Origin of the sequence: Yoonia sp. 208BN28-4 (genome assembly GCF_037543925.1) — a bacterium.
Classification (GTDB): domain Bacteria; phylum Pseudomonadota; class Alphaproteobacteria; order Rhodobacterales; family Rhodobacteraceae; genus Yoonia.
In genome coordinates, this window is sequence record NZ_JBBIFY010000002.1 from 673,372 (window position 1) to 730,689 (window position 57,318).

At 58.6% G+C, this 57,318-nt stretch carries 54 protein-coding genes and 1 tRNA gene (2 of these 55 cut by a window edge); 32 read left to right on the forward strand and 23 right to left on the reverse strand.

Annotated features, from left to right (window positions below; all coding sequences use genetic code 11):
* The 5 genes from V8J84_RS09590 to V8J84_RS09610 all read left to right on the forward strand — a co-directional run.
* Window positions 1–333: the 3' portion of a YIP1 family protein gene (locus tag V8J84_RS09590; protein WP_339930450.1), read on the forward strand. It extends 159 nt beyond the left edge of the window; 333 of the gene's 492 nt are visible here — the last part of the coding sequence; its start codon lies beyond the left edge, outside the window; it ends in the stop codon at window positions 331–333.
* Complete coding sequence (locus tag V8J84_RS09595) at window positions 323–913, forward strand: YIP1 family protein (RefSeq protein WP_339930452.1); 591 nt, start codon at window positions 323–325, stop codon at window positions 911–913. Before V8J84_RS09590 ends, V8J84_RS09595 begins: the two co-directional genes overlap by 11 nt.
* 1 nt (window position 914) lies before the next feature.
* Window positions 915–2,135: a cysteine desulfurase gene (locus tag V8J84_RS09600; protein WP_339930454.1), complete on the forward strand. Its 1,221-nt coding sequence runs from the start codon at window positions 915–917 to the stop codon at window positions 2,133–2,135.
* A 57-nt stretch (window positions 2,136–2,192) separates the two neighbouring features.
* Window positions 2,193–2,269: transfer RNA gene (locus V8J84_RS09605), tRNA-Arg, on the forward strand.
* A gap of 253 nt (window positions 2,270–2,522) precedes the next feature.
* Window positions 2,523–4,577 (forward strand): calcium-binding protein, encoded by a 2,055-nt coding sequence (locus tag V8J84_RS09610; RefSeq protein WP_339930456.1) that lies wholly within the window; start codon window positions 2,523–2,525, stop codon window positions 4,575–4,577.
* A 17-nt stretch (window positions 4,578–4,594) separates the two neighbouring features.
* On the opposite strand, the gene V8J84_RS09615 is transcribed toward V8J84_RS09610, so the two are convergent.
* Both V8J84_RS09615 and V8J84_RS09620 read right to left on the reverse strand, forming a co-directional pair.
* The gene (locus V8J84_RS09615) at window positions 4,595–7,255 is read right to left on the reverse strand and encodes a peroxidase family protein (RefSeq protein WP_339930458.1); all 2,661 of its coding nucleotides are present in this window, start codon (window positions 7,253–7,255) and stop codon (window positions 4,595–4,597) included.
* A gap of 142 nt (window positions 7,256–7,397) precedes the next feature.
* Window positions 7,398–7,967 carry a YcbK family protein gene (locus V8J84_RS09620; protein ID WP_339930460.1) on the reverse strand — a complete coding sequence of 190 codons (570 nt, stop codon included), beginning with the start codon at window positions 7,965–7,967 and terminating at the stop codon, window positions 7,398–7,400.
* A 370-nt stretch (window positions 7,968–8,337) separates the two neighbouring features.
* Here V8J84_RS09620 and V8J84_RS09625 point away from each other — a divergent pair, with 370 nt between their 5' ends.
* The 4 genes from V8J84_RS09625 to V8J84_RS09640 are packed head-to-tail and all read left to right on the forward strand — an operon-like array spanning window position 8,338 to window position 12,508.
* On the forward strand, window positions 8,338–9,900 hold the full coding sequence (locus tag V8J84_RS09625) for a L,D-transpeptidase family protein (RefSeq protein ID WP_339930462.1): 1,563 nt from the start codon (window positions 8,338–8,340) through the stop codon (window positions 9,898–9,900).
* 33 nt (window positions 9,901–9,933) lie between these two features.
* Entirely contained in the window at window positions 9,934–11,004 is a 1,071-nt protein-coding gene (lpxD, locus tag V8J84_RS09630; RefSeq protein ID WP_339930464.1) for a UDP-3-O-(3-hydroxymyristoyl)glucosamine N-acyltransferase, read from the forward strand.
* Window positions 11,005–11,037: 33 nt separating this feature from the next.
* A complete protein-coding gene (locus V8J84_RS09635; RefSeq protein ID WP_339930467.1) occupies window positions 11,038–11,295 on the forward strand; it encodes an acyl carrier protein in 258 nt (85 codons plus the stop codon).
* A 1-nt stretch (window position 11,296) separates the two neighbouring features.
* Window positions 11,297–12,508, forward strand: a complete 1,212-nt coding sequence (locus V8J84_RS09640; RefSeq protein ID WP_339930469.1) for a beta-ketoacyl-[acyl-carrier-protein] synthase family protein — start codon at window positions 11,297–11,299, stop codon at window positions 12,506–12,508.
* A 64-nt stretch (window positions 12,509–12,572) separates the two neighbouring features.
* On the opposite strand, the gene V8J84_RS09645 is transcribed toward V8J84_RS09640, so the two are convergent.
* Window positions 12,573–13,262 (reverse strand): invasion associated locus B family protein, encoded by a 690-nt coding sequence (locus tag V8J84_RS09645; protein WP_339930471.1) that lies wholly within the window; start codon window positions 13,260–13,262, stop codon window positions 12,573–12,575.
* 479 nt (window positions 13,263–13,741) lie between these two features.
* Between V8J84_RS09645 and V8J84_RS09650 the strand changes: the two genes are divergently transcribed.
* Entirely contained in the window at window positions 13,742–15,292 is a 1,551-nt protein-coding gene (locus V8J84_RS09650; RefSeq protein ID WP_339930473.1) for a helicase HerA-like domain-containing protein, read from the forward strand.
* Between the two features lie 129 nt (window positions 15,293–15,421).
* On the opposite strand, the gene V8J84_RS09655 is transcribed toward V8J84_RS09650, so the two are convergent.
* Genes V8J84_RS09655 through V8J84_RS09670 form a run of 4 tightly spaced genes read right to left on the reverse strand, consistent with a single transcriptional unit; the run spans window position 15,422 to window position 19,424 of the window.
* Entirely contained in the window at window positions 15,422–16,723 is a 1,302-nt protein-coding gene (locus V8J84_RS09655; protein WP_339930475.1) for an HlyC/CorC family transporter, read from the reverse strand.
* A gap of 52 nt (window positions 16,724–16,775) precedes the next feature.
* Window positions 16,776–17,735 carry a site-specific tyrosine recombinase XerD gene (locus V8J84_RS09660; protein ID WP_339930477.1) on the reverse strand — a complete coding sequence of 320 codons (960 nt, stop codon included), beginning with the start codon at window positions 17,733–17,735 and terminating at the stop codon, window positions 16,776–16,778.
* Window positions 17,732–19,330, reverse strand: a complete 1,599-nt coding sequence (locus V8J84_RS09665) for a hypothetical protein (RefSeq protein ID WP_445285963.1) — start codon at window positions 19,328–19,330, stop codon at window positions 17,732–17,734. The genes V8J84_RS09660 and V8J84_RS09665 overlap by 4 nt, the downstream gene beginning before the upstream one ends.
* Window positions 19,272–19,424, reverse strand: coding sequence for a hypothetical protein (locus V8J84_RS09670; RefSeq protein WP_339930484.1), 153 nt, complete (start codon window positions 19,422–19,424; stop codon window positions 19,272–19,274). Before V8J84_RS09670 ends, V8J84_RS09665 begins: the two co-directional genes overlap by 59 nt.
* 156 nt (window positions 19,425–19,580) lie before the next feature.
* On the opposite strand from V8J84_RS09670, the gene V8J84_RS09675 reads away from it, so the two are divergent.
* Window positions 19,581–20,138 carry a shikimate kinase gene (locus tag V8J84_RS09675; protein WP_339930718.1) on the forward strand — a complete coding sequence of 186 codons (558 nt, stop codon included), beginning with the start codon at window positions 19,581–19,583 and terminating at the stop codon, window positions 20,136–20,138.
* 6 nt (window positions 20,139–20,144) lie between these two features.
* On the forward strand, window positions 20,145–21,266 hold the full coding sequence (gene aroB, locus V8J84_RS09680) for a 3-dehydroquinate synthase (RefSeq protein WP_339930486.1): 1,122 nt from the start codon (window positions 20,145–20,147) through the stop codon (window positions 21,264–21,266).
* Here aroB and V8J84_RS09685 read toward each other — a convergent pair.
* Both V8J84_RS09685 and ssb read right to left on the reverse strand, forming a co-directional pair.
* On the reverse strand, window positions 21,263–21,688 hold the full coding sequence (locus V8J84_RS09685; protein WP_339930488.1) for a GNAT family N-acetyltransferase: 426 nt from the start codon (window positions 21,686–21,688) through the stop codon (window positions 21,263–21,265). The two genes, aroB and V8J84_RS09685, sit on opposite strands and share 4 nt — an antisense overlap.
* A complete protein-coding gene (gene ssb, locus V8J84_RS09690; RefSeq protein WP_339930490.1) occupies window positions 21,688–22,209 on the reverse strand; it encodes a single-stranded DNA-binding protein in 522 nt (173 codons plus the stop codon). The genes V8J84_RS09685 and ssb overlap by 1 nt, the downstream gene beginning before the upstream one ends.
* 214 nt (window positions 22,210–22,423) lie before the next feature.
* On the opposite strand from ssb, the gene V8J84_RS09695 reads away from it, so the two are divergent.
* Window positions 22,424–23,011, forward strand: a complete 588-nt coding sequence (locus V8J84_RS09695; protein WP_339930492.1) for a lytic transglycosylase domain-containing protein — start codon at window positions 22,424–22,426, stop codon at window positions 23,009–23,011.
* Here the strand turns inward: V8J84_RS09695 and V8J84_RS09700 are convergent.
* The 7 genes from V8J84_RS09700 to miaA form a co-directional block, all read right to left on the reverse strand.
* Complete coding sequence (locus V8J84_RS09700; RefSeq protein ID WP_339930494.1) at window positions 23,008–23,838, reverse strand: DUF1206 domain-containing protein; 831 nt, start codon at window positions 23,836–23,838, stop codon at window positions 23,008–23,010. The two genes, V8J84_RS09695 and V8J84_RS09700, sit on opposite strands and share 4 nt — an antisense overlap.
* Before the next feature lie 54 nt (window positions 23,839–23,892).
* A complete protein-coding gene (locus V8J84_RS09705; RefSeq protein WP_339930496.1) occupies window positions 23,893–25,977 on the reverse strand; it encodes an ABC transporter ATP-binding protein in 2,085 nt (694 codons plus the stop codon).
* A 106-nt stretch (window positions 25,978–26,083) separates the two neighbouring features.
* The gene (locus V8J84_RS09710; RefSeq protein ID WP_339930498.1) at window positions 26,084–27,529 is read right to left on the reverse strand and encodes an ABC transporter permease; all 1,446 of its coding nucleotides are present in this window, start codon (window positions 27,527–27,529) and stop codon (window positions 26,084–26,086) included.
* 12 nt (window positions 27,530–27,541) lie between these two features.
* Window positions 27,542–28,597: an ABC transporter permease gene (locus tag V8J84_RS09715; RefSeq protein WP_339930500.1), complete on the reverse strand. Its 1,056-nt coding sequence runs from the start codon at window positions 28,595–28,597 to the stop codon at window positions 27,542–27,544.
* Between the two features lie 123 nt (window positions 28,598–28,720).
* Window positions 28,721–30,367: an ABC transporter substrate-binding protein gene (locus tag V8J84_RS09720; protein ID WP_445285964.1), complete on the reverse strand. Its 1,647-nt coding sequence runs from the start codon at window positions 30,365–30,367 to the stop codon at window positions 28,721–28,723.
* 246 nt (window positions 30,368–30,613) lie between these two features.
* Window positions 30,614–31,447 carry a helix-turn-helix transcriptional regulator gene (locus tag V8J84_RS09725; protein ID WP_339930502.1) on the reverse strand — a complete coding sequence of 278 codons (834 nt, stop codon included), beginning with the start codon at window positions 31,445–31,447 and terminating at the stop codon, window positions 30,614–30,616.
* Window positions 31,448–31,515: 68 nt separating this feature from the next.
* A complete protein-coding gene (gene miaA, locus V8J84_RS09730; RefSeq protein ID WP_339930504.1) occupies window positions 31,516–32,406 on the reverse strand; it encodes a tRNA (adenosine(37)-N6)-dimethylallyltransferase MiaA in 891 nt (296 codons plus the stop codon).
* A 146-nt stretch (window positions 32,407–32,552) separates the two neighbouring features.
* Here miaA and pyrH point away from each other — a divergent pair, with 146 nt between their 5' ends.
* The 13 genes from pyrH (at window position 32,553) to lpxB (ending at window position 44,872) form a co-directional block, all read left to right on the forward strand.
* Window positions 32,553–33,278, forward strand: coding sequence for a UMP kinase (pyrH, locus tag V8J84_RS09735; protein ID WP_339930506.1), 726 nt, complete (start codon window positions 32,553–32,555; stop codon window positions 33,276–33,278).
* A gap of 186 nt (window positions 33,279–33,464) precedes the next feature.
* Window positions 33,465–34,028: a ribosome recycling factor gene (gene frr / locus V8J84_RS09740; RefSeq protein ID WP_339930508.1), complete on the forward strand. Its 564-nt coding sequence runs from the start codon at window positions 33,465–33,467 to the stop codon at window positions 34,026–34,028.
* A 64-nt stretch (window positions 34,029–34,092) separates the two neighbouring features.
* Entirely contained in the window at window positions 34,093–34,833 is a 741-nt protein-coding gene (uppS, locus tag V8J84_RS09745; protein WP_339930510.1) for a polyprenyl diphosphate synthase, read from the forward strand.
* Window positions 34,834–34,836: 3 nt separating this feature from the next.
* A complete protein-coding gene (locus V8J84_RS09750) occupies window positions 34,837–35,640 on the forward strand; it encodes a phosphatidate cytidylyltransferase (RefSeq protein WP_339930512.1) in 804 nt (267 codons plus the stop codon).
* Window positions 35,637–36,806, forward strand: coding sequence for a 1-deoxy-D-xylulose-5-phosphate reductoisomerase (gene dxr / locus V8J84_RS09755; protein WP_339930514.1), 1,170 nt, complete (start codon window positions 35,637–35,639; stop codon window positions 36,804–36,806). Before V8J84_RS09750 ends, dxr begins: the two co-directional genes overlap by 4 nt.
* A gap of 4 nt (window positions 36,807–36,810) precedes the next feature.
* Complete coding sequence (gene rseP, locus V8J84_RS09760; protein ID WP_339930516.1) at window positions 36,811–38,175, forward strand: RIP metalloprotease RseP; 1,365 nt, start codon at window positions 36,811–36,813, stop codon at window positions 38,173–38,175.
* A 75-nt stretch (window positions 38,176–38,250) separates the two neighbouring features.
* Window positions 38,251–38,376, forward strand: coding sequence for a hypothetical protein (locus V8J84_RS09765; protein ID WP_339930518.1), 126 nt, complete (start codon window positions 38,251–38,253; stop codon window positions 38,374–38,376).
* Between the two features lie 124 nt (window positions 38,377–38,500).
* Window positions 38,501–40,810: an outer membrane protein assembly factor BamA gene (gene bamA, locus V8J84_RS09770; RefSeq protein ID WP_339930520.1), complete on the forward strand. Its 2,310-nt coding sequence runs from the start codon at window positions 38,501–38,503 to the stop codon at window positions 40,808–40,810.
* Window positions 40,810–41,460 (forward strand): OmpH family outer membrane protein, encoded by a 651-nt coding sequence (locus V8J84_RS09775; RefSeq protein WP_339930522.1) that lies wholly within the window; start codon window positions 40,810–40,812, stop codon window positions 41,458–41,460. The genes bamA and V8J84_RS09775 overlap by 1 nt, the downstream gene beginning before the upstream one ends.
* 82 nt (window positions 41,461–41,542) lie before the next feature.
* Window positions 41,543–42,010 carry a 3-hydroxyacyl-ACP dehydratase FabZ gene (gene fabZ, locus V8J84_RS09780; RefSeq protein WP_339930524.1) on the forward strand — a complete coding sequence of 156 codons (468 nt, stop codon included), beginning with the start codon at window positions 41,543–41,545 and terminating at the stop codon, window positions 42,008–42,010.
* The gene (lpxA, locus tag V8J84_RS09785) at window positions 42,007–42,789 is read left to right on the forward strand and encodes an acyl-ACP--UDP-N-acetylglucosamine O-acyltransferase (RefSeq protein WP_339930526.1); all 783 of its coding nucleotides are present in this window, start codon (window positions 42,007–42,009) and stop codon (window positions 42,787–42,789) included. Before fabZ ends, lpxA begins: the two co-directional genes overlap by 4 nt.
* Window positions 42,789–43,685: an LpxI family protein gene (locus V8J84_RS09790; protein ID WP_339930528.1), complete on the forward strand. Its 897-nt coding sequence runs from the start codon at window positions 42,789–42,791 to the stop codon at window positions 43,683–43,685. Before lpxA ends, V8J84_RS09790 begins: the two co-directional genes overlap by 1 nt.
* Window positions 43,682–44,872, forward strand: a complete 1,191-nt coding sequence (gene lpxB, locus V8J84_RS09795) for a lipid-A-disaccharide synthase (protein ID WP_339930530.1) — start codon at window positions 43,682–43,684, stop codon at window positions 44,870–44,872. The genes V8J84_RS09790 and lpxB overlap by 4 nt, the downstream gene beginning before the upstream one ends.
* Here lpxB and V8J84_RS09800 read toward each other — a convergent pair.
* The 3 genes from V8J84_RS09800 to V8J84_RS09810 all read right to left on the reverse strand — a co-directional run bounded on the left by V8J84_RS09800 (window position 44,789) and on the right by V8J84_RS09810 (window position 48,050).
* Window positions 44,789–45,706, reverse strand: a complete 918-nt coding sequence (locus V8J84_RS09800) for a DMT family transporter (RefSeq protein ID WP_339930532.1) — start codon at window positions 45,704–45,706, stop codon at window positions 44,789–44,791. The genes lpxB and V8J84_RS09800 overlap by 84 nt on opposite strands.
* Before the next feature lie 122 nt (window positions 45,707–45,828).
* Entirely contained in the window at window positions 45,829–47,049 is a 1,221-nt protein-coding gene (locus V8J84_RS09805) for an outer membrane protein transport protein (protein WP_339930534.1), read from the reverse strand.
* Between the two features lie 119 nt (window positions 47,050–47,168).
* Window positions 47,169–48,050, reverse strand: coding sequence for a DMT family transporter (locus V8J84_RS09810; RefSeq protein ID WP_339930536.1), 882 nt, complete (start codon window positions 48,048–48,050; stop codon window positions 47,169–47,171).
* 63 nt (window positions 48,051–48,113) lie between these two features.
* Here V8J84_RS09810 and V8J84_RS09815 point away from each other — a divergent pair, with 63 nt between their 5' ends.
* Window positions 48,114–48,731, forward strand: coding sequence for a neutral zinc metallopeptidase (locus V8J84_RS09815; protein ID WP_339930538.1), 618 nt, complete (start codon window positions 48,114–48,116; stop codon window positions 48,729–48,731).
* 21 nt (window positions 48,732–48,752) lie between these two features.
* On the opposite strand, the gene guaA is transcribed toward V8J84_RS09815, so the two are convergent.
* On the reverse strand, window positions 48,753–50,312 hold the full coding sequence (guaA, locus tag V8J84_RS09820; protein WP_339930540.1) for a glutamine-hydrolyzing GMP synthase: 1,560 nt from the start codon (window positions 50,310–50,312) through the stop codon (window positions 48,753–48,755).
* 138 nt (window positions 50,313–50,450) lie between these two features.
* Between guaA and V8J84_RS09825 the strand changes: the two genes are divergently transcribed.
* Complete coding sequence (locus V8J84_RS09825) at window positions 50,451–52,001, forward strand: trimethylamine methyltransferase family protein (protein WP_339930542.1); 1,551 nt, start codon at window positions 50,451–50,453, stop codon at window positions 51,999–52,001.
* On the opposite strand, the gene V8J84_RS09830 is transcribed toward V8J84_RS09825, so the two are convergent.
* The gene (locus V8J84_RS09830; protein ID WP_339930544.1) at window positions 51,994–52,299 is read right to left on the reverse strand and encodes a DUF6477 family protein; all 306 of its coding nucleotides are present in this window, start codon (window positions 52,297–52,299) and stop codon (window positions 51,994–51,996) included. The genes V8J84_RS09825 and V8J84_RS09830 overlap by 8 nt on opposite strands.
* A 257-nt stretch (window positions 52,300–52,556) precedes the next feature.
* On the opposite strand from V8J84_RS09830, the gene V8J84_RS09835 reads away from it, so the two are divergent.
* Together V8J84_RS09835 and lipA are read left to right on the forward strand one after the other, a co-directional pair.
* Window positions 52,557–53,663, forward strand: a complete 1,107-nt coding sequence (locus V8J84_RS09835; RefSeq protein ID WP_445285965.1) for a DUF6456 domain-containing protein — start codon at window positions 52,557–52,559, stop codon at window positions 53,661–53,663.
* Between the two features lie 109 nt (window positions 53,664–53,772).
* Complete coding sequence (lipA, locus tag V8J84_RS09840; protein WP_339930548.1) at window positions 53,773–54,732, forward strand: lipoyl synthase; 960 nt, start codon at window positions 53,773–53,775, stop codon at window positions 54,730–54,732.
* Between the two features lie 4 nt (window positions 54,733–54,736).
* Here the strand turns inward: lipA and V8J84_RS09845 are convergent, their stop codons facing one another.
* A complete protein-coding gene (locus V8J84_RS09845) occupies window positions 54,737–54,919 on the reverse strand; it encodes a hypothetical protein (RefSeq protein WP_339930550.1) in 183 nt (60 codons plus the stop codon).
* 84 nt (window positions 54,920–55,003) lie between these two features.
* Between V8J84_RS09845 and V8J84_RS09850 the strand changes: the two genes are divergently transcribed.
* Complete coding sequence (locus V8J84_RS09850; RefSeq protein ID WP_339930552.1) at window positions 55,004–56,416, forward strand: tetratricopeptide repeat protein; 1,413 nt, start codon at window positions 55,004–55,006, stop codon at window positions 56,414–56,416.
* Here V8J84_RS09850 and hpt read toward each other — a convergent pair.
* Window positions 56,413–56,955 carry a hypoxanthine phosphoribosyltransferase gene (hpt, locus tag V8J84_RS09855; protein ID WP_339930554.1) on the reverse strand — a complete coding sequence of 181 codons (543 nt, stop codon included), beginning with the start codon at window positions 56,953–56,955 and terminating at the stop codon, window positions 56,413–56,415. The genes V8J84_RS09850 and hpt overlap by 4 nt on opposite strands.
* Before the next feature lie 84 nt (window positions 56,956–57,039).
* Here hpt and V8J84_RS09860 point away from each other — a divergent pair, with 84 nt between their 5' ends.
* Window positions 57,040–57,318, forward strand: the 5' portion of a protein-coding gene (locus V8J84_RS09860) for a type II toxin-antitoxin system RatA family toxin (protein ID WP_339930722.1). 165 nt of this gene lie beyond the right edge of the window; 279 of the gene's 444 nt are visible here — the first part of the coding sequence; its start codon is at window positions 57,040–57,042; the stop codon falls past the right edge of the window.

Genomic DNA, 57,318 nt, shown 5'->3' on the forward strand with positions numbered 1-57,318 from the left:
GCACCGGGTGCCACGCCGCCCGACCTGCAACGCGAGCTGATCCATTCGTTCTACGCGTGGCTGATCATCATGCCGTTGGTCATGTATCTGATTGCGGCCTTAAGCCATGTCGTTGCCAAAATCTTTGGCGGCAAAGGCACATGGTATTCGTCACGCATGGCGCTGTTCTGGTCGTTTCTGGCAACGACGCCTGCGCTGTTGCTGTGGGGTCTGACGGCTGGTTTTGTCGGTCCCGGTCCGGCGTTGACCTTGGTCGGGATCATCTGGGTTGCGGCCTTTACGATCATCTGGGCCATCAGCCTTTACACGGCGGAGCAAGCAAATGTCGTTTAATCTGGGCACGGTGATGCAGCTTTTTGCCGATACGGTGCGCGAACCGGCGACGATGGCCGCACGGATCAAGGCGCAGCGCGCGCCCCATGATGTGGGCTGGTCGGTGCTGGGCGTGGCAACGATTGGCATCGTGCTGTTGCTGCATCTTGAGCGCCTTCTGCCCGGATCGTCCGCGCAGGTCACAGGCATGGGCGGCGCGCCGTTTCTGGATGCCGTTGTGTTGGGCGCCATGACAGTTCTGATGGTGTTTGTGTTTTACAGCGCGGGCCGGTCGCTGGGCGGCGATGGCAGCTTTGGCGCGACACTTGCGCTCATGGCGTGGTTTCAATGCGTTGTGCTGATCCTTGTGGTGGCACAGGTGCTGATCGGCCTTGTCATGCCACCCATTGCGGGGCTTTTCGCGATTTTCAGCTTCGTGCTGCAAGTCTATATTTTGCTTCACTTTATGAGCGTCCTACATAGCTACAACAGTCTTGCCAAAGCCGCAGGTTTGCTGGTCGTGTCGATCATCGGGCTTGGCTTTGGACTGGCTGTGATTGTGGTGCTAATCGGCGGCGTGGCCGTGGCCGGAGGGGTCTGAGATGTATGATGTAGCAAAAATCCGTGGCGATTTCCCGATCCTGAGCCGCGAGGTCAATGGCAAGCCGTTGGTCTATCTTGATAACGGGGCATCAGCGCAAAAGCCGCAGGTGATGATCGACGCTGTGACGCAGGCTTATGCGCAGGAGTATTCCAACGTCCACCGCGGGCTGCATTATCTGTCCAATCTGGCCACCGACAAATACGAAAGCGTGCGCGGCACCATTGCACGGTTTCTGAATGCCCCGTCCGAGGATGATATCATCCTCAATTCCGGCACCACCGAAGGCATCAACATGGTGGCCTATGGCTGGGCCGCGCCACGCATGGAAGCAGGTGACGAGATTATCCTGTCGATCATGGAGCATCACGCCAACATCGTGCCGTGGCATTTCCTGCGCGAACGGCAGGGTGTGGTGATCAAATGGGTCGATGTGAATGCCAACGGCGATCTGGACCCGCAGGCCGTGATCGATGCGATCACACCAAAGACTAAGCTGATTGCCATCACCCATATGTCCAATGTGCTTGGCACGGTTGTCGACATCAAGACCATCACCAAGGCGGCCCGCGACAAGGGTGTGCCGGTACTGGTCGACGGTTCGCAATCTGCCGTGCACATGCCGGTGGATGTGCAGGATCTGGGTTGTGACTTCTTCGCGATCACGGGCCACAAGCTGTACGGGCCAAGCGGGTCGGGCGCGATCTATGTGGCGCCTGACCGGATGGCCGAGATGCGCCCCTTTCTTGGTGGCGGTGACATGATCCGCGAGGTTGGCCGCGATACGGTAACCTACAACAGCGCGCCGATGAAGTTCGAAGCGGGTACACCGGGCATTGTGCAAACCATCGGGCTGGGCGTGTCGCTGAACTATATGATGAATGTGGGCATGGATGCGATTGCCGCCCATGAGGCTACGATCAAGGACTACGCCGAGGAAAAGCTGCACGGGCTGAACTGGGTCACAGTGCAGGGCAATGCGGCGAACAAGGGCGCGATCTTCTCGTTCCAGATCGACGGTGCTGCCCATGCGCATGACATCTCGACCGTGCTGGATAAAAAAGGCGTCGCGGTTCGGGCAGGCACCCACTGCGCCATGCCATTGATGGAGCATATGGGCGTGAACGCGACCTGCCGCGCGTCATTCGGGATGTATAACACCATCGATGAGGTGGATGTGCTGGTCGACGCGCTGGAACTTTGCCACGATCTGTTTGCCTGAAGCCGCGACATTGATGTTGCGAGGCGGGCAGGCGGGCGGTATAGCCTGCCACAAGCCGGTCCGTTAGCTCAGCTGGATAGAGCGCTGCCCTCCGAAGGCAGAGGCCAGAGGTTCGAATCCTCTACGGACCGCCACTTCCAATCCATGACACCTGTCCGCCAGCGTTGACTTGCGCCGTGCAGCGCTGTCTATTCGTTAACAATTATTTCATTTCGCACCGACCAAACGGGAGGGGCTCATTTTTCGCCTGCTCAAATTCCCATAAGCGCGGATACTCCGCATTGCGCGCGCTTGCAGGCCGAAAGTCATCCGAGGGCAACCGCTTTCATGCCCTGACCAAAATACGACACCAACTTTCTATCACGTTTGCATTCACGAGGTCCCAAGATGCCAATTGATTATATCACCACAAGCCAATCCACTCCGGTAACGGTTGAAAACGGCGATATCATATACGTGCTCGGCGGAGCCAATATCACGTCCCAGACAAATGCGTTGGAAACTGCCGCAGGCACCCCTATGCCGAGCAATGTTGCGATCACCGTAAATGGCGGTCTGTTCGGCTTGATCGGGATCGACTTGTTTCAAACGGCGACGAACGTGTTTGACATCAACATCCATGTGGGGGGCACGGGGACCGTTCAAGCCAACGATTTCGGGATTCTTTTAAAGGAAGGCACGAATAACAAAATCGTAAACGATGGATCAATTGTGGCTGGCGGCAATGCCGTGATGTCTGGGGGCGGTGAAATCTCGGTCGTGAATAATGGCACACTGAGTAGCTTGTCGGATGGCCAACTCGGAGCGATACGATTTTTGGCTGCAGCCGGCGGGAATGACATCCGTGAAATTCATAACACTGGCCTGATATCCAGCGTTCAGCCTGACATCGCAGGCAGTTTGCAGACAATCCAGAATCTCAATGGGGCCGAATTTCATATCGTGAACACCGGCACAATTGACGGGTTTAACAGCGGCGCGATCTCGAGCACGGCGGTTGAGACCTACATCAGTAACGCGGGCACCATTCTGGGTTATCTCAACATCGGATCTGCCACGACAGAGGTTCTGAATTCCGGCCTTATCGACGGTGATATCGTTATGGTGGGTTCCAGCATGGTTTACGCAGGCGACGGGGATGTGAACGGCACGATTGTGTCATTCAGCGACGCTGCAACAGATAGCCAGAATGCAGTTCAGATGGGTGGCACACTTATCAGCAATAGCAACGGGGTGCGGGCGGAAAACCAGTTAGGTGATACAAACGTCATCGTAGATGGTCAGATTTTCGCCGGACTTAATGGGCTTGAGGTCTTTACCTATGACGGCATCGGCGTCGTGAGGGTGTCCGGATCAATCGTCGCCGGGGACACCGGGATCGCCATGTTAGGAGCGGAAGACTCGCTACACATTGTTGAAGGTGCCGTCGTGCAGGGTGGTGGCGACCAGTTAATGAACGGACTTTCAGCGGCTGTTTCTATCTATGACGGCATGCTGGACGGGACCGTTACAACGATCAACAATTACGGGACAATTCTGGCCGATCTTAATGAGGTGTCCGGACGCAAGCTGGCAATCACCGACACTGCCGGCAATGGTGACGCGTCAATCGACGATGGTCTGGTCGAGTCAGTCTCAGGTGAAACTTTGGTGAATAACCACGGGATCATCAGCGGTGACATCGTTCTAGGGGCTGGCGACGATGTGTATTTCGGTGAAGACGGTATCCTGACAGATGGATCGGCGATCTACCTTGGGGATGGTGACGATGCGCTGTTTGGCGGATCAGGTCGCGAGCGTGTTTACGATGGCGGCGGTGACGATGACATTGAAACGGGTGCTGGTAACGATTCCATCCGCGCCGGGGGCGGCCAGAACAATTATGACGGCGGCGAAGGTCAGGACTATCTGTCCTACTACAGCTTTAACAGCTTCGTGCGGCTTGATCTGAAGTTCGAAACCACGACGGGCGGCGGCACATTCAATGCCGCATCCAACGACACGTTCACCAATATCGAACATGCAGGTGGCACGAACGGCGGCGGTGATACGTTGATCGGGTCCGACGGTCGCAATGCGCTGTTCGGCTTCGGTGGCGATGACAAGCTGTATGGCCGCAGCGGCGATGACAAGCTCGATGGTGGCGCAGGCAGCGACTATTTCGATGGTGGCGCGGGCACGGACCGGCTGTTTGGCGGTGCCGATGCCGATACGTTCCACTTTGACCGCGGTGAGGGCGATGACCTTGTCATGGACTTTGAAAACAACATCGACCTGATCCAGTTCGACAACTTTTCAGGCGCCGCAACCAACGCCGCATTCCTTGCTGAATATGCGACGAACAAGGGCAATGATGTTGTGTTTGATTTCGGTTCGGATGGCAGCCTGACCGTGTTCAACACCACAACCGGTCAACTTTTGAACGATATGGAACTGGTCTAACCCGCAAAAAGCGCCCGTCAGGTCAGACGATTGATCAGGCGGGCCTCATGCGGTTTGACCGTATAGCGCGCGGCGGGGCCAAAGCTGTCGAGATCGCGGGCAAGCTGTGGGAACAGGGCAAGGATTTCGGCGCGCGTATCTTCGGACATGGCGCCAAGACCCGTCCGGCCGGGGTGAAAGCTTTCGGACGGGATACCATCGGCTAGCACAATCTGGTGGTCGTCAAACAGGATATGGATGTAGTCAACCATCCCGCCTTCCTGCACCCAAATCGTCTGGTTGTTGACCAGATGTTTGGCAGGGATCAGCACCTCATCCGCGCCACAGATCATGTCACAACGCCAGTCAGACACCATCATGCGGTGCTGTGGTGACACCGACATGGGGCGGATATTCCCGAACGCGCCAGCCGCAAAATGAATCGGGGCGAAGGGGCCTTGCGCAGGCACCCGCGTGCGTCCGATCCAGCGCACTGGCTGAAGCCCGTTGTCGAGCGTGTAAATCTTGTCACCAACAGATATGTCTTCAATCCGCGCTGTGCCTGTTGCGGTGATCAGGCGTGTGCCGGGTGTAAAGCAGGTGACGCTTTCAATATTGCGAAATGCGACGCGGCCGATGTCTTGGCCGTTGCTGTCCAGAAAGACAACGTCGCCCCGTTCACTGAAGGGATCACCAAAGGCGTAGTCCACACGAAACGGCCCGCCCGTGACACACAGCACGTCAAAGTCGCTGCCATCTGCGTCCTCGCCACCGTCGATTTTGCCGACGTCCGCCCCGTAAGACAGATTGATCTTGTCGCTACCCGTTTGCGTGACGATCCCGCTTGCGGTCACACGTGATCCGATTGTGACGGTGTCGTCGTCCATGCCGGTATAGATCGTGCCGATCACTTCGGCCCCGCCATCAAGCGTGATCGTGTCCGCACCACCGCTGGTATAGATGCCGCCGACCACCCGCGCGGTGCCGCCGATGGTGACGATGTCGCCGCCGTCGTGCGCGCTGTGTCCGGTGTAAAGTGACCCGTCGATACTGCCGCTGGTTTGGGTAAAACTGTCCGACCCCAATCCAAGTGCCACATCGCCCCTGACCGTTGTGCCGCCCGTCACCGTCACCGTGTCATCGCCTGCGCCAGTCGTGACAGCGCCAGTGATATTCAAGGCGACAAGATCAATAGTGTCGTCGTCCGGCGTGCCGGCAACATCGTAGATGTCCGTCAGGCCACGCTGCATCGTCAGGAACGGATCTTCTTGCAGCGTGTCGATGTCGGTGTTGCGCAAAATGACCTTTTGCAGACTGGTGTCGCGCACCTCTGCAATGATCGCATCGCCCAAGGCCGGATCAAGATCGCCAAAGGTGTCATCCGCCGCGCGCGTGCGGGCGAACTGGTCGCCTACGATCAGGGTAAAGGTCTGGCCGAACTGGGTGCCGTCAATCGGATCCTCGGCAAGACCGCCAACCCACAGATCAACGTCATGCACCGTGGGATAGACCGCAGCCAGCGCGGCCTGCTGCGCGGGATCACTGCTGATAATGCTGAAATCGGTCGGGTCCAGCGTGGCCGGATCAATGTCCCCAATCAACGCGGCGCGTGTATCCACATAAGATTGCAAGCCATGATCCTGCCCGCGCAACAGGTTAAGCCCCACCAGACTAAAGCCCGACAGACCGCCTGGCGTTTGCAGAAAGAAATTCAGATCGTCAATGACCTTGGTATCAAGCTCTTGCGCGTCGCTGGACGCTTGTCCGCGCAAGATGGCATCGATGCCATAATCCTTAATGATATCAGGGTTAAAGAAGGCGTTTCTGATGTCCAGATCACCACCCTCTGCGGTGGTGCCGTCCTCGTTTTGCCGCTCAAGCGTGCTGGACACCATCGTGTGCCCGAAACGAAACGCCGCTGTTGAAAACTCGACAGCGATCTGACCGTCGACGGTTGGATCAAAGCCAGTATCCGGGCCGGCCGCGTCACCAATCAGATGGGGGAGCCATTCATCATAGGTGACTTTTTGCAGCGTATATTCGACGATCTGCCGCGCTCCCTCAAACAGCTGGTCGTCGTTCCATGCCGGATGCTCTTCTGCCAGACGTGCGGCCCAATAATTGTGGTCACGCACCATCAGCGTGTGCACCGAACTTAGCGCGGGGTTCTCGTTGGCGCGCACATCACCCGCCAAGAAAACCGGATCATCTGATGATATGTCGCCCGCCATAAACGTGTCGGGGGCCGCGTCTGGCATGAGCCCTTTGTCGGACGTGGCATCCGAAGCCATACGCATTTTGCCGTCTTCGAACGCCCTCAGATCGTCGGTCCGGCTGTCGGTACTGCCATAAATCTGGCTGCCGTCAATTTGCCAAGTGATCGCATTTACGGGCAGGCGCGCGCTGTCGATCCCTGTGCCATCTGCCACTTCGGAGCGTTCCAGCGGCGCAACAAGACCCGGCGCTGCAATCGTCTCGGCATGATTTTCTGGTGACAGGCTAAGGTCGTGGTCCATGAACTGGCCCCACGCGACGAACAAATTGCTTAGCCCCGCACTGTTGGGCATGTCGCCGTCCTGATCGAACAGCCCGTTTGAGATGATCACCGGATCAACACCGCCAAAAGGCGTGCCGATCCCGTCACCGTAGCGGGCGTCGGTCAGGCGGATCAAAGCCGGGCGATCAGAGGTCAGCGGCATGGGGGCACCGATTTGCAGGGTTCCCGTGGATTTTGCCAGTGATCACGCGGGCGTGAAAGGGTGCTCGCAATAAAAAACGGCGCCATTACAGCGCCGTTCGAAACAATCAGATCGTATGATCCGTATTAGTGGACGTTGGTGTTTAACCACCCCAGGACCGGACCGGACCACAATCCATGTGCACAAAGTTGGAGCCGGAATAACGCCCCACACCGCCAGCGCGGCAGGATTGTGCGGCACGTGCCATCTGCGCGGTTGAACGGCTTTGCAGACGCAGGTCTGCGGCCTGACCGACCATGTGCAACGACCGCCGCGCCACGCCGGAGGACCGGCTGCGCAACATTGCGTTGGTTTCCGGTGACCGGTAGCCGGACAACAGCATGTAGGGTTCGTTGACATCCATCAGGCGCAAGGACGCGGCCATAATATCAACGGTGCGTGTGTCCATCTGGATCGCGCCGCCCGTGCGCCAGTCGCGCATGAACAGGTTCACTTCGCGAATTGCTTCCGCGATGTACTGCCCTTCGATCCAGTAGATTGTATCAAGTCGTTCGCCTGTGCGGCCTGAATACATCCGGATGCGGCGGACATCGCCACCACCCCGGAGAAAACCTGCTGCGTTTGCGAATGTAGGTGCTGCGGTAACTGCTGTAGCTGCGAATGCAGCCAGCACACCACGCCGGGTCATCCCCGAGGAGTTTGCTTTCGTCATGTTAACTGCGCCTGTCCCGTCGCTCGATCTTGTGGCGATTTCATATCGCCGGTTGCCATCTGTCCCCCAGATGCTCGCCACGTATATGCCACATGACGAATCGCTGACCAAGGCTTGTTTACGCCCCTTAGGGTTAACGTAGCATTGGTCGGCGAGAATCTGCGCAGATTTTCATCAAATTCGTGGAACTTTTCGGAACAAAAAGGGTTTTCGGGCAACAGCGGTCTGTTTCGCGTGCGATCACGTCTATTGTGAATGGACGTTGGCTCCTCCCGGCTGGATTGTGATTCTGTCTGAACGTGGAGGAAAGTTCGAGATGACCCTGATGCAGTTTTCGCGTCGCTTTGTGGTGCAAAACCTTTTTGCTGCAATGTCTTTGTTTGTTTTTGCTTTGCTCAGCGTGCCGCAATCGGCTGCCGCGCAGGTCACAGCCTTTCGTCAGGCCGTCGCCGAGGCTGCCGCCCGCGATGATGATCTGGCCGCGTTCTACCGCGCCCGAAGCTTTGAAGGGATCTGGTCGCACGCCGAAGACGCCGACCGCCGAAACGCCCTGTTGGGGGCATTTGCCGGTGCCAGTGATCACGGCCTGCCATCGGACCGTTATGACACCAACGCGCTGATTGCCCGCATTCAGGCCGCACGGACCCCCGCAGAGCAGGGCGCGATGGAAGTCGAGCTTAGCCGCCTGTTCCTGCAATATGCCCGCGATGTGCAAACAGGAGTGTTGCGTCCGAAATCTGTTGTCCCACTGATCGTGCGTGAAGTGCCGCTGCGCGACCGGCTGGACTTGCTGAATGGTCTTTTGAACACAAATGCCGCGACTTTCCTGCGTGCTCTGCCGCCCAGCAGCCCTGAATACACGCGCCTCATGCGTCAAAAGCTGGAGATGGAACAGCAACTGACAGAAGGCGGCTGGGGTCAATCTGTGCCAGCCGGACGCCTTGAGGTTGGAGCGTCCGGTGCGGCGGTGGTTGCCTTGCGCAATCGCCTGATCGCAATGGGCTATCTTGAACGGACCGCGACCCAGACATTCGACGCGACGATGAAAGCCGCGGTGGAAGAGTTCCAGCGCAATCACGGGCTTGATGTTGACGGCACCGTGGGCGAGGGCACCTTGGCGCAGATCAATATTCCGATGGAAAAGCGTCTACAGTCGGTCATCGTTGCGATGGAGCGTGAACGCTGGACCAATATGGAACGCGGCGACCGTCATGTATGGGTGAACCTGACTGACTTTACTGCCAATGTCGTTGATTTTGATCGCACAACTTTCTCGACCCGCTCTGTCATCGGGGCGCGTGACGCGGACCGTCAAAGCCCCGAATTCTCTGACATCATGGAACATATGGTCATCAACCCAAGCTGGTATGTGCCACGCTCGATCACGACCCGTGAGTATCTGCCGCAAATGCAGCGCAATCGTGGTGCAGCTGGGCATTTGCAGATCATCAACAGCCGTGGGCAAGTGGTGAGCCGCAACAGCATCAACTTCAATCGCTATAATGCCAGCAACTTCCCGTTCTCGATGCGCCAACCGCCATCCAGCCGTAATGCGCTGGGTCTGGTGAAGTTCATGTTCCCGAACCGCTACAATATCTACCTCCACGATACACCTGCCAAAAGTCTGTTTGGTCGTGAGGTGCGGGCCTATTCACACGGTTGTATTCGCCTGAATGATCCGTTTGATTTCGCCTACCACCTGCTGGCCGCGCAGACCGCTGATCCGGTCGGGTTCTTTCAGTCGCGCTTGCGCACAGGGGCCGAAAGCCGCGTGAACCTTGAAGTGCAGGTGCCGGTGCATATCGTTTACCGCACGGCATTCACGGACGTTGATGGACAGATCCAGTTCCGCCGCGACATCTATGATCGCGACCGCCGCATCTGGAACGCACTGTCGTCCGAAGGGGTGGCTCTGCGCGCGTTTCAGGGCTAGGTCTGGACGCCTCATATAAGGCGAGGCGGAGCCATGATCAGTATCAGTGAAATTGCGGCCCACCTTGGGGCCACAGTGCATGGCAACGGCGCGATTGTCGTGGCTGGTCTTACCGAACCGGCAGCAGCGGGGCCTGATGATCTGGCCCTTGCCATGTCCCCACGCTATGGCGAGGCGCTTGCCGCCAATACAGCCGTAAAAGCTGCGGTGGTCTGGGCTGATGCGGATTGGAAAGCGCTGGGGCTTGATGCTGCTATCGTGGTGTCCCGCCCGCGTTTGGCCATGGCGGGGCTGACGCAAGCCTTTGACCGCAACGAAACAGCTGATGGTATTCACCCTTTGGCGGACGTGGCACCGGACGCCGTGATCGGTGACGGTGTCTTTATTGGTGCTTTCGTCAGTATTGGCGCGGGTGCATCTATTGGCGATGGCACGCGGATCGACAGTCATGCCAGTGTCGCGGCGGGCAGTGTGATCGGGGCAGGGTGCTCACTGCGCTCTGGCGTGCGCATTTCGCACAATGTCACGCTGGGGGACGGGGTGATCCTGCATCCGAATGTGGTGATCGGCGCAGACGGCTTTTCCTTCGTCACCGCAACACCATCACATCCCGAAACCGGACTGCGCACATTGGGAAAGACACCGTTTCAGCCGATGGATGGCACGCTGCACCGTATCCATTCGCTTGGCGGCGTCATCATCGCGGATGACGTGGAGGTAGGTGCCAACAGCACAGTCGACGCCGGAACCATCAGGGCGACACAGGTCGGGCGCGGCACCAAGATCGATAATTTGGTTCAGGTCGGTCATAATGTCATCGTGGGCGAGGATTGCCTGCTCTGCGCGCAGGCAGCGGTTGCCGGATCGACAGTCATTGGTGATCGTGTGGTCATGGGCGGCAAATCCGGCGCGGCTGACAATATCAAAATCGGGTCCGATGTTGTGCTTGGCGGTGCTGCCATTGCATTGGGCGATATACCATCCGGCAGCTTTGTCATGGGCTATCCTGCCGTGCCGATGTTGCAGTACCGCGCGCAGCAGCGACAGTTGCGTCAGGCGGCCAGACCCCACAAAGCGGTTTCAAAATCCACCCGGAATGACTAGATCAGGCGCAATCGACAGCCGGAGATATGTCACATGAGCGTTCAGGATCAGGTCATCGCGATCATCGCCGAGCAGGCGCTGTTGGAGCCGTCGGATATCAAGCTGGACGATACGCCCGCGGATTTGGGCATCGACAGTCTGGGTCTGGTTGAAAGCATTTTCGCCATCGAAGAGACGTTCGACATCAACGTCCCGTTTAATGCCAATGACCCCGGCGAGAGCGATTTTGATATCTCGACCGTGGCCAGCATTGTCGCTGCCGTTGAAAAGCTGATTGCGGAGCAGAAATAGGATGCCCCGTGTGGTGATTACCGGCGCGGGCACGATTAATCCGCTGGGTCACGATGTGCCAACGACATTGGCTGCGATGCAAAATGGCGTGTGCGGGATCGGCCCGCTGGACATTCGCGATGCGGACAGGCTCACCATCCAGATCGGCGCGCAGGTCAAAAACTACGATGAGGCCGCGCATTTCAATCGCCAGCAAATTTCGCTTTATGACCGTTTTACGCAATTCACGCTTTTGGCCGCGCGCGAAGCGATCGGGCAGGCGGGGCTTTCGTTTAACGGCGCGTTGGCGGATCGGTCCGGTGTTGTCCTTGGCACGTCCGGTGGTGGTCTGAATACGCAGGATGAAAACTACCGCGTTGTCTATGAAGAGGGCAAAAACCGCGTGCACCCCTTCATCGTGCCAAAGCTGATGAACAATGCCGCCGTCAGTCAGGTGAGCATGGAATGGAACCTGCGTGGTCCGTCCTTCACCGTGGCGACGGCGTGCGCCTCGTCCAATCACGCGATGGGTCAGGCGTTCAACATGGTCCGCTCCGGCATGGCGACTGTGATGGTCACGGGCGGGTCCGAAAGCATGTTGTGCTTTGGCGGGATCAAAGCCTGGGAAGGTCTTCGCGTGATGTCGCGCGATGCCTGCCGCCCGTTTTCGGCCACCCGCAACGGCATGGTGCAGGGCGAAGGCGCTGGCGTTTTCGTGTTCGAGGATATGGAGCATGCGCATGCGCGGGGCGCCGATATCCTGTGCGAAGTTGTAGGCTTTGCCATGTCGTCCGACGCCTCGGATATTGTGATGCCGTCCAAGCAGGGTGCCGCGCGGGCGATCGCAGGTGCGCTGACGGATGCCAAATTCGCCAAGGATGCGGTTGGCTACATCAACGCGCACGGGACAGGCACGGCGGCCAATGACAAGACCGAATGTGCGGCTGTGGCTGATGTTTTTGGCGCCCATGCTGACAAGCTGATGATCTCCAGCACCAAATCAATGCATGGCCATTTGATCGGCGGCACAGGGGCGGTGGAACTACTGGCCTGTATCATGGCCGTGCGCGACGGCGTTGTCGCCCCGACCATCGGCTATGAGGAACCTGATCCTGAGTGTGCGTTGGACGTGGTGCCCAACACTGCGCGCGAGGCCAGCGTCGATGTCGCGCTCTCAAACGCTTTTGCTTTTGGCGGATTGAATGCCGTCATGGCGCTACAAAAGCACGCATAGTCCAATACAACGAAAAAGGGCCGCGCGGTGCGCAGCCCTTTGAAACGATGAATGACAGGGGGCTCTACTGACCCTCTTGCGCCGCCGAGTTGTCAAATCCGGCAGTAAAGCCTGTCAGCGAGATCGTGACGATCACCTCTTCTTCGGGCGATGCGGCGGGCACCATGCGGACGGTGGCCTGATTGCCGCGCTTGAACAGGTTCACTTCCTGCTCTGTGAAACCAACGCGTGATACGCAACCGGCGGTGTTGCAGAAGGTAAAGGGATAACGGCGCGCCTCACCCCCATCAACTTGCAAGGTCAACTGCTGGGTCAGCAGTGTCTCCAGAGGGGCGACGATTGTCGCACCAGCGGCGGCGCGGCCACCGGGGGGCAACGGGAACATGCTGATCTCGGCCACAGGGTTCTGGTTTTCGTCCAGCAGCAACTGATAAAGCTGGCAAGGGTCGTTCTGACCCTCTTCGGCCTTCAGGCAGCGCAACGCCCAGTCGCCAAATTCTTCGCGGATATAAGGTTGCCCGACCTGAAGCTGACCAGCCTCGGCAGCAACGGTTTGGTCAATCGGTGACCCCATCGACAGGTCACCGCCGACTTCTTCGGCTTCTTCGGCCGTATCATCGGTGGCCGTGTCATCGGTTGCGGCGTCTTGCGTTGTGGTGTCCGTCTCAGGCTCTGTCGTGGTTTCCTGCGCGAAGGCGGTGCCAGCGGTCGCAAGCAGCAAAGCGAGCATCAGTGGCTTTGTCGTATGAAGCATTTCACAATCCATTTTGTCCTGTTTGCAGCGCTTTACCATGCAGCGCGGGGCGTGTCAGTCCGAAAGTCGCACTGGTCGGCAAGGAACGGCGCATTTGCGAAGGCACGCGAAAACCGCTTGCCGGACGCCCGAAACAAAAAAGAGCCCTGCGGTTGCAGGACCCTTTTCTGGTTCTCCCTGTCGGACTTGGCCGACTAATTGCGCTGACGTTACGAAACGCATCACGGGACGTCAACAGCGAACGCATCACTTTTTTGGTGGTTTCTTTTTGCAATAATATGAATGGGTTAACCGCCACCTTTCACGTCGCGAGACAGAAAAAGAGCCGTGCCCGAAGGCACGGCCAGTCTGACAGGGAGGAAGTCAGTCGGATGCGCAAGTGCAACTTGCACACCGCAACGGCCTTTAGACTAGCGCAGAGTTGTTAAGAATGTATTTTGCTACAAAACGCCCCATCGGGCGGTAAAAAGGGATCGGGAATGTCAGACAGTATCTTTATCGGTGGTGGCGGTGAAAACTATGCCAGCCCGCAAGCGCTTTTGCTGGACAAGGCCAACCGTCACGGCCTGATCGCGGGGGCCACGGGCACGGGTAAAACCGTCACGCTGCAAATTCTGGCCGAAGGGTTTTCTGCCAACGGCGTGCCGGTGTTCCTGTCTGACGTGAAAGGCGATCTGTCCGGCCTGGCCAAGTCAGGATCGCCCGATTTCAAACTGCACGAACCGTTTATGTCGCGCGCGCAGACCATCGGCCTTGATCTGGTTTATGATAAATTCCCTGTCACCTTTTGGGACCTGTTTGGCGCACAGGGTCACCCGATCCGCGCAACCGTTGCTGAAATGGGGCCGCTTTTACTGTCGCGTCTGCTGGAACTGACGGATGTGCAGGAAGGGGTAATGAACGTCGCCTTCCGCGCTGCTGACGAAGAGGGCCTGCCGCTTCTTGATCTCAAAGACCTTCAGGCATTGCTGGTCTGGGTCGGGCAGAATGCCAAAGACCTGTCCTTGCGGTATGGCAATGTGTCCACATCCTCTGTGGGGGCGATCCAACGGTCCCTTCTGACGCTGGAAAATCAGGGCGGCGTATCTCTTTTCGGTGAACCGGCGCTGGAACTGGCCGACATGATGCGGCGCGGTGACGACGGGCGGGGCATGATCAACATCCTTGCCGCCGATCAGCTGATGGGCAGTCCACGCCTTTATGCGACATTCCTGTTGTGGCTTCTGTCCGAGCTATTCGAGGAACTGCCAGAGGTCGGCAATCCCGACAAACCCAAGCTGGTGTTCTTCTTCGACGAGGCCCACTTGCTGTTTGATGGCGCACCCAAGGCGCTGGTGGACAAGGTCGAACAGGTCGCGCGGCTGATCCGGTCCAAAGGTGTGGGCGTTTATTTCATCACGCAAAACCCTGCGGATGTGCCCGATGATGTGCTGTCCCAATTGGGCAATCGCATCCAGCACGCATTGCGCGCGTTTACGGCCAAAGACCGCAAAGAACTGAAACTGGCCGCTCAAACCTATCGCGACAATCCCGCCTTTGATACCGGCGAGGCGATCCAGCAGGTCGGCACCGGTGAGGCCGTGACGTCGATGCTCGATCACAAAGGCATCCCCGGCGTTGTAGAGCGCACGTTGATCCGCCCGCCATCATCGCAGCTGGGTCCGATCACCTTGGCCGAACGCAAAGCTGTGATGGATGCCTCGTCCATGGCTGGCAAATACGACGCCACGCTGGATCGCGAAAGCGCTGCCGAAATGTTGGCCGCACGCGCCGAAAAAGCCGCAAAAGAAGCAGAAGCCGCCGAGGCAGCCGAAGACGCACTTGAAGAAAAAGAACGGGAATTCAAAGCCGGTCGCCGCTACGATGGCGGCAGCACCACGTCACGGTCAACCTCACGCTCCAGCGGGCGGAAGCGCTCCGGCGGCGGCTTTGGCGATGCGATCACATCCGTGGTGGTGAAAGAGCTGAAAGGCACAACGGGCCGCCGCATTGTACGTGGCATCCTCGGCGGGCTTTTCCGCGGGCGTTAGGTTCATCACAACACCAGCACCATTGGGGCGGATGTTCTCGTATCATTTTGCCAAAAATACTCAAAAAAAAGGGGCCGCCTTTGGCGGCCCTTCTGGCGACGCCAAAGGCGGCGCAAAACATGATCCAGATTAAAGCGGCTTGATCTTCAGCACCGCAATCCGGTTTTCTTCCTTCTCGACCACTTCAAAGCGGAATCCATGGAACGAGAATACTTGTCCCTGCACGGGGATCATCTGCGCTTCGTGGATCACAAGACCGGCCACCGTGTTGGCCTCGTCATCCGGCAGGTTCCAGTCGTGACTGCGGTTCAGGTCGCGCAGCGTCATGACGCCTTCCACCAGATAGCCGCCATCATCGGTTGCCTCGACAAGGTTCTCGTCGTCTTCGTCAAATTCGTCCGCAATCTCGCCGACAATTTCCTCAAGGATATCTTCCAGCGTCAACAGGCCTTGCAAGGCACCGTATTCATCGACCACCAGCGCGAAATGCGCTTTACGGCGCAGAAACTCGCGCATCTGGTCATCCAGCGTGGTTGTTTCGGGCACGAAATACGGGTCCATCGCGACGCTAAGCACGTCGAAATCCGCCAGCGCTTTTGGCTCCGGTGTGGCTCCGGCGAGTTCTTTGTGGATCGCGCGCAGCAGGTCTTTGGCATGGATCACGCCAACGATGTTCTCTGGATCGTCACGGTAAACCGGAAGCCGCGTGTGCTGGCTTTGCAAAATCTGGCTCAGAATATCCTGCGGGGGCAGGGCGGCATCGACCATTTCAATGTTTGATCGATGCAGCATCACCTCTTCGACCATGCGTTCGTTCAGATCCAGCGCGCCCAGAATGCGGTCACGGTCTTCTTTTTCGACAACGCCTTCGGAATGACCCAGCTGAAGCGCGCCAGCAATCTCTTCGCGCACGGCAAGAATGTGACTGTCAGGATCGGTTTTTACGCCAAAAAGACCCAGAATTAGGCGCACAAGCACCCGCACCGCGTTCACGATGGGCGAAAAGACCAGCACCACAATCGAGATGGGTCGCGCCACGGCAGAGGCCACCAATTCGGGGTTCGTAATCGCAAAGGTCTTGGGCAGCACTTCGGCAAAGATCAGCACCAACAGCGTCATAATCAGCGTGGCTGCCGCAACGCCGTTTTGCCCAAAGACTTTGGTCAGGAGGGCCGTGGCCAGCGATGTGGCCAGAATGTTCACGACGTTGTTGCCCAGCAGAACAGACCCGATCAGCCGTTCATTGTCTTCGGTTACATCAAGCGCGTGTTGGGCACCCTTTGAGCCGCGATCCGCAGCCGAGCGCAGCTTGCCCCGTGACGCAGCTGTCAAAGCGGTTTCGGACCCCGAAAAACACCCCGACAGCACAAGCAGAACGAGGATGGCGCCTGCGGTTATCCAAAACGCGGCGTCGAAGATGGCGGTGTCCATTGGGCTCTTTCTATTGTGTTTGTGCTGTTATGTGGCATCAGGTGCGCCCGCTTCAAGTCGCAGGATCGTCCGATGCAGCTTTTTTGGCAAGCGGATGATGTTCCATCACCAGATCATGCAGCCTTTCGTCAAGGACATGCGTGTAGATTTCCGTGGTGGCGACATCCGCGTGGCCCAGCATCGTCTGGATCGCCCGCAGGTCAGCACCACCTGCCAGAAGGTGCGTCGCAAAGGCATGGCGCAGCGTGTGGGGCGTCACCTTATCTGGGCTAACGCCGCCCAGACCGGCAAATTCCTTGATCATGCCAAAGAACCTGTGCCGGGTCAGATGACCGGCCTTGCTACGCGACGGGAAAAGATAGGGCGATGCGGGCTTACCGTCCTTGCGCGCCAATTCTTCATCCGCGTCGCGCTTGATCAGATAGGCGGCCATAGCGTCGCGCGCGGTGTGTGACAGTGGCACCAGACGTTCCTTGCCGCCCTTGCCGCGCACCAGCAGCATTTGCGGATCGCCGCGGGCGGCAGACACCGGAAGAGTCACCAGTTCGGTCACGCGCATGCCCGTGGCATACAGCAGTTGCATCAGACAGGCATTGCGCAGCCCGTCGCGTTTGTGCTGGCCCGCCGCTGCAATCAGTCGGTCAACCTCTTCAATCGAAAGCGTTTTTGGAAGCGCCTTTGACTTTCCCGGCCCTTTGATGCGGATAGCAGGATTATCGCTGCGCCACCCTTCCTCAAAGGCAAAGCGGTAAAGCTGTTTAATCGCCGAAAGTCGCCGCGCACGGGTGGAACGCGACAGGCCCTGCGCATCGCAATCAATGAGATAGCCCTCCACATGGTCCTGAGTGGCGGTAGCAAAATGCGCCGATTTCGGGCCAAGCCAGCCAGCAAAGTCTTTCAGATCATTCGCATAGGCCAGTTGGGTGTTTGTGGCGGCATCCAGTTCTGCGGCCTGCGCCTCAAGAAAAGCCTGCACCCAGTGCATCATGGGCTGATCGGCGGCGCTGGTCATGCGGCGCGATCCAGCAGCAGGAACTGGAGCGCGGCACGTCTGGCCACATCCTCAAGCCCGACCATGCGAAAAAGCGCAATCGCTTGCGTAATGGCCCGTGTGTCACCTGACAAACCGCTGTCAAACAGCGCGACATTGCGCAACAAGGCTTCACCCAATTTGCCATCATTCACCAATGTCGTCAGCGCGTCTGGCGGCGTGGCATCCACATAGGCCGCCTGAATGGCCAAGCGCGTGTCATCGGCTGTTTCCACTTCGTCCGGAAACCCCCGCGCCAGTGCGACAAGGAATGGGTCACTGTCTTCGCCTGCGTTTAAGGCCACAGTTTCGTAGTCGCCGGACAGGAGGCCAATGGTAAATGCCGTGTCGCGCGCCCCTTCTGATAGGGGCAATCCCTGTAGCTGGGCGCTGTAAAGCGCGGCAAACGGCACTTCAATCTGGGCACGTTGTGCGGCGTCCCATGCCGCAGGCAGGGTTTCGGACACAGCGCCCGGATCGCGCGCGTCAAGCGCGGTGACAAACCGTTGCATCGCTTCCACCCTGTCCCAGACGCCGCCGGATGCCGAAGGCGTTCGCGCAAGGTAGAAGCCCGCCAGAACATTACGATCAGCCGCACCATGCCGCACCAGACGCTCTGCCGCTTCCAACTGGCTTTTCCAGCCCACCGTGTCACGCAGATCAGCATGTGCAAAGGCGCGGGGCAGGTTGGATGTCGGGAGACCCTCGCCAATCGCCTCGCGCATACGGAACACCAAAGGGCTGATCCGGCTGGGCGGTGGCAGTGCGCCATCATCTTCGTAAAGTTCCGGATCAAGGAACCGCGACAATAGCGCCTCTTCCTCGGGGCTGACATCGCCAAGTGCGCGATGGGTATTGAGGGTGAGTGCAGCGGCAGGCCATTCCCCGCTGCGGGCCAGACAGAAAATGCGCGCCGCATACGTCGGGGCGACCTGCGGGTTGGCTTGCATTACATCGCAGGCGCGATCTTCAGATCCGGTCAAAAGTGCCACGTCAAACCAGCGGCGAAACAGCTCCGGCTCTTCGATATCGGTTTGTTCCAACAGCGCCTGCGCCTGTTCAATCGCGCCGTAATCCAGCAGCTTGTCCACCCGCGCGACAAATAACGCGCCGTCGGTGCCCGCACCAAGGGGGGCATCGGCTTCGGCCAGCATCAGCGTCATCAGGAAGTCCTGAATTGCGGGCAGGCTGTCTGTCCGCTCGGCCTGCACCAGCGTTATCACCATCGACTCATCACTGGCAGACCACAAACTGCGGGGCAAACCCGTCACATCCGGCGGTAACAGGCCAACCGGATCGGGTGAGGGCGCATCAAGCGGTGTCATGGTGATTTGCGGCGTGCTGGCACTGTCGGTCACAGGCGGTTCGTTCAGCGGCGGCTGCACGGTTGTGGGGGCGACAGGCGCTGTCACACTGCGCGACAGCCAGTCAATTGCAGACAGGGGCTGGTCGGTTTGCGCCGTGGCGGGCAGGGCGGCCAAGCTGCACAGCAGCACAGATGTCACCAGCCGCCGCACCTTAATTGGCTTCCAGAACGATCGGTTCGACGACCTGTTCCACCGGTGGCGCAAAATCATCGGGCGTGAAAATCGGCCCCAGATAGGCATAGCCGATCAGACCGATGGCGGCCAAGGCCGTCAAAAACACCAACAGTTTGATAAGTCGCCACATTCATTGCCCCAATCGTCTTGCTTCTTGCCTCGCCCACGGCTGTATCGCCGCGTTGTTCGTGTCGGTTATATATGGCCTTTCGTGCAAGATCACGCCATCAAGGTGCAGATTTTTTGATTAAGCGGCCCCGTGCCGATTTCTGGCGCGGATGAGACGATGGGGAATGGCGTGGCGGCGAACGGAAAACTCAAACGGACGGTTGTGCTGGTTGGCATGATGGGGTCGGGAAAGACGGCGATCGGGCGCGCGCTCGCCGGTCGATTGGGCGTGCCGTTTCTGGACAGTGACGCGGCGATCGAGGAAGCGGCCAGCGCCACCATCGCCGAGATTTTCGCCAATGACGGTGAGGCGTTTTTCCGCAGACGCGAGGCCGAGGTGATCGACAGGCTAATGTCGGGCCCGCCTGCGATCCTGTCAACTGGCGGCGGGGCGTTCCTGACGCCGCGCATTCGTGACGGTATCGCTGACAAGGGTGTGGCGGTCTGGCTTGATGCGCCGCTAGATCTGCTGTGGGAACGGGTCCGCCACAAAGACACCCGCCCGTTGCTGCGCACCGCCGATCCGCGCAAGACCCTGTCCGAGATTTTTGATGCCCGCGTGCCGGTCTATGCCAAGGCCGATCTGCGCGTGCCCGTGGCGACGGGCTATAGCATCGACGAGACGACCGACGCTGTTGTGCAGGTTTTGCACCAGCGCCCCGATATTCTGGAGTAACGTTACATGACTGCCGCAACCGTTCACGTAGGCCTGCCGGGACGCGCCTATGACATCATCATCGGGCGCGACGTGCTGGCAGAGGCTGGCACGCGCATTGCCGCGATGGGCGGGCGCAAACATGTGGCAATTATCACTGATGCGAATGTCGCAGCGCTTCATCTTGAGGCGTTGCAGCACACGCTGGCCCAAGCGGGCCTAACGTCCGAGGCGCTGACCTTGCCTGCGGGTGAAAAGACCAAGGGGTGGCCCTGTCTGGAACAATCTGTCGAATGGCTGCTGTCCCAAAAAGTCGAGCGTGGCGATGTTGTCGTGGCCTTTGGCGGTGGTGTGATCGGTGATCTGGCGGGCTTTGCCGCTGCAATCCTGCGGCGCGGTGTCCGGTTTGTGCAGGTGCCTACGTCATTGCTGGCGCAAGTGGATAGCTCGGTCGGCGGCAAGACAGGCATCAACTCGGTGCAGGGTAAAAATCTGATCGGAGCGTTTCATCAGCCGTCGCTGGTGCTGGCCGATACGGCATTGCTGGATACACTCAGCGATCGTGACTTCTTGTCGGGTTATGGCGAAGTTGTGAAATACGGTTTGTTGGGGGATGCAGCATTTTTTGACTGGCTTGAGGTTGAAGGACCCAAAATCGCCAAGGGCGATGCAGCGGCGCGTGTCCGTGCCGTGGAACGGTCCTGCCAAATGAAAGCCGACATCGTGATGCGCGACGAAAAAGAAGCAGGTGACCGCGCGCTTCTCAACTTGGGCCATACCTTCTGCCACGCGCTGGAGGCCGCGACGGGATATGACGCGGATCGCCTTGTGCATGGGGAAGGGGTCGCCATTGGCTGTGCTCTTGCATTTGAGGTGTCGGCAAGATCAGGCCTGTGTTCGCAAGAAGATCCAAGCCGCGTGCGGGCGCATCTGCGTGACATGGGCATGAAGGTCGATCTGGCCGATATTCCGGGTGATCTGCCTGACGCCGATGCGCTGATTGATCTGATGGGACAGGACAAAAAAGTGACGGACGGCACGATCAACTTCATCATGGCGCGGGCTATTGGCGATGCGTTTGTGACGGCTGACATTGATCTGGACGTGGTGCGCCGTGTGCTGCGCGATGCGCTTGACGTCAAAGGCTAGGGGCGGCGCATGACCATGGCGGTCTTGTCTTCGCTGTCAAAACCGCAGGCGCGGTAGAAATCCTGCGCGCCGCGCTTTTCACCAGTTAGCAGCATAATCTTGTAGGCGTTCTGATCCCACGCGACCTGTGCCGCGTGCTGCATCACAGCTTTGCCTATGCCGCGTTCGCGATAGGCAGATGCCGTAATGACGTTTTCGATCAGCGCATAGGGGCGCGCATCCCACGTGACATTGGGCAGGATATGCAAGGTGACCATCGCGCGGATGCGGTCATCAATTTCGACCCCGATGATCGTCGTGCCGGGATGGTTCAGGACCAATAAATAGGCCGCCAGGTCAGTGCTTGGCGGCCCGAATGTCAGTTCGTTGTAAAGGGCAAGCGCGTCAGGGCCATCAGCCGTATCAAGCGCGCGCAGGTGCATCAGAACGGGATTTCGTCATCCATGTCAGAGCGCCCACCGCCGCCGCCGGAGCCGGACGACGATCCACCCGATGGGCCGCTGTCGTAGCCGCCACCGCTGTCATAACCGCCACCGCCGCCATAGCCGCCGCTGTCACCACCATAGCCGCCACCGCCGCCTTGGTTGTCACCGCGTCCGTCCAGCATTGTCAGCGTCGACGAATAGGGGCGCAGCACAACTTCTGTCGAATACTTGTCCTGACCGGACTGGTCCTGCCATTTGCGTGTCTCCAACTGGCCCTCAAGATAGACCTTGGAGCCTTTGCGCAGATACTGCTCGGCCACGCGGGCAAGCGGCTCCGAGAAGATCGCGACAGCGTGCCACTCTGTCCGCTCTTTGCGTTCACCCGAGTTGCGGTCTTTCCACGTCTCGGACGTGGCGATGCGCAGGTTGCACACCTTGCCGCCGTTCTGGAACGTGCGCACTTCGGGGTCGCGCCCCAGATTTCCGATAAGGATGACTTTGTTCACTGATCCGGCCATTGCGGGTCCCCCGTCGCTGATATGTCAGGCAGCGCGTGGCTGCGATTCTTGATGTTCATATGTGACAGACCCAAGGGGCGCTCACAACTAGGCGCACCGTGTCACGGGATGGTTAATGCAAGGTTTCGCATCCGAGGGTGGCGTCAGGGCGCAAAATCGGTATTGTTTGGCGCGTGTGGTGAGATGTGACGGAACGGGGCAAAGGTTTTCTGATATGAAACGATTGGCAATCGCGGTCACGATCGCGGGTATTTTTGCGGGCCATATGTCTTGGGCCGACACCATTTCCACGCGGTCCCGCGCCAGCCTTTTCCAGAACCAGCTGTCGGTGCTTGATGGGCGGGCTGCGTCGCAATATTCGAACTCGATCAGGTTGCAACCACCACGAGTCGAAGTGCCCGGCACGCCTGCCGCTGTTCAGCGCTATACGGGTCGCTACAACGGCCCGCTTCTGGATGTGGCGCGCTCGGCCGCCCGCCAACACAACGTGCCAGAGGATTTGTTCCTGCGGCTGGTGCAACAGGAAAGCGGCTGGAATACCAATGCGTTGTCAGTCAAAGGTGCCATCGGACTTGCGCAGCTGATGCCGGGAACGGCGCAGCAGCTAGGTGTCAACCCGCACGACATTCGCCAGAACCTTGAAGGCGGCGCGCGCTATCTGCGCACGCAATACAACACCTTCGGAACATGGGAACTGGCGCTTGCGGCCTATAACGCAGGGCCAGGTGCAGTGCAGCAATACGGTGGCATTCCGCCCTACCGCGAGACGCAGAATTACGTGCGTGTGATCTGGGGCGGCTAGCCCAGTTTCGCGCTTAGGGTGGTGATGTCAGGATCGGATAGTTTGTCGACGATCCTGTAGCGTGCATTCACAAACAAAAACAAAGCGAATCCCAGCAGGCCGATGCACAAAAGCGTCACAAGGATGCGCCCATAAGGCTCGCCCGACAGCCATGAAAACATCTCGCCCAAGCCGCCGGCTTGCGACGGATCGTGGCGCACGGCCGCGAACAGCAGAAACGCGCCAATGGTTCCGACCGTCAGACCCTGCGCGGCAACGCCTGCTTGCAGGGCAGGCGACCAGTGTGTGGTGAAGTGGTTGCCTTCCAGTTTGTCGCGATACGATTGGGTCCACGCCTTGCGCAGATAGTAGATGCCCGCACCAACGGTTATGGCGCCCGCAGCTCCGACGGCCCAGACACCCAGTGGCATCTCCATCACCATGCGGGTGGCTTGCTGAATGCGCGACGGTCCGCCTTCGCCATCGCTTGATGTCGCGGTGATGGCAAAAGCCGCGATCCCGATGACGCCATGAAGCAGGCCGGTCACGACCATGCCGCCGCGCGCGATCAAACCTTTCCCGTCTCGCCCGTAATCCTCCAGATCGGCGATACCGTCCAGTACGCGCCAGCCCATGTAGGCCAGCAATCCGATCGCGATGATATAAAGCGCGAATTGGCCGCCAAAGGATGTCTCAAGCGATTTGAGCGCCTCGGATGTGCCTTGGGCATCGCCGCCCTGCCAGATCGTCCAGAGCGAAAGGCCGGAGATCGCAAGATACGTCAGCCCGCGTCCGGCATATCCTGCACGCATGACAGGCATGGCCCAGTTCATCTTGCGGTCTGGCATTCTGGCGTCCCCCGATATGGTCACAAGACCAATCCACGGGGGCGCAATAGGTTCCTATTCGGCGGCGACCTGAATAACAGGCTCCATCTCGTCAAGCTGCGCATCGGTCAGGTGGCACTTGACCTGATGCCCGTCTGCAAGGTGACGCACCGCAGGCACTTCAATCTCGCATTTGTTGCCGGGCACCTGTGACTTCCAGCGACACCGCGTCTGGAACGGGCAACCGCTGGGCGGGTTCATGGCCGACGGAATGTCGCCTTCCAGCACGATGTGCTTTTTTGTCACTGACGTATCGGCAATCGGCACGGCGGACAGCAACGCCTCGGTATAGGGGTGATAGGGGGGTGCAAAGACCTGATCGGTGCTGCCCAGTTCAACCACATGGCCCAGATACATGACCATCACGCGGTCCGACAGGTAGCGGACAATCGACAGGTCGTGGCTGATGAAAAGCAGCGTGGTTTTATGTTCGCGCTGAATTTCCATCAGCAGATCGGTGACTGCGGCCTGCACAGATACGTCCAAGGCACTGACAGGTTCATCAGCCACAACGATCCGCGCATCACCGGCAAAGGCGCGGGCAATACCGACGCGCTGTTTTTGACCACCGGACAGCTGGCGCGGCATGCGGTTCGCAAATTCGCGCGGCAGTTTTACCAGATCAAGCAGTTCGAGCATGCGTTTCTTGCGCTCTGCTTCGTTCTTGCCGACTTTGAAAATCTCCAAAGCGCGGATGATCTGGCGACCCACGGTCATCGACGGGTTGAGCGTATCAAACGGGTTCTGGAACACCATCTGGATGTCGGCCACGTTCTTGGTCGACCGCTGTTCGATGGGCACGTTTCCGATGGACTGGTTGTCCAGCAGGATGTCGCCTTCGGTCGCTGTCTCCAGCCCCATGAGGACCTTGGCAAAGGTAGATTTGCCGCAACCGGACTCGCCCACGATGGCCAATGTTTCGCTTTCGCGGGCTTCAAACGATAGGGTTTCGTTGGCTTTCACCACCTTCTTGTCACCGCCGCCAAACAGGGCGTTCGCCGCCACCTCGTAGTATTTTTTGAGGTTGTCCATTTTCAGAACAACAGGGCCGGGGGCGGGTTTCTCGGTTTGCGCACCCACCTCGGGTGGGGCGGCCCAGTCAATTTCGGTGTTACGCAGGCAGCGGGTCTCGTGGCGGTCATTGCCGTGGACCTTTTCCATCGGGATGGGCTGGGCGTCACACCGGCCTGCCTCGAAGTAATCGCAGCGCGGGCCGAAATTGCACCCGTCAGGGCGTTCGTGCGGCAAGGGGAAGTTGCCGGGGATCGCGATCAGAGGGCGTTCGTTCTTGTTGGCGCCCGGCAGCGGGATCGACCGGAACAGCGCCTGCGTATAGGGGTGCTGCATATCGTCAAACACGTCCTCGATGCTGCCGCGTTCCACCGCTTCGCCGGAATACATCACGCAGATGCGGTCACAGGTTTCCAGCACCAGACCAAGGTTGTGGCTGATGAACAGCATCGACGTGCCGTATTTCTTGCCAAGGTCTTTGACGAGTTCGACCACAGCCGCCTCAACCGTCACGTCAAGCGCGGTTGTCGGCTCATCAAGGATGAGCAGTGATGGCTTGGACATCAGCGCCATGGCGATGACGATACGCTGTTGCTGACCACCCGAAAGCTGGTGTGGATAGCTGGACAGGATGCGCTTGGGGTCGGGCAGTTTGACGTCTGTCACTACTTCTAACGCACGGGCCATCGCCTCTTTTTCCGACACGCCCTCGTGGATCATCGGCACCTCGGCCAACTGACGCCCGATCTTCATTGCGGGGTTCAGGGACGCCATCGGTTCCTGATAAATCATGGCAATTTGGGAGCCACGGATGTCGCGCAGGCGTTCGGCCGACATGGTGTTCATCTCCTCGCCCTTGAACTTGATCGAGCCGCCGACGATGCGGCCGTTGACGCCCAGATCCTGCATCACGCCCAAGGCGACAGTGGATTTGCCGCAGCCGGACTCTCCCACAACACCAAGTGCCTCGCCCGGCATGATCTTGGCCGAGAAATCCATCACGGCGGGAATCTCGCGCAGGCGGGTGAAGAAGGAAATCGACAGCTTGTCGATCTCGAGGATTGGGCCGTCGTAGTTTTCGTCACTCATGTTGTTTTTCCTATGTCAGGTGGGACAACGCCCAGATTACGTCTGTGTGGGGCCACGGTGCGCAAGCGCATCGTTTACCCGCACCGGGCGCGGCATGCGCCGCCCCTTAATCCCTCAAACTTTCTTCACGCAAGCCGTCGGCCAGTAGGTTCAGACCCAGCACAAGCGTCAGCAGGGCAAGGGCAGGCGGCAATGGAGGATGCACAAAGATCAGCAACAGTTTGCGGCCTTCGTTGATCGTGGTGCCCCAGTCAGGGCTTTCCGACGACAGACCCAGACCAAAGAAGCCCAAGGTGCCCAGCAGGATCGTGGTGTAGCCAATCCGCAGACAGAAATCGACTATCAGCGGGCCACGTGCGTTGGGCAGGATTTCCCAAAGCATGATGTACCACGCGCCCTCACCACGGGTCTGGGCGGCGGCGACATAATCGCGGGTGCGCAGATCAAGTGCCAGACCGCGGACAATACGGAACACTGTGGGCGAGTTGACGAATACGACCGAAACGAACACCACAAGGATATCGAGGTCAAAGAGATCAAGCCACGCAGGCAGAATGTCGATCACAGTGCCCTTTTGGTTGATCATCGACATGTAGAGTACCAGCAGCACACCCAGCACGACGATCAGGATCGGTGTGCGCTTGGACGGCTGCGTGTAGTAGCGGCTGTTGAGCAGCACCCCGAAGAAGATGATCGGGAAGACGAACAACACGGCGGCCATGAAGGACGGAATGCCGGTTGCCACGATCTCGGGTGTGACCAGCAGGTAGAACAGCAGGATCACGGGGAACGCGAGGATCAGGTTGGCGATGAACGATAGGATCGTATCCAGACGACCACCGTAAAACCCCGCAGGCAAGCCCAGCGTGATGCCGACCATGAAGGCAAAGACCGTCGCCAGTGGCGCGATCGCGACAACGATGACAGACCCATGCACCATGCGGCTAAAGATATCGCGGGCAAGGTTATCACCACCCAGCAGGTAGTAGGAATAAACGCCGTCTTCCTGCTCGGGCATTGCGACACCGGGCAACTTGTTTTTGAGGCCTGATACCTGGCTCAGCGGGTCATGCGTGGCGATCAAATCAAACACGCCGGTGAATAGCGCGGTAAAGACCCAGAACATCACAAGACCAAAACCGATCATGCCGACAGTGCTGTCAAACAGCTTGCCGTAAAGGCCAAGGCTGCGCTTGAACTTGATCGAAAGCGCATAAGTCACGATCAGGGCGATCCAGACGGGGATGAACTGTTTTGCCATCGCACCAAAGATGCCAACGGTGCCGACCGGGGTGAAAATGCCCGCGACCACATAGATCAGGATGATGGCGAGCACCGCAAGAAATGCGAATTTCACGATCCGTTCGATCCCGCCAAGCATCCCGCCGCGTACGGCGATTGATCCATCAGGATTTACCTCGATGGCGGTTTCCTTGGCGAAAAACGCGCCGATGATTTGCAAGATAACCGCCACGACCAGCACCGCGACAGCGATACCAAGAACGGGGTTGAGGAAGGTGCCGAGCGTGCCGGTCCAGTTTAAGGGGTCCATGTGATTTCTCCCTTAAGAAATGCGGATGCGGGGGTTCAGGAAGACATAGCCGATGTCGGAAATCAGCTGTGTGATCAGAACCACGATGACGGAAACGACCGAGACGGCCAGAAGAAGTTCGATGTCGTTGTTGCCAGCAGCTTGCACCAGCACCCAGCCGAAACCTTTGTAGTTGAACAGGGTCTCAACGATCACGACGCCGTTCAGCAGCCACGGGATTTGCAGCATGATGACAGTGAAGGGGGCGATCAGCGCGTTACGCAGCGCGTGGCGCATGACGATTGTGGGGAACGACACACCCTTGAGGCGGGCGGTACGGATATATTGCGCGGTCATCACCTCGGTCATGGACGCGCGGGTCATGCGCGCGATGTAGCCCATGCCGTAAAGCGCGATGGTGATGACGGGCAGAAAGAAATTCTCGAAATTCGCGTCATCCATCGCTGCCGTGGCGGTGCCTTTGAAATACTGCATCCCGAAGGCGGAGGTGGCAAAAAGCGCGATAAACACAACACCCGATACATATTCGGGCGTGGCGGTGGTGATGATCGACACGGTGGACAGGGAGCGGTCGGTGCGCGACCCCTCCCGCATGCCAGCCAGCACGCCGATGATCAGCGCGCCGGGGACCATGACCATCAGCACCCAGAACATCAGCTTTCCGGTCAGGCCAAGGCGCGTGGCGATGATCTCGGACACGTCGTTCTTGAATACGGTTGAAAAGCCCCATTGCCCTTGCAGCACGCCGCAGAAAGTGGGTGCGTTTTCGATATCTTCGGGGGTGGCACCGGCCGGCGCACAACGGGCGCGCAGCTCTCCGTCCGCGCCTTCGATCACGTAGCCGGGCAAAACGCCAAGCCATTGACCGTATTTGACGGGCAGGGGCTGTGCATAGCCGCGATTGCCAAGGAATGTCAGCACCGCCTCGTCCGACATCCGCGCGTTACCTTGCGTTTTTGCCAGTTTTTCAAGGTTCGGTGTGAGGTTGGTCAGCCAGAACACGATAAATGTCAGGCAGAGCGCCGTCAGGAGCATGACCCCTAGTCGGCGCAGAATAAACAGTCCCATATGTGGCCCCTGTTGGTCCGGTCACGCGGGATCATTGCCCGCGTAATTCTTGGTGGGCGCCTGTGTAGCGCCGTTGGCAAAAGGGCCGCCCCGATATGGGACGGCCCGTTTTCTTATGTCAGCTTAGGCAGCCAGACCAATCGACATGATCGGCGGCAGGTATGCGATGTGCATATCCCAGCCCACAAAGCCCGGCTTGGCGTGACGGTAAACCGTGCGCCAGTATGGCTGAATGGTGACGCCTTCGTCGGTCATGATGGCCTGAAGCTCTGCCATGATCTCGCGACGGGCATCGGCATCGGCAACCGCGTTGGCACCAGCCAGCAGCGTGTCGAACTGTTCGTTGGAGAACGCAGCTTCGTTCCACGCCTCGCCCGAACGATAGGCCAGACCAAGGATCTGTGTGCCCAGCGGACGGTGGTTCCAGTTGGTCGACGAGAACGGATACTTCGTCCAGTCGTTCCAGAAGGTCGAACCGGGGATGATTGTCCGCTTCACGTTGAAGCCCGCGTCACGCAACTGGGCGGCAACCGCGTCAGTTGTGTTCTTGCGCCAGTCATCGTCAATCGACACGATTTCCATCTCGAAGTCGGCCATGCCAGCTTCGGTCAGCAGCGCGAGTGCTGCCTCTGGATCGTAGCCAATCGCCGGAACGTCAGCCCACTCAGGGTGCATCGGGCCAACGTGCTGGTTACGGGCGGTGACGCCACGGCCAGCATAGCCAAGCTCAAGACACACATCGTTGTTGACGGCCATTGCAATCGCCTGACGCACACGCTTGTCGGCGTAGGGCTTCATGCCATCGACTTCGGCTTCCTGGTTTGGACGGATAACGATCGTTGCGGCTGATGCCACTTCGGAACGCTCCCAACCGATTGACTCAAATACGTCGACGAAATCGCCAACGGTTTCGTATGTCATGTCAACTTCGTCGGCTGCAGCAGCGGCCACCCAAGCGGATGGGTCTGTGCCGTAGTCGATGAATTCGAAACGGTCGATGTAGGCACCTTCGCCAGCGGCATAGCCCCACCACTCGTGGTCAGGATTGCGCACAACCACGCCCTTAACGCCCACTTCAAGCGATTCAGGCATGTAAGGACCTGTACCAACTGGATTTTCCAGCATTGTGTCTGCGTTGAAGTCAGCAGGCACGATTGCGGCAGGATAATCGGACATACCGGCGATCAGCGTGATGTCGGGGGCAGGCAGGTTCAGCACAACGGTGTGTGGACCTGTGACCTCGATTGCGCCGTCGATGGCTGTGCCGGACTCTTCGTCGATCAGCACGGCGAAACGGCCCGCCATCGAGTTGCCTTCAACGTTCTTGTCACACCAGCCGGTGATGTTGCGTGCCACGTCCTCGGCGGTGAAATCTTCGCCGTTGTTCCACTTCACACCCTGACGGACGTTCAATGTATACTGTGTGGCGTCTTCGTTCACTTCCCAGCTTTCCAGCAGGGACGGGTTGAACGAACCGTCGCTGTCGTAGCGCACGAGATACTCCAGCCAACCGGCTGTGTAGAACGCGATCTGCGTCCAGTCGTATGTGCGTGGATCCTTCAGTGCGCGGACTTCCATCTGCATGCGGCATGTGCCGCCCTGCTGGGCGTGTCCTGCAGCAGCAGCTGGCGTAGCACCAATCATGGCGTAGGCGGCGGTGGCTGTGAGGCCAAGACCTGTCGCGCGCGCCATAAACTCGCGGCGATCCATTAGGCCTGCCTTATGCTCCTTGGCATACATCTCGGCGGCCGGGTGGACCGTGTTTTTCATCATTTGCGTCATTCGTTTCTCCCTGAGACACATCTTTGGTGTGGGGGTCCGACAGGTGGCGTCGGCGGGCGCGTGTCTTTGCCGCGCAGTCTTTTTTGTTCCCCAGCCATGCCATTGCGCATTTTTTTTGACTGAAGGTCAACGGATCGTTTCGACTTATTTGGTCCAAATGCGACATTTCGCACTGTCTAAATGCGACTTCTGCCAGCATTCAAAGCGGTTTGGGGGCCAAGCCGCGCCTTTGCGTCAACCCTGACGTGCAGCGCATGCGCCGTGTTTGCGAAATGTGCTGGGGGTCAGCCCCGCATGTGCCTGAAAGCTGCGGGTAAAATAGGCCGCGGACCGGAAGCCCAAAGCCGATGCGATATCACGCACCGGGATGCGGGTATCGCGCAGCATGACGCAGGCCTCGTAGTGGACACGGTTGCGCAAAAGCGCCAAGGCGGATTTGCCGCAGGACTGTTTGCAGCAGCGCGTGAGATGGGTGGGTGTCACGCCTAGCTCTGCGGCGAAGTCGGCAACACCTTTTTGGCTGCGGTAATCGCGTTCGATCAGATCGCTGTAGGCCGCAACAAGGCGCGCGGCGCTGGTTTCGGCACGCTGTGCATTGGGATCGGCGGGCTGGTCTTCAAGCTGCCGTTCAAAGAAGACCGACAAGATGCCAAGGTGATAATGCGCCGCACGCGAATGGGCATTCCGGCTAGATTTGATCTCGCGCTCCAACCCTTCGAACAGGGTGCTGGCCTCTTGTTGCTGGGTCACATCGCGCAGACGCATGTGCACCGGCGTATCGGGCCACTCGGGCGCCATCGCCGCAGGGATCGTCAGGATTTGACCGACAACGGTTGGCCCAACCTCGAACCCGTACATGACATGGGCCGGAATAAAGATCAGGTTGTTTGGCCCGTATCCGCGCGTCAGGCCAGCTACAGTGATCCGGCCCTGACCCTTGGTGATGTGAATAAGGCGCGGTGTGGCATGGCTGCGCATGGCTTCTGTCCGCCAGCGCCCGTTTTGCTGGCTGTAGGCGATCCCCGTCAAAGACAACGGCGTGGCAAGGTGTTCAGTGGCAAGGGACATGGAACTTCCGGATCATAGCAGCAGGTCCGGCAATGCTAACCAAAGATTTCCACCAAACAACGACGATTTCAGGGCAAAAACCGCAAAGCTGTGGATAGATCGGTGGATGAAATGGGCAAATTGTGCCAGTCGGCCATGCGCTTGCGGAACCATGTGCGCTGTCGTTTGGCGTATTGGCGGGTCTTGATCGTGATGGTTTCGCGCAGATCGTTTGCCGATATTTTGCCATCCAGATGGTCAATCAGATCGGCAGCACCAATGGTTTTGGACGACGCATGTTGCGGGTTCCAGACAGGACGCATGGCGCGCCCTTCGTCTAACAGCCCCATGTCCATCATCAGATCGAACCGCTGCGCGATGCGCGGCGTGAGCCAGTCTTTCGGGGCATCGAGCACGATGCACGTGGCATTCTCAGCAGGCAAAAGTGGTGATGCGGGCAGGGCATGCCAATACGCCATGCCGTGACCTGTGTGTGTCAGCACCTCCCACGCGCGCTGCACCCGCATCCGGTTGTGCAGATCAAGCGTGTCACGCGTTTCCGGATCAAGCGCGGCAATCATTTCCGCCAAGTCGCGGATATTACCAGCTTGCCTGATGTCGTCGGGAATAGGCGGGATCGGTGACAGGCCGCTCGTGAGGGTCGATAGAAACAGACCTGTGCCACCCACGATGATCGGGCGTGTTCCTTGTGTCAGATAAGGCGTGACCGCTGCGATCCAGTCGCCCAAGTCAAAAGCACCATCATAGGCCACCGCGCCATATAGTGCATGCGGGGCTAATCGCTGCTCTTCCGCCGAAGGTTGCGCCGACAGGATCGGCCAGCCCTGATAGGCCTGTAGCGCATCGGCGTTGACGATGATGCCACCCTGCTGCTGCGCAATATGCAGCGCCAATGCCGACTTGCCCGAGGCGGTTGGTCCCGCGATCAGGACAGGTTTATCGGCGTGGATATCAATCATGCGCGTGCATGTCCCACATCCGGCATACGGGCGTAAAGGGGCAGGGCTTTGCCAATGGGACAGGCACCTGCCGATCACGCATTGAACATCGGGACGGTTTCAGACATTTTGCGCCGAAATCACATCCCATATTTATGAGGCCGCCCATGTCTGATGCCGACAACACAGCTTACAAACGCGTGATGCTGAAAATTTCCGGTGAGGCGCTGATGGGCGACACATCGTTTGGTCTGCATCCGCCCACCGTTGCCCGCGTCGCGCGTGAGGTCAAGACGGTGCACGATATGGGCGTCGAGATTTGTATGGTGATCGGTGGCGGCAACATCTTTCGCGGCCTGCAAGGCTCTGCGCAGGGAATGGAGCGGACCACGGCCGACTACATGGGCATGCTGGCCACAGTGATGAACGCGCTGGCGATGCAATCCGCACTTGAAGAACTGGGCATCCACACGCGCGTTATTTCGGCCATCACAATGAACGAGGTGGCAGAGCCTTACATCCGCCGCCGCGCCGTGCGCCACCTTGAGAAAAAGCGCGTGTGCATCTTTGCCGCTGGCACAGGCAACCCGTATTTCACCACCGACACCGCCGCGACCCTGCGCGCAAACGAGATGAACTGTCAGGCCATTCTCAAGGGTACAAAGGTTGACGGCGTTTACGACAAGGACCCGGCCAAGCACGATGATGCCGTGCGCTATGACCGTGTGACATATGATGAAGTGCTGCAAAAACACCTGGGCGTGATGGATGCCAGCGCGATCGCGTTGGCGCGTGATAACCACTTGCCGATCATCGTCTTTTCACTGGACGAGCCGGGCGGTTTCCGTGGCATTCTGGCGGGCGAGGGGACCTATACTATCGTCCACGACTAGTCTTACGGTCGCCTCAACCCGTCCATCGGTGCGGATTTCCGCCGTTATGCACAAAATCTGCCCAAACCCGCACGAACCGCTACCCTATACAGGTGGCAAGAATTGACGTAAGACAGGCCAAACGCTGCGGCAAACCCGCGCATTGGGCAACGATCAGGGCGCAACGCCCGCTGGAAGAGCAAGAACATGTCAGACGAATTTGAACTTGATACCGACGACCTTGGCCGCCGTATGGATGGCGCTATTGCAAACCTGCGCACTGAATTTGCGTCTTTGCGGACGGGCCGCGCCTCTGGCTCTATGCTGGAACCGATTATGGTTGATGCTTACGGGTCGATGACACCGATCAATCAGGTTGGCACAGTGAACGTACCGGAACCCCGCATGGTGACCATCAATGTGTGGGACAAGGGCCTTGTGGGTAAGGTTGAAAAGGCGATCCGCGAAAGCGGCCTTGGCATTAATCCGCAGCTCAACGGCACCATCATCATGCTGCCCATCCCCGAGTTGAACGAAGAACGCCGCCGCGATTTGACCAAAGTTGCCGGAAACTATGCAGAGAGCGCGCGCGTGTCTATTCGGAACCTGCGCCGTGACGGCATGGACCAGATCAAAAAGGCCAAGTCCGACGGCATGTCCGAGGACGACCAGAAGTTCTGGGAACAGACCGTGCAGGAACTGACCAACGACTACATCAAGCAAGTCGACGAAGCGCTTGAAAACAAACAAGAAGAAATCATGCAGGTCTGAACAGGCAATCAGACGGCACTACTGGTTGGCCATCGCGCTGACCCAAAAAATGGGGGCCAAGCATATGGCCAAGGATCTGGCAGATAATTCCGAAACGGACCGCAAGGGACCGGGCCATGTGGCCGTCATCATGGACGGCAACGGGCGTTGGGCGCAGCAGCGCGGACGACCGCGGCTGTTTGGTCACCATGCGGGTGCCAAGCGCGTCCGTGAAATCGTCAACGCCTGCCCCGATCTGGGCGTCAAGTATCTGACGATTTTTGCATTCTCGACAGAAAACTGGAAGCGCACACAGACCGAAGTGGCTGGCCTAATGCGCCTTTTCCGGCGCTACATCGAACGCGAGGCACGCGATCTGCTGCGCGAAGGTGTGCGCGTGCGCTTTATCGGTGACCGGATGAAGCTGGACGAAAAGCTGGTGTCCTTAATGGACAATCTGGAATTGCTCACCTCCGGCAATGACCGCGTGCACCTGACGATTGCGCTGAACTATGGTGGTCGCGATGAGGTGACCCGTGCAGCCCAACGTCTGGCCTACGAGGTTGAACAGGGTCGTCTGTCTTATAAGGACGTTGACGCCGAAACCCTGTCAAAATTTCTTGATACCCACGTGCTGCCTGACCCTGATCTGGTGATCCGCACCAGTGGTGAGGCGCGTATTTCGAACTTCCTGCTTTGGCAGTCGGCCTATGCCGAATACGAATTTGTCGACACGCTCTGGCCGGACTTTTCCGCCGGTGAGTTTGGCAAGATCGTGGGCCGCTATGGTGTGCGCGAGCGGCGTTTCGGCGCGGTGCTTGCCTAACCAATGACCGGAATGCCGACACCCCCCGCGAAATGGGATGACCTGACGGTGCGCATGACTTCAAGCGCGTTGATGGTGCTTGTGGGGGCTGTTGGCGTGATCGCAGGCGGCGTCTGGTTCCAGATGATGGTGGTCTTTGTGACGGCCGTGATGATCTGGGAATTGTGGATGATGATCTCGCCAGAGCGGGCGACGTCCGGCATGTTACTCGCCGCGCTTACCGCGTCGGTTCTGTCTGGCATGATGCTGGACGGCACGCTGATCGGTCTGCTGCTGTTTCTGGTCGTTCCTGTCATCGGCGTTGTGTCTGTCCGCCACGAGAAGCGCGCGTTTTTTGCCTTTGCGCTGGGAATACAGATTGCCGGTTGGGGCCTTGTCGAGTTTCGTGAGAACTACGGGTTTACATGGCTTTTGTGGCTGATGATGGTCGTCATCGCCACTGACATCTTCGGATATTTCGCCGGCAAAGCTTTTGGCGGCCCAAAGTTCTGGCCCAAGGTCAGCCCCAAAAAAACATGGAGCGGCACAGTCGCAGGCTGGGTGGCTGCGGGCGTGGTCGGTTTTGTCTTTACGCTATTCACGAACGCAGGTCTGACGATCATCGTCATTTCGATGGTGCTTAGCTTTGCAGGCCAGATGGGCGACATCGCGGAAAGTGCGCTGAAACGCCGGATGAAGGTCAAAGATAGCTCTGAACTGATCCCTGGTCATGGCGGTCTGTTTGATCGCTTTGATGCGCTTTTGGGCGCATCTTTGTTCATGCTTCTGGTTGCCCGTGTGTTCAACGTCCCCGGAGTTGCCTTTTGAGACGGATCAGCGTGTTCGGCGCCACGGGGTCTATCGGGCAAAACACCATCGACTTGATCAGGCGCGATCCTGATGCCTATGATGTTGTCGCCCTGACAGGTGGGCGCAATGTCGCGCAATTGGCGAATGATGCCAAAGACTTGCGCGCCGATATTGCAGTCATTGATGATGCGTCCTGCCTGAATGATCTACGTGATGCGCTGGCCGGCACAGGCATTGAAGTGGCTTGCGGCGCGGACGCGATTGCCGAGGCGGCCACGCGTCCTGCTGACTGGATCATGTCGTCGATCGTTGGGGCTGCAGGTCTTGCACCGGGCTGGGCCGCGCTTGAACAAGGCACGACACTGGCACTGGCCAATAAGGAATCGCTGGTCACTGCCGGACCGATACTGTTGGAACAGGCGCGCACGCACGGTGCCACGATCCTGCCGGTGGATAGCGAACACTCCGCCGTGTTTCAAGCGCTGGTGGGCGAGGATATGGGCGCGGTTGAAAGGGTCATCATCACCGCATCGGGCGGCGCATTTCGCGACTGGCCCTTGGACAAGCTGGCGGATGCCACGATTGAACAGGCGTCCAGCCACCCGAACTGGGATATGGGGCAGCGGATCACGATTGATAGCGCATCCATGTTTAATAAGGGCATGGAGCTGATTGAAACCAAAGAGTTTTTTGGTGTCCGACCTGACCAAATTGAAACGATTATCCATCCCGAAAGCCTGATCCATGCGCTGGTGGGGTTCAACGACGGTGCGCTGATGGCGCACGTGGGCCCGCCTGATATGCGCCACGCGATTGGCTATGCGCTGCATTGGCCGGACCGCAAGGCACTGCCTGTGGAACGACTTGATCTGGCGCAGATCGGATCACTAAATTTCCGCGCGCCCAAAGATGCCCGCTATCCGGCCCTTGCGCTGGCAAGGCGCGTTATGAAGGAGGGCGGTCTTACAGGCGCTGTCTTTAATGCCGCCAAGGAATGCGCGCTTGATGGCTTTATTGCCGGAAAGATCGGGTTTCTTGATATGGCGCGGGTTGTGGAAATGACGCTCGACAAAATCTCGGCGCATGATGGGCTGCAAAATGTCCAAATGACCCTAGATACAGTCATGGAAACGGACAGGCTTGCGCGCGCGCGGGCAGATGAAGCGATTGCAAAGCTAGGGTGAAACTTTGGACCTGACACAGATATTACCGGCACTCAGCGGCACGGTTTTCACTTTGGTATTTTTTGTGATCGCCCTGTCGGTGATCGTGGCGATCCATGAATACGGCCATTACATCGTGGGGCGCTGGTCGGGCATCCACGCGGAAGTTTTCAGCATCGGGTTCGGGCCGGTTCTGGCCAGCAAGGTCGATAAGCACGGCACCAAATGGCAAATCGCGGCCTATCCCTTTGGCGGTTATGTCAAGTTTCTGGGCGATGCCAACGCGGCGTCTGTCGGTGGCGATGACGAAGCGCTTGAGGCTGTGGCGCAAAGCCGTTTCACCGCACGCAATACGATGATGGGGGCGCCACTTTGGGCGCGCACGGCGACTGTCGCGGCAGGCCCCATTTTTAACTTCATCCTCGCGATCCTGATTTTTGCGGGCTACCTGATGTATCAGGGCACACCCGTTGAGCCGCTGACATTCGACAAGATGCGCGATGTGCCGGCGGGCAAGGAAAGCCTGTTCGCAACCGACTTGCAGCAGGGCGACCAGATTTTGACAATCGGCGGCTTTCCAGTCGCTGGAACGCAGGATCGTGACAGCGCGATCAGCCGGTTAGAGCCTGCGCCGCGGATTGATTACGGCATTAACCGTGATGGTCGCGAGATGACCGTCGAGGGTCCGTTTCCGATCCTGCCCATGGTCGCCAGCATCCAGCCGCGGTCTGCTGCTGATGATGCGGGCTTGCGGGTTGGTGACCTGATCACGGCAGTAAACGGCAACCAGATCGTTTCGTTTGCAGAACTTGTGGCAGCCAAAGATGCGGCAGGCGATGATGCGATGGTGCTGACCGTCCAGCGTGGCGAGGACGAATTGATCAAGGAGGTCGCCCCGCGTCGTGTCGACATTCCCAATGCGGACGGCAATTTTGACACCGTCTATCTCATAGGTGTGACGGGCGAACTGTTCTTTGACCACGCGACAGAGCCTGTGGGCGTCTTCACGGCTCTGAGCGAGGGCACTCAGCAACTGTGGTGGCGGATCACGACATCGCTGTCGGGCCTGTGGCACATCTTCTCTGGCGCGATTTCCACATGCAACCTGTCGGGCCCTGTGGGCATTGCGCAGGCGTCAGGATCGATGGCTAGTCAGGGGGCGGGCAGCTTTGTGTTGTTCATCGGCATGCTATCGGCGGCTGTGGGATTGCTAAACCTGTTCCCGATCCCGATCCTTGATGGCGGGCACCTTGTTTTCTACGCCTACGAGGCTGTGACGCGGCGCAAGCCAAGTGATGCTGCACTGAAGTTTCTGATGGCCGGTGGTCTTGCTGTGATTGGCACGCTTATGATCTTTGCTTTGCTTAATGATCTGGTGCTTTGCCCCTAAGGTGTCACGGGTCTGCCTAGAAGCTGCCACATTTGACCGCTAGTTCTTTCGCAAGTGTCGAAGGAGACTATTCAAATGCAAATGATCGCCCAAGGGTATCGCGGTGTCTCTGTTCTGGTTGAACTGAATTGGGACCGCTTGCTGACCACAGCCACGATTGTCGGGTCGCTTTATGCGGCATCCTACATCGTCTTGCTGTAAGCAGCTTTTCGCCTACTATATCTGCCAGGAAGCACGTCGCTCGCGGCGTGCTTGTTCGTTTTGACAAGGCCGTCTTGAAGGATTACTCACTTACCCAGTGGGATGGCAGAGCAGGCGATAAAAAATGATCCGGTCAACAGGGCGCGTGGCGCAGTTTCAGGCAGCGACAAAATCTGCCGGTTTTGCGATTTTGTTAAGCGTGGCAAGCGTCTTGCCGCATGCTGCCATGGCGCAAAACTTTACTTTCAATTCGGTGAACATCGAAGGCAACCAGCGGGTTGAGGATGGCACCATCCTTTCGTTTGCCGGAATCAGTCGTGGTGAAACGCTGACTGCGGGCCAATTGAACGATGCGGTGCAGAATATTCGCAACTCCGGCCTGTTTGAATCCGTCGATGTGACGCCCAGCGGCGGCACGCTGAATATCAACGTTGTTGAATTCCCGACCGTGTTCCGTGTGAACGTCGAAGGGAACTCCGAAGTGCGCGACGCAGAGCTGCTGTCGGTCGTCCGGTCGCAACCGCGCCGCGTTTACAGCCCCGCACAGGCCGAGCGTGATGTGGCCGCCATCACCGAAGTTTATGCAAGTCAGGGCCGGATCAACGCGACGGTCACGCCGCGGATTATCCAGCGTTCCGACAATCGCGTGGACCTGATTTTTGAAGTGAACGAGGCTGGCGTCACCGAGATCGAGCGCATCAGCTTTATCGGTAACCGCAGTTTCTCGGAAGGGCGCTTGCGCCGTGTGCTGGCCACCAAGCAGGCCGGTGTTTTGCGCGCCTTGATCAGCGCTGATACCTTTGTCGCTGACCGGATTGATTTTGATCGTCGTGTGCTGACGGACTTCTACCAGTCTCGCGGCTATGCCGATTTTGTGGTGCAGAACGTGGATGTCGCGCTGACACGCGAACGCGATGCTTATCTGATTACGTTCAACGTGCAGGAAGGTCAGCGTTTCGCCTTTGGCGACGTGACACTGACCAGCACGGTGCCCGGCGTGGATGAGGCGCTGTTCCGCAACGCCCTGCGTACAAGCACCGGTGACATTTACAGCCCTGCCACCGTGGAGACCGATATCGCACGGCTTGAGCGTTTGGCGATCCAGCAGGGCATCCGCTTTTTGCAGGTAGAGCCGCGGATCACGCGCGATGACCGCAATCTGCGTCTGAATGTCGAATTTGCACTTGTTCCCGGTGAGCGTGTCTTTGTCGAGCGGATCGATATCGAAGGCAACAGCACCACGCTGGACCGCGTCGTGCGTAACCAGTTCCGCACCGTGGAAGGCGATCCCTTTAACCCGCGCGAAATCCGCGAGAGTGCCGAACGTATCCGTGCCCTTGGCTTTTTTGCCGATGCGCAGGTGGAAGCCCGCGAAGGCTCGCGCCCCGATCAGGTCATCATCGACGTTGATGTGACCGAACAACCTACAGGATCGCTATCTTTTGGTGCCAACTTCGACACCGATAACGGGCTTGGGCTTGTTGCCAGCTATCGTCAGCGCAACTTCCTTGGACGTGGCCAGAACCTGAATTTTCAGCTGTCCACCGCAGAATCTAACCGTCTGCTGACGTTCTCGTTCACAGAGCCGCAATTTCTGGACCGTGATTTGCGTGCAGGGATCAACCTTGCCTACCGCACCACCGATAACCAGAACGCGCTTTATGATACCGAAACATTCCGCCTGAGCCCGACGCTGAACTTCCCTGTCAGCGAAAATGGCCGTTTGGCGCTGTTTTATGCCGCCGAATATACCGACCTGACCGACGTGCAGGACGATTCATCGGTGATCATCCAGAACGAGGCTGACGCGGGGGGCATCTGGACCAATTCGCTGGGCTACACCTACAGCTATGACACCCGCCGCACGGGGCTTGATCCGAACTCGGGCGTCTTGTTGCGCTTTGGTCAGGAATTCGGCTTTGGCGATAGCAACTTCATCAAGACGACCGCTTTGGCATCTGCCGAAACGAAGGTCTTCAACGAAGAGGTCACCCTGCGTGCCACCATCGAAGGCGGGCATCTGGACTACGCTGACAACGACAGCCGCGTCACCGACCGCTTCTTCCTTGGCAGCCGCGTGCTGCGTGGTTTCCAAGCCGGTGGTATCGGCCCGCGCGATGCGGCAACCGACGACGCGCTAGGTGGTAACACCTTTGCCGTGGCGCGGCTTGAGGCGGAATTCCCGCTGGGTCTGCCAGAGGAATACGGCCTGTCGGGCGGTGTATTCCTTGACTACGGGTCGGTCTGGGACGTGGGCAACACCTTCGGTCAGGATGTGCTTTATAACGATTTCACAGGCCGGACTGTCGCAGGTATCGCTGTCTTCTGGGACACGCCGATTGGCCCGTTGCGCTTTAACTTTACCGAAGCGCTTGATGCACAGGACCGTGACCAGACCAAAGCGTTCGATATCACGATCTCAACGCAATTCTGATGCGGCGTCCGCTGGGATATCTGGCGGGCTGCATCATGGCGATGCTTCTGGCCGGGCAGGCGGTGGCACAAGATACAGCGCCGACGCCTGCGCCGTCATCAGTGCTGATCATCGACAACGATGTGCTGTTTCTGAACACGGCTTACGGGCAGCGCATCCTGTCAGAGCTTGATGCCGCAGCCCAGCTTGTGCAGGCCGAAAACGACCGGATCGTGGCCGAGCTTGTCGCCGAAGAAAGCAGTCTGACTGACCGTCGCCCGACGATGGCACCGGACGTCTTTCGCGCCGAGGCGGCAGCGTTTGACGCCAAAGCGCAGGAATTGCGCCGTGAACGTGATGCTGCGCGCGACGACCTGGTGGCCCGCCGATCAGCCGAGCGTGCGGCCTTTTTCGACCGAGTTCATCCCATCATCGGCCGCCTGATGCTTGAGCGGAACGCCTCGGTGGTGCTTGATCGCCGGTCCGTTTTTCTGGCCGTGGGGTCCGCTGATATCACGCAGGACGCGATTGCGCTGGTGAACGAAACATTGGGCGACGGCACGCGCCCCGAACCTGTCACACCGCCGGACGATCCTATCATCACGCCTGCGCCGTCGCCTGATACGCCTGCCGTTATCGACCCCATTGAGACGCCTGCCACAGACGACTAGCCCGCGCTTGCCCGGATGCGGGCAGTTTGTTAGTGATCTCAAAGGCTTTGGCCGCGCGTAGATCACAAAGGACGCATTTGACATGACCGACACCGCAACGCCGACAACGGCTGATATCGATCTGATCCAGCGGATTTTGCCGCACCGCTATCCGTTTTTGCTGGTGGACCGCGTGCGCGACATCGACGGGATCAAATCTGCGGTTGGCATTAAAAACGTCACGATGAACGAACCGCATTTCCAGGGCCACTTTCCCGGTAATCCGGTGATGCCCGGCGTCACAATCGTTGAGGCGATGGCCCAAACAGCTGCCGTCATGGTGGGCACAAGTCTGGGCCTGACTGACGGTAATCTTGGCGTCTATTTCATGGCGATTGATGGCTGCAAATTCCGCAAGATGGTCACCCCGGGTGATCAGCTTTTGATGCATCTGGAAACAACGCGCGGTAAGCCCGGTGGTAAGGTCTGGAAGTTTAAAGGCGTGGCGATGGTGGATGGCGAAATGGCCGCCGAGGCCGAATTTACCGCCATGATGGAGCTGCCAAAGTGAGCGACATCCACCCGTCCGCCGTTATCGCGCCAGAGGCGGTGATCGGTGCCGGTTGCAAAATCGGCCCTTTCTGCGTCATCGGGCCAGAGGTGGTGCTGGCCGATGGTGTCACGTTGAAAAGCCATGTGGTGATCGACGGTGATACGCATATTGGCACCGACACAGTGGTGTTCTCTTTTGCTGTGCTGGGTGAAATTCCGCAGGATTTGAAATTCAGCGGCGAAAAGACCCGTCTACGGATCGGTGCGCGGAACCGCATCCGCGAACATGTGACCGTCAACACCGGCACCGAAGGCGGTGGTGGTGAAACCCGCATCGGCGACGATTGTCTGCTGATGGCGGGCTGTCACGTGGCCCATGATGCGGTGATCGCCAATCGCGTTGTAATCGTAAATTCCACGGCGATTGCCGGGCATTGCGTGATCGAGGATGATGTTATCGTGGGCGGGCTTTGCGGTGTGCACCAGTTTGTGCGGATCGGCAAAGGCGCTATCATCGGGGCGTTGTCGATGGTGACACACGACGTGATCCCGCATGGTCTTGTTATGGGTCCACGTGGTGAACTGGATGGGCTGAACCTAGTTGGTCTCAAGCGCAAGGGTGTGAGCCGGGCCGATATTACCGCGCTGCGGGCCGGATTTCAGGCGTTGCGCGATGGTGAGGGCACGTTCCACGACCGCGCCGAGCGTCTGAAAAGCGAAAGCGACAGCGCCTACGTGCAGCAAATGGTGGCCTTTATTATTGGTGACAGCGACCGCGGTTACCTGACGCCCAAGTGATGCTTGCGCTGGTCGCAGGCACCGGTGGGCTTCCTGCGGCTTTGGTCGCGCGCTTGCCTGAAAAGCCTTATATCTGCGCCCTTGATGGACATGCACCTGATTTGTCCGTTGATCTGTCATTCAGGATCGAACATCTGGGCACGACGCTTGATATTTTGCGGCGTGTCGGGGTGACGCGGGTGTGTTTTGCGGGGGCTGTCAGACGTCCTGACGTTGATCCTCGTGCAGTTGATGCGGCCACTGCACCGCTTGTGCCGCGCATTGCGCAGGCGATTGCGCAGGGTGACGATGGCGCGTTACGGATCATCATCGCGATCTTTGAAGAACGCGGGATCAAGGTGGTTGCCGCCCATGACATTGCGCCTGATCTGATCCCGCAGGCTGGCGTGCTGACACGGGCCAAACCGCAGGCATGGCACGAGGCCGATGCGCGTGCGGGGGCGGCTTGTGTCGCGCAGATCGGGGCGGCAGATCAGGGGCAAGCCTGCATCGTGCGCGTGGGCCGCGTGGAGGCAACCGAAGACGCCGCTGGCACCGAGGCCATGATTGCGCAGTTTTACGAACCCTATGCGCGGCGTGATGTGATCGACCCGCTTGGCTATGCGATGGATGTGGCAGGTGACGCCTTGGATGCCGTCAGCGATTGGTTGAGCGGCACGGAAGAACCGCCGCTGACCGCAGATGATGGCATCCTTTATAAAGCGCCAAAGCCTGGTCAGGACCGTCGTGCCGATCTGCCATTGATTGGGCCCGACACCGTCATGCAGGCGGCCGAGGCTGGACTTGCTGGTATTGTCATTGCGGCTGGCGGTGTGATGGTGCTCGACCAGCCGACGGTGATCGAGATGCTGGATGCGCAAGGCATGTTCCTGTGGGTGCGCGAGGATGGATCGTGAAGGTCTTTATCATCGCGGGCGAGCAGTCAGGCGATAAACTGGGCGGCGCACTTATGGCTGGTCTGAAATCGCTGCGCCCCGACATGACGTTCGACGGGGTTGGTGGGCCGTTAATGCAGGCCGAAGGATTCGTGAGCCGCTTTCCGATGGACGAGTTGAGCGTGATGGGACTGGCAGAAATTCTGCCGAAATATCGTGCTCTGAAGGCGCGGATCAGGCAAATGGCCGATGCGATCATCTCCAACCCGCCCGATTTGTTGATCACAATCGATAGTCCCGATTTCTGCCTGCGCGTGGCCAAGCTGGTGAAGGCCGCAACGTCCGTGCGCACGGTGCACTATGTTGCACCAACCGTTTGGGCATGGCGGCCCGGACGGGCTGCAAAGATGGCGCGGCATATTGATCATGTGTTGGCGCTTTTTCCGTTTGAGCCGCCGTTGATGCGTGCCGCTGGCATGGCCTGCGATTTTGTCGGGCATCCGGTGGTCGCGGAACCGGTGGCGAGTGCAGACGACGCGGCTGCTTTTCGCCAGACGTACAATATCGGTGAGGGGCCGTTGATCCTTGCCTTGCCAGGGTCGCGGCGGGGCGAAGTATCGCGACTGGCAGAGCGGTTTGGCGCGGCATTGGGGCAGGTGGCCCAGCAGTATCCGACAGCGCCTGTCGTCGTGCCTTGCGCGGCACCGGTGGCCGCATTGGTGCGCGAATTGACGTCCACATGGCCGGTTCGCCCGATCTTGCTTGATCCCACGGCAGGCAGCACATCTGCGGAAAAACGTGCCGCCTTCAAGGCTGCTGATGTGGCACTGGCCGCGTCCGGCACGGTGTCGCTTGAACTTGCTGCCCATGCCACGCCCATGGTGATCGCTTACGATATGGCACCGATCAGCCGCTTCATCATCTCACGTATGCTGCGGGTGGACACGGTGACACTGGTCAATCTGGTCAGCGAAACGCGCACCATCCCCGAATATATCGGCAAGGCCTGCGAAAGTGCTGCGATTGCCGACGGTCTGCTTGGCGTTCTGGCCGATCCGACAGCGCAGCTTGCCGCGATGTCTACCACGATGGATAGGCTGGGGCGCGGCGGCGAGGCTCCGGGGCTACGCGCGGCGCGGGCTGTTCTTGCGAGCTATGAGGCGGCCATCAAGGATCACCAGACCAACGGCCAGAATGCCAAAGCCTAGATAGGCGCGCAGCGGCAGGTCCTCGTTCAGGACAATCGCACCCAGAACAATCGCGACAGGCGCTACAAGAAGTGTGCACAGCATCAGGTTCCCGCTGCCCGCCATGGCGAGCACCCGATAATACAGCAGATAGGCTACAGCGGTGGCGATCATTGCGTAATAGGCGATTGCGATCCACGTTTGCGGCTGGAGGTCAAAACGGAACGGGCCTTCGATCAGGTAAGCGGCGGGGATCATCACAAGGCTTGATCCGGTCAACATGCCCGCTGCGGCGACCTGGGGCGTGAGGCCGCGCAACATGTGCCGCGCCCAAACACCAGCCAGGGCATAGCTGATAGTGCCGCCGATAACTGCCAGCTGGCCCAGTGACCGCAGGTCAAAGGATGTCAGCGCCGACAGGCCCACGGCAGTGGCGACGCCCAGAAACCCGATTGCGGTGCCTACAGCCTTGCGCAAGGTCAGTCGCTCATCGGCAAAGAAAATCGCTGCGGCAATGACGCCAAAAACTGCCGTGGCTGCGTTCAGAATGGAGGTCAGTCCTGTCTCGATATGCAACTGACCCCATGCCATCAGGCTGAAGGGGATCACGTTATTCAGGATCCCCATGACAAGAAATGCAGCCCAGATGCGTGGCGCGCGTGGCACCGACAGACGGCGCAGCGCGATATAGGTCCACAAAACCAGCATCGCCCATCCGACCCGGTGCGCCACCGTGGTCAGCGGTCCGATTTCGTTCAGTGCAATCCGGATGGACAGAAACGATGCGCCCCAGATGAGCGACAGAAGGATCAATTCGCCCCAAGCGCGGCTGGACATGGTCATTTGCGGTGTCATGCGGGCACTTGACGCCGCAGCAGGGCGATGCGCAACCCGTTTCCTGCGCATCACCCTGAGATTGCGCACAAAAAACCCCGCCACATGGGACGGGGTTTTTCGATCAATTTATGTGGCGAGCTTTAGAAGCTGTAACCGATGCTGATGCCAACGCCGATTGCAGAGTTATCTGCAAATTCGGTGCCGCTATCGTCGGTTGCGTCGCCCAGCATGACGTATTCAACGCCAGCTGTGACTTCGATGTCGTCAAAGCTGTATGTGCCGCCGATACCGATCGCAGTGGAGCCGTCGGTTGGTGCCAGACGCGATGCAGGATCGCCGTTGGATGCTTCGTATGTGACGCGTGCAAAGCCGGACAGTTCGTCAGTGAACTGACGGCCAACGCCCAGACGGTATGTGAACGTGTCGTTGTCGATACCTGTGACGCGCTGGCCGCGTGTCAGGGCCTCGTAGCCAGCCGGACGTACTTCCCAGACAGACCATTCGGACCATTTGATCGAGCCGAAAACGAGTGTGTTGGCGGCAACGCCGGACTGAAAATCAAGCGTGACCGACTGCGGCATCTCGATTTCGGTCGTGCTGTCACCGGATGTTGCTGGCGATGCCAGAACGGTTTCGGTGGTGTCGAACGAATGTGTGTAGCCGCTTTCGTATGTCAACGCGACGCGCAGGGCGATCTCTGGCATCTCGTAAGCTGCACCGGCAATGTAGGACGTCTGACGATCTGCACGGGCCTTGGCGTCATATGCGAAAGCACCGGCAGGGGCACCAACAACACCAGCCAGCGCACCGTTGGCCTGTGCGATTGCAGTCGGGTTGCCGCTTGCTGTGGCGGCTGCAACAGCAGCTTGTGCACCGCGGGCCAGACCACCACGCACCAGCGTGTCAGGAATTGCGATTGTTGCGTTGGATTCGATGCTGCGCACACCACCGTAAACCGAGATATTCGGCGTCGCCTGATACTTCAGCACAAGGGCAACCTGATTGCTGTCCCACTGCGCGCCCAGACCGGAATACGGACCATCGGGGTAAAGTGCGTTTGCGCCAAACGGCTGGTTGAGGAACAGTGCAATGTCCAGATCAGGTGTGATGCCGTACTTCAGCGATGCACCGATTGACGAATAGTCTTCGCTCATCGTGCCAGTGGACGTGCCTGCGAACGGGCCAAATACTGCACCATAGTCGCCAGAGACGCTTGGGCGGACTGTCGAATACGACAGCTTGGCATAGTTGCCGTCTTCGAAAAGCACGGAGTAATCGTTGTTGCCGCGCTCAATACCTGCGGCGCTGGCGGCGGTTGTTGTCAGCAAAAGTGCTGCAACCGCTGATGTCGTTTTTTTCATGTCCTCATCCCTGTCATGAATTCGTTCCCTGTCAGGCACCGTAGGGAGCGTGGGGAGATTCGGTCAATTATTGACGCCACGTCATAGATTTATGACCCTACGCGAGTCACAAATGTGCACTAGTCCGGCTTGGCCCGTGAGGCCGACAGGATATTGAGGTAATTGGCTGCAAAAATCAGTGCGCCGCCGATAAACACAAAAATATCAAGCGCTTCGCTGTAAAGAAGCATGCCGATCACCGCAATGACGGGCAGGCGCGCAAAGTCGATGGGCATCACAACACTTGCTGGCGCGATGGACAGGGCCGTGGTCAGGCAGAAGTGCGCGGTCAGTCCGGCCAACCCGATAATGATGACAAACGGCAGCTTGTCGGCAGAGGGCAGGGTGATGTCTCCGTCGATGCCTGCGCAGACCAGCCCGAACACCGCCTGAAAGCAGGTGAGATAGACCATGATCGTTGTAATCGATTCGCTGCGGGTCAATTGGCGTGTGAAGATCGCCGTCAGCGCAAAGGCAAATGCAGCACCTGCGGCCGCAAATACGCCCGCCGACAGCGGCGCCATGCCCGGACGTGTAACAATCAGAACGCCGATAAAGCCTGCGATGGCGCAAAAAGCTTTCACGCGGGTCAGTTTCTCGCCCAGAAATAGCGGTGACAGGATCACGACCCAAATAGGCGAGGTCAGTTCTAACGCGAAAACCTGCGCCAGTGGCAGCACCGTAATGGCGTAGAACCACAGGTTTTGTCCTGTGAAGTGGGCCACGTTGCGCACACCGTGCAGTCGCCACTTTGCGGTGCTGACCTGACGAAGCGTGCCGGCCCAACCGCCCACGATTAGCACAACGATGATCCCTGTCAGGCTGCGGTAAAGCATGATCTCGAACGTATCGAGCTGGTCGCTGACCGCGCGACCCGCGACGGTCATACTGGTAAAGGCCACAATTGCGCCCAGCATCCAGAAAGCCGCCGTGATGACAGGAGAGCGAGGTTGCGCGGGCATCAGTGTTGAACCATGGTCAAAGGTGAATGGCGGCAGGAATGACCGCGACAGAAAGGTTTTGCAATGCGTTGGCTGGTTTTATGTGCGGCTGCTTTCACCGGTGGCGCTGCGGGTGCGGAAACGGGTGATCCGCTGATCGCGGCGGCGCGGGCCAGTTACGACACGATGCCAAACGTGCAGCTTGTGGCGCAGATCGCCGGAAATTGCGGCGCAAACGCCGACGTGAATGATGATGTGGCGTATTGCACGTCAAACAACACGATTTACCTGACCCGCGATGCTGCTGGAAAGCCCTACGGTTTTTATCTTATCGCTCATGGTCTTGGCCACGCGGTGCAAGTGCAGCACGGCATGGCCGATTTCGCGCTGTCGCAGGTGCGGTCGCGGCCGCAAGACGAGGCAGCACTGCGTGGAATGGTCGAACGACAGGTCGATTGTCTGGCCGGTTTTCTGATGGCGCGGGCGGGAATGCAGCAAGGCAGCCCCGCGCAATGGTTTGACGCTGATCCGTTTGCCGATGCGCACTGGGGCCGCAACCCGCTGTCGGTGGGGCCAGTGATCTCGATTGATCTGGCTGCGCGCGATGAGTGGTTCAACGTGGGCCAGCGCGCGTCAACGCCTGCGGCCTGTGCCGTCGGGGAACTGCCGGTTGCCCCGTTGATGGACGATTACAAAGGGTGAGGAGTGCGCGCTAAGCGCCTGTTATTCCCACTCAATCGTGCCCGGAGGCTTGCTGGTGATGTCATAGGTCACGCGGTTTATGCCCTGCACCTCGTTGATGATGCGGGTCGCGGTTTCGCCCAGAAATTCGTGGCTGAACGGATAGTAATCCGCGGTCATGCCATCCACGGATGTGACAGCCCGCAGCGCACAGGCAAAATCATACGTGCGCCCGTCACCCATCACACCGACGGTGCGCACAGGCAGGATGGCTACGAAGGCCTGCCAGATGTCATCATACAAACCGTGCTTACGGATCTGGTCGATATAAACTGCATCGGCCTTGCGCAAAATCTCCAGCTTTTCGCGGGTGATCTCACCGGGGCAGCGGATCGCGAGGCCCGGTCCAGGGAATGGGTGGCGGCCAATGAACGATGCAGGCAGGCCCAATTCGCGGCCCAGTGCGCGGACCTCATCCTTGAACAACTCGCGCAGTGGCTCGACCAGTTTCAGGCCCATCTTTTCAGGCAGACCACCGACATTGTGGTGGCTTTTGATGGTGACCGAAGGACCGCCCGAGAAGGACACAGATTCGATCACGTCAGGATAGAGCGTGCCTTGGGCGAGGAATTCAGCGCCCTCGATCTCGTTTGCGTATTTCTGGAACACGTCGATGAACAGCTTACCGATGATCTTGCGCTTGGTTTCGGGGTCGGACTGGCCCTCCAACTCGCCCAAGAACAATTCACGTTCATCAGCGTGAATCACCTGCAGGTTCATATTGTCGCGGAACATGGTCACGACCTCTTCGGCCTCGTTCATGCGCAGCAGACCGTGATCGACGAACACGCAGGTCAACTGGTCGCCAATCGCCTCGTGGATCAACGCAGCGGCGACGGACGAATCGACGCCGCCGGATAGACCGCAGATGACCTTTTTGTCGCCAACCTGTTCGCGGATCGCGGCAATCGCCTGTTCGCGGTAGGCGCCCATCGTCCAGTCACCTGAAAAGCCCGCGATGCGCACGAAGTTTTCATACAGCTTCGCGCCATTTGGCGTGTGGTGCACCTCGGGGTGGAATTGCACCGCATAGAAGTTGCGGGCGACGTCCGCCGTCACGGCAAACGGCGCATTAGGCGACGTGCCATAAACCGCAAAACCCGGAGCGATTTCAGAGACATGGTCGCCGTGGCTCATCCAGACCTGTTCACGGTCGGTCAGGAACCAGCCGTCCAGCAGCGACAGCTTGTCTTGTGGCGTCACATAGGCGCGGCCAAATTCGGCTGTGCCTTCGCCGCTGACAACCTTGCCGCCCAGCTGTGTCATCATCGTTTGCTGGCCGTAGCAGATGCCAAGCACAGGCACGCCCATGTCAAACACGCTTTGCGGCGCGCGCGGTGATCCGTCGCGTGTCACACTGTCGGGACCGCCTGACAGGATCACGGCTTTGGGTGCAAAATCAGCCAAAAACGCATCATCCACGTTCTGGTACGGGTGGATTTCGCAATAGACCGACAGTTCGCGCAGGCGGCGGGCGATCAGCTGTGTAACCTGACTGCCAAAATCGATGATCAGCAGCCGTTCATGAGACATATTTTCCATGGCGCTTCGTTACGCGCAGGTCGCGGCTCGCGCAAGTGAGCCGATGTCGCTTTTGCGTCCCAGAGGGCGCAAATTCCGCACAACATAGCCGTGCACACAGCTATCTATCGCGCAAAGCATCGAATGAGGGGTAGCATCATGTCCGACGTCGCAGCACCAGCAGGCCGCAGATCACGGGGTGGAGGCGGAGCCGCGCGGCGTGCAGCGCGCACGGCTGTCAGCGTTGAGACGGCGAAATACATTGAGCGCAATATCCCCAACTACGAAGTGCTGGACGATGCAGCCCTTGAAGTGATCGAGCGTAACGCAGAAACCGTTCTGGCCGAGATTGGCGTGAATTTTGTCGAATGTCCCGAAGCGCTGGAGCGGTGGAAGTCTGTCGGCGCTGAAGTTGATGGAGAGCGCGTGCGCATTCCGCGTGGTCTGGCGCGTAAGCTGTGCAGCACGGCTCCTGCGACGTTCACGCAGCACGCCCGCAACCCCGCACGTTCGGTCGAGATTGGCGGCAAGAACCTTGTGCTGGCCCCGGTCTATGGTCCGCCATTTGTGCGTGATGCTGTGGGTGGCCGCCGTTATGCCACGATTGCTGATTTCGAAAAATTCGTGAAGCTGGGCTACATGTCCAAGTGGCTGCACCATTCGGGCGGCACCGTCTGCGAACCCACCGATGTGCCCGTGAACAAGCGCCACCTCGATATGCTGCTGGCGCATATGATCTATTCCGACAAGCCGTTCATGGGGTCGGTAACAGAACCGTCGCGCGCCCAAGACAGCGTTGATATGTGCAAAATCCTGTTCGGTGACGACTTTGTCGACCAGAACACGGTGATGACGTCACTGATTAACATCAATAGCCCGCTGACGTTTGACAGCATCATGATGGGCGCGTTGGAAGTGTTTGCGAAAAACAATCAGGCCAGCATCATCAGCCCCTTCATCGTGGGCGGCGCGATGGCGCCCGTGTCCGTGGCGGGCACGCTGACGCAGGTGTTTGCGGAAGTGTTGGCTGGCATTGCCTATTCCCAGATCATCCGCCCCGGTGCGCCTGTCATCATGGGCACGTTCGTGACGTCAATCGATATGAACTCTGGCGCGCCGACCTTTGGCACGCCCGAAGCTGCACATATCACCTATGGCGCGGGTCAACTTGCGCGGCGCTTGGGCGTGCCGTACCGCTCTGCCGGATCGTTCTGCGGCTCCAAACTGCCCGATGCGCAGGCGGCTTATGAAACGGCGAACAGCCTGCAAATGGGCCTTCTGTCTGGCGTAAACTTCATGCTGCACTCCTGCGGTTGGCTTGAAGGTGGCCTCGTTGCGTCGTTTGAAAAGTTTGTGATGGACGCCGACCAGCTTGGCACGTTGCACCATTTCGCCAAAGGCGTGGATATGTCCGAAGACATGCAAGCCATGGGCGCGATCGAAGAGGTGGGGCCGGGTGGCCACTATCTTGGGTGCGAACACACGCAGGCCAATTTCAAAACCGCGTTCTGGCGTTCTGATCTGTTTGACTACAAGCCATTCGAGACATGGGACGAAGAGGGCGCGCGCGACACACAGGCGCTTGCGTCCCTTCGCGTTCAAAAGATGCTTGATACCTACCAGCAACCCGCCCTTGATCCCGAGATCGAGGCAAAGCTGCGGGCATTTGTGGCCGACAAGAAACAGGCAATGCCCGATTCCTTTATGTAATCGGGGTGACATTTGCGGTCATGGCGCGGAGCAGTTGTGCTTCGCCCATGATCGCCACCAGCACATTTACATGCTCTGAGATAAGATAACTGCCGTCGTCAGCGACGCGCAGATCGTTGTGTTCGCGCTCGATCTCCATCAGTCGCAGGAGCGCCGGACCTGAGTGGCAGATAGATTCGCTTTTGAGAACGCGGCGCAGGTGCCGGTCGCGTTGATAGTCGTCTATTCCAAATCGCGCCGCGCGTACCAACAGCTTGGGGCGTTTGAGGGTGGCAACTTGGCTAAGAAGATCGAGCATGGTCTGGCCTTTCAGTTTTTCAACATTTGGTGGTCTGCCCAAAGTGTTAGCCGCAGCCCGCGGGGTGTTGCGCAAATGGCGTTTTGTGCGTTCGCACCCTGTGTCAGAAATTTACCTTTTCGAAACAAAGCTGGTTTTGCGCCGTCATTGTTAACCATTGGGTAACGAATACATCTCTAGGTTGCATAGCTGTGACGCCTGTCTGGGGCAGGTGTCATCGGGCTGTGGGGGCCTGAATGAAACAGGGGGAACGACAAATGGATTTAGCCAATCCTATACGGAGGCCCGATTGGCCTGCGTGGGTGCCTTTGGCGGCACGACATTATCTTGCGCATACCGAAAGCGGGTTATCGATCAGGGCGCTGGCACGACAGGTGTCGTGTCATCCTTCGACGATCCTGCGACAGGTGCGCCGTCTGGAAGGACTGCGCGATGACCCACTGATCGATGATGCGCTAAGGCAGCTTGCAAACTTGCCTGTGAAAACCGCCAAAAAGGACCATTCTGCAATGACTTACGAAATGCGCCACGCCGCCGTACCTGCCGACGAAATACTGACACAAGACCGGATCGACAAAGAAGCCAAACGCGTGCTGCGCCGTTTGTGCGAACCGCGGGCCGTTTTGGCTGTGGCCATGGAAATGGAAACAGCGGTTGTTGTCCGTGAGGCCGATGACGGTACATCCCTGCGCACCGCTGTCGTAGACCGCGAAATTGCGCAGGCGATGGCGCTTAAGGACTGGATCACCTGTCCCGAACCTGCGGGCCGCATCAACCGGTATTTTATCAATAACGCGGGTCGCGCTGCCTTGCGTCGCCTGACCGCGGACGATGAAAACCGCGCGCAGGGCTTTGCTGACCGGCAAGGCGACATCGGTGCACAGGATCGCGGGTGGGATTTTGCACCCGCTCCCGGTCAGACAACGCGGTCACGCTACCACGTCACAGAAAGCCCGCTGGTGGCTTTGTCGCGCCGAAAGGACAAGGACGGTGAACCGTTCCTGACCAAGCGGCTGGTCAGTGCGGGCGAGCGGCTGCGCGAGGACTTTGAACTTTCGTCACCAGCGATGCGGGCGGTCAAATCATGGGATGCGATGATGGCGCTTCCCGATAGCGCAGGCGATGCCTTGTCGGAAGCCTCCGCGCGGGCCGAGGCACGTGTGCTGGCAGCCTTGCGCGAGCTTGGCCCCGGTCTTGGCGACGTGATGATGCGGTGCTGCTGCCTGCTTGAAGGGCTTGAGGTGACCGAGAAGGCGCTTGGCTGGTCGGCGCGGTCTGGCAAGATCGTGTTGCGGATCGCCTTGCAACGCCTGTCGCGCCATTACGAGGAAACGCAAGGACAGTTTGGTCCGATGATCGGCTAGGGGTGTGGCATGCGGGCGGTTCAACCCCGCTATGCGCGACGTTCGCGCAGTGGACATTGCGTAGGGTAAAGTCTAGATCATTGTGTGAAATCAAGCCGGAAAGCATCCTATGGCCACGCGCGATCTGAAAATCCCTGCCCAGCGTCACCCGGAAAAGCAGCGCCGCCCTGATGCAGCGCAGCCCAAGAAACCCGACTGGATCAGGGTCAAGGCACCCACATCTGACGGCTACAAGCAGACGCGCGATATTATGCGCGAACACAAGCTTGTCACGGTGTGCGAAGAGGCCGGCTGCCCGAATGTCGGTGAATGCTGGAGCCAGGGCCACGCCACCATGATGATCATGGGCGAGGTGTGTACGCGCGCCTGCACATTCTGCAACATCGCGACCGGCAAACCGCCAGAGGCGTTGGACGTGTTCGAGCCGGGCCGCGTTGCGGATGCGGTGAAAAAGCTGGGCCTGAATCATGTTGTGATCACGTCTGTTGATCGTGACGATGTGGAAGACGGCGGTGCCGAACACTTTGCGCAAACCATCCGCGCGGTGCGTCGCCAGTCGCCCGGCACGACAATCGAAATTCTCACGCCGGACTTTATTCGCTGTGATGACAGTGTGTTAAAGGTCGTCGTTGATGCAAAACCCGATGTGTTCAATCACAACCTTGAAACTGTCCCTGGTTTGTATCCTGAAGTGCGTCCCGGTGCGCGGTATTTCCATTCGCTGCGGCTTTTGCAGCGCGTGAAAGAGCTTGATCCGTCGATGTTTACCAAGTCTGGCATCATGGTCGGCTTGGGTGAGGACAAGCAATCGGTCATTCAGGTCATGGAAGACATGCGCGCGGCCGACATCGATTTCCTGACCATTGGCCAGTATTTGCAGCCGACCCCAAAGCACCATGCCGTTGACCGTTTTGTCACCCCCGAAGAATTCGCAGCTTACGAAAAAGCGGCTTATGGCAAGGGCTTCCTGATGGTTTCGGCCACACCACTGACCCGTTCATCCTACCACGCGGGCGATGATTTTGCACAGCTACGCGCGGCGCGTCTGAAAAAGCTGGGTCAGGCCTAAGGCGCTAGAAATTGGGCATCCTGCGGTTCTGGCGCAGGATGTCGTCGTCAAAAAACGGCCCATAGAAATATTCCAACCCGTAAAGCGCCAGACAAAAGGCAATGATGCCGATCACCAGCATCACCATTTTGGCGGATGGCGGGTTTTGCGCCCAGCGCTTGGCGCGCAGCAACCAGAAGAAATTCATGGTGGAATACCTGTCCTCGACAGACTGAAATTGACGGTCTAGCCTTTTGCTATTCAACGATCAGTTTAAGTGTCAGGTATTCAAATGAGAACATCCTTTTCCGTCGCAGCGCTTTGTGCCGCGCTTTTGCTTCCTTCTGATGTCATCAGTCAGGCGCGAGATGTGCCGACAGATGGTCCGTTCGTGGCGGCCTACGATGCCGCCCAACCCGCGCGAGAGGCCTATTTCTCGGGCGACTATGCGCAGGTCGTGGCCTTGGCCACACCACTGGCGGATACTGGAAATGCGGTGGCGCAAAACCTGTTGGCGACCCTGTTCACGGACGCGGCCTATGCCGGATTTGACTTCGACAAGGGGATGCAGCTTTATCAGGCAGCTGCCGATCAAGGCTATGCCAAAGCGTTCCATAATATCGGGCTGACGCACCTGAACGATTTGCCGGGGTATCCCGCGGATGATGTCGCAGCGGCTGCAGCGTTCCGTGCCGGCGCTGACCTTGGATATTTGTCTTCCTATGCGCAACTGATCAATCTGAGGCTGTTTGGGGGCGACGCGGTTCAGGATGCCGCCGACGGGCAGGCTTTGATTGCGCAGGCATTGGCGCTTGATCCTACCAACCCCGAGATCCTGTTTCAGGCGGGCGAGGCGGCGTATACTGGCACCGGAGAGCCTGAGGATAATGCGAAAGCACTGGCGTTTTATCGGCAGGCCGCCGATCAGGACCATCCAGAAGCCAACTATGCCGCTGGCTACATGCTGACCTATGGCTTGGGCACCGACATGGATGACACGGCCGCCGATGCCTATTTTTCCCGCGCGGCGGAATTGGGCCATGTGGCCGCGCACGGATACCTCGCGCAGTCATTGGTCTTTGGATACGGCGGACCGGCAGACCCTGTACGCGGGCTAGAAGTTGCGGAAAATGGTGCGGCTTTGGGGGATGGCCTGTCGTTTGAAGTGCTTGGCGACATCTACGAATACGGCGAAGCGGGCGAGACGGATTTTGACAAGGCGCGCGGCTATTTCCAGCAGGCCATCGATGCGGGCCACCCTGACGGCTATATCCGGCTTGGTGATCTGGCATCCTTTGGTAAGGGCGAGGCGGAGGATTTGGCGAAGGCCTATGATCTTTACAGCCAAGGACTTGCGGCAGGGGCCACCTATGACGGCGCATTGCTGGTGGGTGGTGCAAAGCTTTATGGCCGTGGCACATCGCAAGACCTGCAAGCAGGCCGCGCGTTACTGTTGGATGCTTGGGCGCAGGGCAACACGCGTGCTTTGGCCGATCTTGTTACGGCCCATGGTGACCCGGACTATGCCGTTGGCGATGATGATGATCTGCGCGCCTACGCGTTCTGTATTCTTGCGCGGGAGTTTCAGGATATCGACAGCGATCCGGATTTCTTCTTTACCGCCGTGCCCGTGTGCAACCGCCTCGATACCAGCCTGAGCGACGAGAAAAAATCGGCAGCACGAGCCTTGTCAAATTTGCTCTAGTCTTCGGTGAACCGCACTTTGCCGATATAGGGCAGATTGCGGTTCCGTTGCGCGAAGTCGATGCCGTAGCCCACAACAAATTCGTCGGGAATTTCAAAGCCGATATAGTCGGGTTTGTAGTCCACCTCGCGGCGGGCGGGCTTGTCGAGCAGGGCAATGGATTTCAGGCGCGCGGGATTCTTTGATTTGAGGAAATCCGCCACATGGGCCAGCGTGTGGCCTGTGTCGATGATGTCTTCGACGATCAGCACATCACGGTTTTCGATCGTGCCGCGCAGGTCTTTGAAAATCCGCACTTCACGGCTGCTTTCCATCGCATCGCCATAGCTGGATGCCTCAAGAAAATCAACTTCGACCGGCAGTTCCAGTTCGCGCACCAGATCGGCGATAAAGACAAATGATCCGCGAAGCAGGCCCACGACGACAAGCTTGTCGGTGCCTGCGAAATCAACCTCGATCTTGGTGGCAAGGTCTTCGATTTTTGCGGCGATGGATTTGGCGCTGATCATCTGGTCGATGACATAGGGTTTATGCGGCATGTGGTCCCCAGAGTGTTCATGCGGGTTGCAAATTCGCGCCTAACCTACGACATCATGTCAGGAAGTCACGACCGAAAGACCAAGATGCCCGCCCATTCCGAAACAAAGCGCCTGCCGTATACCGCCCAACAGATGTATGACCTAGTGGCCGACGTGAGCAGCTATCCCAAGTTTTTGCCGTGGACCGCTGCTGCCCGTATCCGCAGCACCGAGGATCAGGGCGATCACACGGTGATGCTGGCTGATCTGGTGGTGTCGTTCAAAGTGTTCCGCGAAAAGTTTGGTAGCCGCGTTGTGTTATGGCCTGACGATATGAAGATCGACACCGCCTATATCGACGGTCCATTCAAACATCTGGAAAGC

Coding starts and splice junctions, on each gene's coding strand:
- V8J84_RS09595 (WP_339930452.1), top strand. CDS start 323: ATGTCGTTTAATCTGGGCACGGTGATGCAGCTTTTTGCCGATACGGTG.
- V8J84_RS09600 (WP_339930454.1), top strand. CDS start 915: ATGTATGATGTAGCAAAAATCCGTGGCGATTTCCCGATCCTGAGCCGC.
- V8J84_RS09610 (WP_339930456.1), top strand. CDS start 2,523: ATGCCAATTGATTATATCACCACAAGCCAATCCACTCCGGTAACGGTT.
- V8J84_RS09615 (WP_339930458.1), bottom strand. CDS start 7,255: ATGCCGCTGACCTCTGATCGCCCGGCTTTGATCCGCCTGACCGACGCC.
- V8J84_RS09620 (WP_339930460.1), bottom strand. CDS start 7,967: ATGACGAAAGCAAACTCCTCGGGGATGACCCGGCGTGGTGTGCTGGCT.
- V8J84_RS09625 (WP_339930462.1), top strand. CDS start 8,338: ATGTCTTTGTTTGTTTTTGCTTTGCTCAGCGTGCCGCAATCGGCTGCC.
- lpxD (WP_339930464.1), top strand. CDS start 9,934: ATGATCAGTATCAGTGAAATTGCGGCCCACCTTGGGGCCACAGTGCAT.
- V8J84_RS09635 (WP_339930467.1), top strand. CDS start 11,038: ATGAGCGTTCAGGATCAGGTCATCGCGATCATCGCCGAGCAGGCGCTG.
- V8J84_RS09640 (WP_339930469.1), top strand. CDS start 11,297: ATGCCCCGTGTGGTGATTACCGGCGCGGGCACGATTAATCCGCTGGGT.
- V8J84_RS09645 (WP_339930471.1), bottom strand. CDS start 13,262: ATGCTTCATACGACAAAGCCACTGATGCTCGCTTTGCTGCTTGCGACC.
- V8J84_RS09650 (WP_339930473.1), top strand. CDS start 13,742: ATGTCAGACAGTATCTTTATCGGTGGTGGCGGTGAAAACTATGCCAGC.
- V8J84_RS09655 (WP_339930475.1), bottom strand. CDS start 16,723: ATGGACACCGCCATCTTCGACGCCGCGTTTTGGATAACCGCAGGCGCC.
- V8J84_RS09660 (WP_339930477.1), bottom strand. CDS start 17,735: ATGACCAGCGCCGCCGATCAGCCCATGATGCACTGGGTGCAGGCTTTT.
- V8J84_RS09665 (WP_445285963.1), bottom strand. CDS start 19,330: ATGATTTTGCGCCACCGGTGGAACAGGTCGTCGAACCGATCGTTCTGG.
- V8J84_RS09670 (WP_339930484.1), bottom strand. CDS start 19,424: ATGTGGCGACTTATCAAACTGTTGGTGTTTTTGACGGCCTTGGCCGCC.
- V8J84_RS09675 (WP_339930718.1), top strand. CDS start 19,581: ATGGGGAATGGCGTGGCGGCGAACGGAAAACTCAAACGGACGGTTGTG.
- aroB (WP_339930486.1), top strand. CDS start 20,145: ATGACTGCCGCAACCGTTCACGTAGGCCTGCCGGGACGCGCCTATGAC.
- V8J84_RS09685 (WP_339930488.1), bottom strand. CDS start 21,688: ATGCACCTGCGCGCGCTTGATACGGCTGATGGCCCTGACGCGCTTGCC.
- ssb (WP_339930490.1), bottom strand. CDS start 22,209: ATGGCCGGATCAGTGAACAAAGTCATCCTTATCGGAAATCTGGGGCGC.
- V8J84_RS09695 (WP_339930492.1), top strand. CDS start 22,424: ATGAAACGATTGGCAATCGCGGTCACGATCGCGGGTATTTTTGCGGGC.
- V8J84_RS09700 (WP_339930494.1), bottom strand. CDS start 23,838: ATGCCAGACCGCAAGATGAACTGGGCCATGCCTGTCATGCGTGCAGGA.
- V8J84_RS09705 (WP_339930496.1), bottom strand. CDS start 25,977: ATGAGTGACGAAAACTACGACGGCCCAATCCTCGAGATCGACAAGCTG.
- V8J84_RS09710 (WP_339930498.1), bottom strand. CDS start 27,529: ATGGACCCCTTAAACTGGACCGGCACGCTCGGCACCTTCCTCAACCCC.
- V8J84_RS09715 (WP_339930500.1), bottom strand. CDS start 28,597: ATGGGACTGTTTATTCTGCGCCGACTAGGGGTCATGCTCCTGACGGCG.
- V8J84_RS09720 (WP_445285964.1), bottom strand. CDS start 30,367: ATGAAAAACACGGTCCACCCGGCCGCCGAGATGTATGCCAAGGAGCAT.
- V8J84_RS09725 (WP_339930502.1), bottom strand. CDS start 31,447: ATGTCCCTTGCCACTGAACACCTTGCCACGCCGTTGTCTTTGACGGGG.
- miaA (WP_339930504.1), bottom strand. CDS start 32,406: ATGATTGATATCCACGCCGATAAACCTGTCCTGATCGCGGGACCAACC.
- pyrH (WP_339930506.1), top strand. CDS start 32,553: ATGTCTGATGCCGACAACACAGCTTACAAACGCGTGATGCTGAAAATT.
- frr (WP_339930508.1), top strand. CDS start 33,465: ATGTCAGACGAATTTGAACTTGATACCGACGACCTTGGCCGCCGTATG.
- uppS (WP_339930510.1), top strand. CDS start 34,093: ATGGCCAAGGATCTGGCAGATAATTCCGAAACGGACCGCAAGGGACCG.
- V8J84_RS09750 (WP_339930512.1), top strand. CDS start 34,837: ATGACCGGAATGCCGACACCCCCCGCGAAATGGGATGACCTGACGGTG.
- V8J84_RS09765 (WP_339930518.1), top strand. CDS start 38,251: ATGCAAATGATCGCCCAAGGGTATCGCGGTGTCTCTGTTCTGGTTGAA.
- bamA (WP_339930520.1), top strand. CDS start 38,501: ATGATCCGGTCAACAGGGCGCGTGGCGCAGTTTCAGGCAGCGACAAAA.
- V8J84_RS09775 (WP_339930522.1), top strand. CDS start 40,810: ATGCGGCGTCCGCTGGGATATCTGGCGGGCTGCATCATGGCGATGCTT.
- fabZ (WP_339930524.1), top strand. CDS start 41,543: ATGACCGACACCGCAACGCCGACAACGGCTGATATCGATCTGATCCAG.
- V8J84_RS09790 (WP_339930528.1), top strand. CDS start 42,789: ATGCTTGCGCTGGTCGCAGGCACCGGTGGGCTTCCTGCGGCTTTGGTC.
- V8J84_RS09800 (WP_339930532.1), bottom strand. CDS start 45,706: ATGACACCGCAAATGACCATGTCCAGCCGCGCTTGGGGCGAATTGATC.
- V8J84_RS09805 (WP_339930534.1), bottom strand. CDS start 47,049: ATGAAAAAAACGACATCAGCGGTTGCAGCACTTTTGCTGACAACAACC.
- V8J84_RS09810 (WP_339930536.1), bottom strand. CDS start 48,050: ATGCCCGCGCAACCTCGCTCTCCTGTCATCACGGCGGCTTTCTGGATG.
- V8J84_RS09815 (WP_339930538.1), top strand. CDS start 48,114: ATGCGTTGGCTGGTTTTATGTGCGGCTGCTTTCACCGGTGGCGCTGCG.
- guaA (WP_339930540.1), bottom strand. CDS start 50,312: ATGGAAAATATGTCTCATGAACGGCTGCTGATCATCGATTTTGGCAGT.
- V8J84_RS09825 (WP_339930542.1), top strand. CDS start 50,451: ATGTCCGACGTCGCAGCACCAGCAGGCCGCAGATCACGGGGTGGAGGC.
- V8J84_RS09830 (WP_339930544.1), bottom strand. CDS start 52,299: ATGCTCGATCTTCTTAGCCAAGTTGCCACCCTCAAACGCCCCAAGCTG.
- V8J84_RS09835 (WP_445285965.1), top strand. CDS start 52,557: ATGGATTTAGCCAATCCTATACGGAGGCCCGATTGGCCTGCGTGGGTG.
- lipA (WP_339930548.1), top strand. CDS start 53,773: ATGGCCACGCGCGATCTGAAAATCCCTGCCCAGCGTCACCCGGAAAAG.
- V8J84_RS09845 (WP_339930550.1), bottom strand. CDS start 54,919: ATGAATTTCTTCTGGTTGCTGCGCGCCAAGCGCTGGGCGCAAAACCCG.
- V8J84_RS09850 (WP_339930552.1), top strand. CDS start 55,004: ATGAGAACATCCTTTTCCGTCGCAGCGCTTTGTGCCGCGCTTTTGCTT.
- hpt (WP_339930554.1), bottom strand. CDS start 56,955: ATGCCGCATAAACCCTATGTCATCGACCAGATGATCAGCGCCAAATCC.